The following is a 41,132-nucleotide window of genomic DNA, read 5'->3' on the forward strand; positions in this document are numbered from 1 at the left end:
ATGAAATGATTGAAACAACAGAAAGTCTGGTTACAAACAAATTATCCCTATCCGACTTGGATTTAATTATACTGAACACCATAAAACATGAAAAACCAAGAAGCATAAGGGATCTGGCCAAAAAAATTAATAAGGACGTCAGCAATATCCAGCCAAAAGTCAAAAAATTGGAAGAAGACGGATTTATAAAATTTGAAGACGGCATTAAAAACAGTAAAATACCCTATCTGACATTTGATGAAATTAAACTTGAGATTTAAAACTTTTAAATTCCATTTAATATAGTTCAAATCCATTTACAAAGTCAACTCGATAGGCTTAGAAATTACTATTTATCGCCCAAACAGTAATCCGATTAATCAACTTATGGTGGATTTGACAATGTAACTATCAAAATGCAACTATATCTCAGTAAAACTCTAACCAATATCGTGCTGAAAATGCCATTGTTGTTTTGTTTGTACTTATTATGGATGAAGTTCAGATTGATTGCAAATTAGTTAGTATTTGTAATTAACTCTTTGGATGTTACTACTTTTTTGTTATCTGTTTTTTTATTAAATGCATTTGCATTATATATGATATTTTAACTAGTTTTGTAGTCATTTATGAAAATAAGCAAGTTAAAAGATAACAATACGGAGTATTCACAGTAAAAAGAGCTTTATAAAATGTGCTGTGCGATGTAGGTTTCAATCATCAGATGTAATGTTTTGAACAAATATTGTAATTTTTTTATTTTTTAAATAATTTTATTTAATTTTTTCTTATTTATATATAAATTATTTAGTATTTGTAGTTATTTAGCAATTAATATATACTTATATTCAACATAACTATTTAATATAATTATAACTTTTTTAATAAGGAGAAAAAAATATGAGATACAAAAAGATTTTTATACTGACAATCATCATCGCATGTTTGTTTGTCGTTTCGGCTGTAAACGCAACTGAAAATGTAACCGAGGATATTGTTAGTGTAGATGCAACTGATGAAGTTGTAAGTGTTGAAATTCTGACTGATGATTCTGTAGGTGACGAAAATAAGGATGATGAATTAAGTTACGATGCAGGTAATGTGCTGAGTGCAAATCCAAAAACATTCATAAATCTGAATATGGATATTAATGGTAATACTGATAATGAAGTATATTTGGGTGGAAATTATACATTTGAACTTGGAACCGATGACAGCTTTAAGGAGGGTATTTGCATTAATCGTGATGTGACTATTTATGGTAATGGTTATACGATTGATGGTGCAAAGGCTGCCAGTGTTTTCAGTGTTGAGAGTAACGTCATATTTAGGGACATTATTTTTATTAATGGGTTGTCTTCTAGGAGTGGTGTTATTATTGGAGGCACTCTTATTAATTGTTCTTTTGTGAATTGTTCCGCTCCGGAACAAAATTGTGCAGGTGGAGCATTATTTAAGAGTTCTGCTATAAACTGTTCTTTTGTGAATTGTTCTTCTAAATTGTATGGCGGTGCTATTTATAAGGGTAATGCCATTAATTGTTCTTTTTGGCATTGTTCTTCACGATATGGTGGTGCATTATATGAATGCTCTGCTAATAATTGTTATTTTATGAATTGTTCTTCTTACGATTCTGGAGGGGCTATGTGTAGAGCTGATGCTATTGGTTGTACTTTTGAAAATAATCATGCTAACTTATTTGGTGGTGCAATTTATGATGCTAAAGCTACTAATTGTACCTTTTTGAATAATTATGCTGGTTATGGTGGAGCAATCGGTACTGGAGATGCTTTTAATTGTACTTTCATTAATAACTATGCTGAATTATTCGGTGCTGTCAGTGGTGATGCAATTGGTTGTAGGTTTGAAAATTGTTCTTCTAAGGATTATTGTGGCGCTGTTTTCGGAAAGGCTGTTAATTGTAGTTTTAAGGACTGTTTTTCTTCAATGTATGCCGGTGCTGTATATGGAAGCGCAATTGATTGTAGTTTTTTGAACTGTCATGCTGATCAGGGTGGTGCTGTTTATGGCAAGTTTTTTGATAATGGGTTTGTTTATCGTGATGTAATTAATTGTAGTTTTGTGAATTGTTATGCTAATGAGGGTGGTGCTGTTTATGGTGCTTTAGTTAATAATTGTAGTTTTGTGAATGTAAATGCTCTTAGGGGTGCTGCTGTTTATGGTGATGCCATTAATTGTAATTTTGAGAATTTTCATTCAGATTATGGTGGTGCTGTTTATGGTAATGCTAATTACTGTAGTTTTGTGAATTGTTATGCTAATGAGAATGGTGGTGCTGTTTATGGTAATGCTAATTATTGTAGTTTTGTGAATTGTTATGCTAATGAGAATGGTGGTGCTGTTTACGGGGGAATTGGTAAAAAATGTAGTTTTATAAACTGTTATGCAGTTAATGGTGGTGCAGTTTATTTATTATCTTCCAATAATATTTCTGAATGTAGTTTCAATAACTGTCGTGCCAGTTATGATGGTGGTGCAATTCATTGTTTTAATAGTAATATTGTAAATTGTGATTTCTTAAATTGTGCTGCAGGATATAGGGGTGGTGCAATCTATTCTTTAAATTCAACTAATATTTTAAATAGTAAATTTACTGGCTGTTTGGCTAGTGATGGTGGGGCTATTTTACTTTGGTATTTTGGAGGCAATATTACTGGATGCAGTTTCGATAATTGTCGTGCAAATCATGATGGGGGAGCAATTTACTCTTTAGAGTACACAAATGTGGATAATTCTATTTTTAATGTTTGTTTAGCCAAGGATGGTGGAGCTATTTACTTTAATGGCCATGGTTCTAAATTAACCAATTCTAATTTTAAAGGCAATGGTGCAAATGAAAATCCTACATGGTATACTGCATATCCTTTACAGGAATATAATAATATTATTGACAATAAAATTCCAACAACTCCAGTAACTCCAACAAAACCAGTAGTTAAAACAATATTAACTTTAAAAACAGTTAAAGTTAAGAAATCCGCCAAGAAACTAGTCTTGCAGGCAACTTTAAAACAAGACAATACTCCACTTAAAGGCATGAAGATTACTTTCAAATTCAATGGTAAGGCTTACATTGCAAAAACCAACGCCAAAGGTATTGCTAAAGTAACTATTAAATCTAAAGTCTTGAATAAGCTCAAAGTTGGTAAAAAAGTAACATATACTGCAGCATATGGTAAAATAACTAAAAAAGTAACTGTTAAAGTCAAGTAACTTGGTTTTGGGGTTACTTACTTTTTTTTTATTTTTTCAATCAAAATAAACTATCCAAATACTCAAAGTGAGGTTTCATATTTTTACTAATTCTTCGATTTAAAATTTATCGGCTTTTGGCGACGAAACCACTTATTCAAGTTCATATTTGGAATCTATTTTTTCAAATACCTTTTTAACATTTACTTTTGTTTCAAAACAACCTGTTTTTTCAAGAAGCACACCCTGCGGACAAAAATCGGAAAGCAACATCATCATCTGATTTAAATCTTCATGGCATGCCACACCAAGAACCGCCTCAAATTTGTTTTCCATGACTATCTTTTTAACGAAACTTGATCCGGGAACAATGTATAATTTATATCCTAACGGTTCGGCTTTATGTTTGATTACTCCAATGGAACACAAACCACATTCAGTACAATTCAAACCTTCTTTTTGGAGGGTTGCAGGACAATCTTTATGCCTTAAACAATGTGGAAGAAAAATCAATGTTTTTTCTGCCGGAATCTCTTTGAATCTTTCTTTGTTGATGTCGTCTCTGACTTTGATTGCAATATTGTCAATCAGATGATCATCCAATTTTAAAAAGTGTGCAATTGTTTTGAAAGGGGAATACAATAAATCCACGACATATAAGAGGAATCTTGGAAATTTGATTTTATTTTTACGGGCTATTAGATAGCCTAAAATCAATACCACTATAAATAATATCAGAATTAGCGCTGCCAGAGAAACTACCAATTGACCTAAAAACATATAGAATGAATCAATGAACAACATGTTTTAACCTAAAACTCTTCAATTGTGTAATTTTCAAATTTCTTGTTTAATTTAACGCCATCAGGTGTTTTTGCTATTTCAAGGCCGGATAAGCTATCACAGGAACATAAAACATTCTGTTCAGGATGAGTTCCAGGAGTAATATTGCAATTGAGATTCACACTATCGCCAATTGATATGACAGTTTCCAGACGTTTGGTTGATGGGTGGTCTTTATTTAAAATCACTAATGGGGAAGACTCCTCACGGCTCAGATAAGCCTGTGAACGTATTGCACGTTTGTCTTTTTTAAAGTTTGAAACAGCTATAATATCATCGGATTCTAAAAATTGCACTATCTCTTCATTATCCTGTGTTGCTATAAATAACATTTTGTTTTCATAGGCCACCTTAACAACACCCACCATTCCTGTTTCGCCTTCAAGAAATAGTATTTCATCATTTTTAAAATCAATATTCATATTATCTCTAAAAATAAAAAAGAGAGTAAAATAAATTTACTCTGCAAGTTCAACGTTGTCGCTTTGACAAGACGGACAAACTACTTTTTTTCCAAGTCCTTTAAAGGAATTTCCACAGTCTTTGCAGTGGTATTTTTTTGTTTTTAACTTTTTCAAATCAATATCGGCCATTGGGCCTCCGCTTGAACACATATTAAATCACCTTTGTTATATAATATATTATTATATTATTTAATAATTATTACGAATTTCATTAATTTCCGAAAGTATTTTCTCATCATTTGTCAAATCAAATTTCAACTCTAAAAAATATAAAAGCTGATTATATAATTTGTTTTTTCTATATTCTTTAATCAGTTCATCCAAAGTTTGTAAAATAAAAGGATTGGGTCCTAATTGAATGTTTTTGCTTTCAATGATGTCCATGCATTCAGTCAGTGACAGTTCAAGATTGTCGTTTTTTGACTGAAGGGATTTGATTTCGGCATATGCAAGAGGGCTTGCCTCATATTCCATGCTGTAGATTAGCAATGCCAGAGCGGTTTTTGTCTGATTCTCCTCAATATAATAATTTCCAAGGTTTCTGTAACATCTTGCAATGTCCTGCGGATAATATGCATATTTTAGGGCATCGCATGTCCGGATAAAGTATTCATTGAAGGTGTAGGTGTGCACTTTATAGATTTCACTCAGTTCCAGGATTATTCTTGCTGAAACGGGATTTATTCTGATTGCCTTTTTTAGGTATTCTTCTGCTTTATCGAATTGTTGTGTTTCAAGAAGCAAAAATCCATATACATAATACAAATCAAGCAGGGGCTGATTGTCGGGTATATATCTCATTTCCTTTTTTGGACCGATATATTTTCTAAATGTGATTTCCTCTAACGGGTTTGTGAAAAAATGATATTCGCTGACTTTGTCGTCTTCAAACATTTCGGGAAAGGTTTCCATAAACCTGTCCAGTTTGGCTAAAGGAGTTTCATAATTTCCATTTTCAATGTCATAGTAAATGTCATTCAGAATATCAAGTATTGGATTTTCGTTATTGGAAATGTCGGCAAATTCCTGCTTTTCATCATCGCTCAAGCAATCCCACATCAGGCGGGAAATCTCTTTGATAATCTCTTTATTATATGGATGGTCCTTATACACTTCAATCTGACTGGATAAGTATTGCTTGTTTAAATCCTTGTTGGATCCCAGGTTTGATTTGATTTCTTTAATTATGTCCTCGTACATTAACACACCTTAAGTTACTTTAATGGGTAATCTTTTTATATTACCTCTAACCTATTTAATTATGTATAAAAACTTAGTTTTATATTTTATTTAAAAAATTTTTAGGTGATTATTAAATGGCAAATCAACCAATATTTATCCTTCCTGAAGGAACAGAAAGATATTCAAAAAGAGATGCTTTAAGAATGAATATCACAGCTGCCAAAGTATTGGCAGGTATTGTAAGAACTACTCTTGGTCCTAAAGGTATGGACAAAATGTTAACAAGTTCATTAGGTGACGTTACTGTCACCAACGATGGTGCAACCATCATGAGAGAAATGGAAATTAACCAACCTGCAGCCAGAATGCTCGTAGAAACCGCTAAAAAACAAGAAGAAATCGTTGGAGATGGAACTACTTCTGTTGTTGTTATTGCAGGTGAATTATTATCTAAAGCTGAAGAATTGTTGGATGACGGAATCGCAACATCTGTTGTTGTAAAAGGATTTAGAAATGCGACTTCAAAAGCAGTTGAACTTTTAAATAATATTGCAATCGATGCGGATGATGAAGAGACTCTTAAAAAAGTTGCCGTTACTGCAATGAGCGGTAAAGGTTCAGATTATGCAAAAGATCATTTAGCCGATCTTGTTGTTAAGGCAGCATTAAGAATTGAAGAGGATGGAAAATCTGACATTGATAATATTAATATTCAAAGGGTTTCAGGAGATTCTGTAGAAGATTCATTCTTGGCAGAAGGCATTATCATTGATAAATCTCCTGTTTCTAAAAATATGCCTAAAGATATAAAAGATGCAAAAATTGCTATCATGAAATATCCTATTGAATTAAAAGACACTACTGCTGATGCAAAAATTGACATTACAAGCCCTGATCAATTTGAAGCTTTCATCAAACAGGAAGAAGAAATGATTAAAGGTTTGGTTGATAAAATCGTTGATTCCGGTGCCAATGTTTTGTTCTGTCAAAAAGGTATCGATGATTTAGCGGAACACTATCTTAAAAAAGCAGGCATCATGGCATTCAAGAGAGTCAAAAAATCAGATATGGAAAGAATTGAAAAGGCTACTGGTGCAAAACTTGTAACTGACATTGAAGATCTATCAGAAGACAAATTAGGTTCTGCAGGTCACGTATATCTTGATAAGATATTCGATCATGAATTGACCTTAATCGAAGAATGTGAAAATCCAAAGGCTTCCTCAATTATTCTAAGAGGCAGTACACGTTATGTTACCGAACAAATTGCAAGGGCACTTGATGATGCACTTGGTGTTGTTGCAGCTACTATTGAGGAAGGTAAAGTCCTTATAGGTGGAGGAGCCTGTGAAATCGATTTGGTAAAACAGTTAAGGGAGTATGGTGAATCAGTAAGTGGAAGAGAACAATTGGCTATTTTAAAATATGCTGAAGCTTTAGAAGTTATTCCAAGAACCTTGATTGAAAATGCAGGTCTTGACACTATTAATTTAATTGCTGATTTAAAAGCAGCTCATGAGAACTCTCCATTCATTGGAATCAATGTGTTTTCAGGCGAAGTAGTTGATATGAAAGATGCTGGAGTCATTGAACCTTTAAGAGTAAAAATCCAAGCTCTTCAATCAGCTGGCGAAGCTGCTGAAATGATTTTACGTATTGATGATATGATTGCAGCTAGAAATGCACTTAATTCTACCGGACCTGATGAGTCTGGAAATGATGCTAGCGGTATGCCTCCAATGCCTCCAGCCGGAGGTATGGGCGGAATGCCTCCAATGATGTAAAATTTAAAAATTTTACATTTTTTTCTTTTTTTTTAATTTTCATGCTTATTTTACTAAATACTTTATTAAATTCATTGTTTTTTATTCTAGATTGACTTAAATCAATGATTTTGATTTAAATAAACTTAAATCATGCCCTATTTTCTTTAAAAAGCTTTAACATTATGATTCATATTTTTGTATTATAAAGTTAGTTTAAAAATAGTTTCATATCATTTTATCCTTTTATAAACAAATTCAAATATAATTTTACTTTATACTTTATTTTCAAAAAGTTTTAAGTTTATTTTTAAAAAATAAACTCATTTAATTAGATTTAGCAAATAAAAAGGTTTATATAAGATATTTGTAATAAATTATGGTGAAGTGAGATTAAGCTCACGGATGTTTAAAAAATTGTTATGGAGGTAAATTATTTTGAACAAACAAATATTACTCACATTGTCTATATTGTTATTGGCTGTTTTTGCAGTCAGTGCAGTTTCAGCAAGTGATGTAAATGTTACAGATTCATATGCTACCAGCTTAGTAGATGACACATCAGATGTTTCAGTCCCACTGGAGAATACTGCTGATTCATCAGAACTTTCTGTATCAAGTGATTCAAATGTTGATAATGATTCATCTAAAGTTTCTCTATCAAGTGAAGAAGTTTTAGGATCTGAAGATTCAAATACTTTATCAACTAACTCGGACAGTAATGATTCTCTAAGCAGTGAGGATGGGATCGCTTACCTTTCAGCATCCAATAATGATGCTGTAAGTGACGGTGATGTTTCTTCAACAATAGATGTATCTAAGACAATCACTGCAAAGGATATTACTAAATATTATAAAGGAAGCACCCAGTATAGCGCAACTTTCTTAGATGCTCAAGGTAATCCATTGGCTAATACCGATGTTAAAATTACCGTCAATGGTGTTGGATACACTAAAAAAACAAACGCAAATGGGGTTGCTTCAATGGCAATTAATCTTAAACCTGGAACCTACAAGGTTGTTGCGGTTAATCCTGCAACCGGTTTCAGCTTAACTAATAACTTTAAAATATTGTCTACTATCTCAGCAAGCAACATCAAAAAGGTTTATACTGACGGTAGAAAATTCACAGCGACATTTTACAAAAATACTGGAAAAGTACTGGCAAATAAAAAAATCAAGTTTAAGATTAATGGAAAAACATACAAGGTAAAAACAAACGGTAATGGAGTAGCCAGCTTATCACTTACTTCCCTTAAGAAAGGGACTTATAATATTATATCTTATAATAAGGACGGTTTAACATTAACTAACAAAGTTAAGGTTGTCAAATCCACAACCACATCTTTGACTTCATCCGATTACACTTTCCTTAAAAGTGATAAGAAAAAGATTAAAGTAAAATTATTAAATAAATTCGGTTATGCTCCATCAAAAGGAAAAATTATTACATTTAAAATTAATGGAAAATCATATACTGCAAAAACCAATGATAATGGAGTTGCAAAACTTAAATTGCCGTCTCTTAGCGACGGTTCATATACTGTGAAGTATTCATTTGCAGGAAATTCATTTTATAAGGCATCAAGTACTTCAAGTAAAGTACTTATAATAAGCAGTAAGGATCCAACTTTCAAAGTCAAAAGCGGAACTACATTTACTCATGGTGCAAATACACCATTTAAAGTTGCTTTATTGTCTGGAAGTGTTCCTTTAGCTAAAAAAACTGTTACTCTTACAGTTGATGGAAAATCATACACCAAAACCACTGACGATAATGGTATTGTGTCACTCCCTATTAGTTTGCCTATTGGAAAATATACCATTTCATATACCAACAAGGCGGAATCCAAAATAAATTCAAAAACAGGCAGTACCACTATCGAAGTCGTTGAAAAAGTCACTACCCTAAATGGATATGGATATTGGGTGTTCGGTTCAGACATGAAAAATGTAGACTTAAGTTCCCTTGCTTCTAAAGGAACTACTGATTTATTCCTGAATTACTACGCATTGGAAAAACATGGTCAAAGTGCTGTGGAATCATGGATTGCAAGTGCCAATACTTTAGGAATGAGAGTTCACATTTGGATGCAGGCATTTTATAACGATGGAGAGTGGGTAAATCCGGCAACAAACTCTAAAATTTGCACATCTAAGATAGCTGAAGCTAAAAAGTATGCTGCAATTAAGGGAGTTGCAGGTGTTCACTTGGATTACTTGAGATATCCTGGAAATGCATATAAAACATCTGGAGGTACTAAAGCTATCAGCAATTTCGCAAAAGATGTTGCAGAAGCGGTCCATGGCGTTAATTCTAAACTTATAGTTTCAGCTGCTTTAATGCCTGAAACCACAGATAATATTTATTATTATGGTCAGGACATGTCTGCGCTCAGTAAATATCTGGATGTTGTCATTCCAATGATTTATAAGGGAAATTATAACTCCGATACAAATTGGATCAAAACTACTACAAAATGGTTTGTCGACAATTCCAATGGTGCCAAAGTTTGGGCAGGATTGCAAGGCTATGAATCTGATGATAATGTCGTGAAATTGTCCACATCTGAAATAACGAATGATGCACAGGCTGCACTTAACGGTAATGGTGCTGGAGTAATCGTATTCAGGTGGGGTCAAACCAATTTCGTAAATTTCAATTCATTGACTGCTAAATCTACAGCCTCATCCTCAACTGCGGCAACAGGTACTACAGCAGTTCCATCAGGCACTACAATATCCATTAAGAACATCATTGCAGGTGCAAATACCGTAAAATCATATTATGCATCAATGGGTAAAGTTCCGGATACTGTAACTGCGGGAGGAATTACTTTTACAGCTTCTGAATTTTTATATGTTATGGCCAAGGCGGTTTATCAGTTGGGCAATTCCAACACTGCGGATATAGCTGTTCTTAAAGGAGTTTCAGCCCCTTCATCTCCATCCGGAGATAATATTTATTCAGAACAACTGTTGCAGGCGGATTATTTGACTGTAGCTAAAAATCTTGTTTCATTCATTGAAACAAACAATAGGGCTCCAAACTATTCCTCCTCTGCGGTAGGAAATATTATATTTGATGAAGTGGTTGATGCATTTGCACGTACATTGTCATTTTACGGTACTGAGTCTAGATTATCCAATTACTGTACTATAACTTACATTGATTCAAGCAGCAGCAGTAGCAGTAGCAGCAGTAGCAGTTCCTCATTTTCAATAACCGGTGCGGGTTTAAATGAGAAGAACACTATAAAAGATTTAACTAATTACTATAAATCTTCTTCTAACTGTCAGGTTGGCGATTCATCTATTAAATCAATTGTTAACTCTTTAACTAGTGGTTTAACCAGTGATTCAGCAAAAGCTAAAGCAATATTCAATTATGTGAGGGATAAAATTTCATACAGTTTCTACTATGATACAAAATATGGTGCAAAAAATACCTTATCTTATAAATCAGGTAATTGTGTGGATCAATCACATTTATTGGTTGCAATGTTTAGAACTGCAGGCCTTGCGGCAAGATATGTTCATGGAGTATGTAAGTTCAATAGTGGAAGCACTTACGGACATGTTTGGACTCAAGTATTAATCGATGGGGTATGGGTTTGTGCAGACCCGACCAGCAGCAGTAATTCTTTGGGAAAAATTAATAATTGGAAAACCAGTTCATTCACATTGAATGCAAGATATTGTAGTTTGCCGTTCTAGTTATTATTTTTTTCTTTCTTTTCTTTTTTTTTACAAAATTTTAAATATTTAGGTTAATCAAAACTTTTTTATACTCTAAAATATATAATATCTAATAAGATAAAATTAGGTGACTTTCATGGCTGAAGGTAAAATTAGTGAAAATATTGAAGAATACCTTGAAGTTCTCTATCGTAATGGAAGTAACGGAGAACAGGTATCTACAACACAATTATCAAAGGATTTGGGGATTGCACCAGGTAGTGTAACTCAAATGCTTAAAAAACTGGAAGATCTTGGTTATATTTCATATACTCCATATAAGGGAGCTACCTTAACAGAGGAAGGAATGAAGATAGCTCGAAAAATCACAAGAAAACACAGAATTTTAGAGAAATTCCTGCTGGATATCTTAAAGGTTAAAGAGGAAAATATTCATGAACAGGCTTGTGAGATGGAGCATACCTTGTCCGATGAAGCTGAAAGGGCAATATGTACTATGTTGCATCATCCTGATTTATGTCCTGATGATAATGTGATTCCTGCCTGTGACTTTGAATTTAATAGTTGTCAAGATTGTTTTTCACAAAAAGACTTTGACCAGGTAATGAATAGAAAATTTAACTTGTTGTCAATTTCTGAATTAACCGGAAATACTGAAGGTACAATTTCATTCATCCGTGGAAATTCTGAACTTTTAGATGAAATTACAGATGCGGGCATTAAAGTCGGCCAACATCTTAAATACGAATTCAATGAAAACCGTGTAGGCAATCATTACCTGGTAGTGATTGATGATGAAGAGTTAAACATTCCAACAGATATGGCTAATAATATTTTTATTAGAGTTTAACTTTAACCTTCTTTTTTTTACAAAAATTTTAAATAATATTTCCTTCAAACTTATTAGCATTAAATATAATTTATTTCTTTTTACGGTGTTTTAATGCGTGGAAATTTATCAAATGATATAGTTTCAATTAAGATTGAAGAAGGTAGCAAAAGACCAATTGCCTTACATGAAAAAAGTAAATTTGGCAAAATAGAAGCTGATTACCTGCAGCTGTCTTTAATTGAAGCTTGTTATCTGCTTGAAAAGGCTCGTTTGAATATCTATGAAGATGATATGGAATGCAGCATCGGCTATCTGATTGACCTTATAAAGGAACAGGAGCTTTATGGCAAGTATATTGTTTATCGTGATCTGAAAGACCGTGGTTTTGTTATTAAAACCGGTTTTAAATATGGTTCTGAATTTAGATTATATAATCGTGGAGGAGGGCCTGGTCAGGGGCATTCCGATTATTTGGTTAAAATCATCTTTGAAAACTATGACATTAATGCACTTGATTTTGCAAGTTATGTTAGGGTTTCGCATGGAGTCAATAAGAAACTTCTTCTGGCAATTGTCGATGAGGATTTTGACATTACATACTATAATGTGGAATGGACAAGACCATAAGTTTAATCAAAGAAATCATTTATATTTTAACATGTTCTTATAGTGACTATAATAATTTTTAATCAGGAATTTAATTTAACATTAATAGTGGTGAAAAAATGGCAGATTTAATTGATCCATGGGCATCATTTAGCCTAGATTATGACAAGTTGGTAAATCAATTCGGTATTGGAAAAATTTCAGATATTATTGGTGATGTTAAAAGCCCTCAAAGATTGATGAAAAGGGGTGTTATCTTTGGACATAGGGAATTCAATGAGATAGTTAAGTTAATCAATCAAAAAAAGGAATTTGCAGTTGTTACAGGTATGATGCCGAGTGGACAGATGCACATTGGCCATAAGATGGTGGTTGATCAAATCAAATGGTATCAGGATATGGGGGCAATGCTCTCCCTGCCGATTGCTGATTTGGAAGCTTATGCCGCAAGGGATATGAGTTTTGAAAAAGGCCGAGAAATTGCCGTAAATGAATATTTGACAAACTGGATTGCATTGGGTCTTGACCTTGAAAAGGACAATGTCAATGTCTATCTGCAATCCCAAAACAATCTGTTGAAAAACTTGGCATTCAAAGCTTCAATTAAAACCAATTTCAGCCAGCTTAAGGCCATTTACGGTTTTGAAAATTCAACCAATATTGCACACGTTCAGGCACCTCTATTTCAGGTTGCAGATATTCTGCTTCCGCAAATTGAGGAATTTGGAGGTCCAAAAAAGGTTGTTGTCCCTGTTGGAATCGACCAGGATCCCCACATCAGACTGACAAGAGATATTGCACACAAACTCAATGAGGAAGAGGGATTCATGTCTCCTGCTTCCACCTATCACAGGTTCCTTACTGGCTTGACCGGCGATAAAATGAGCAGTTCAAAGCCTGCCACTGCGATATATCTCAATGATGATACTAAAACTGCGGTCAAAAAGGTCAAATCAGCCAAGACCGGAGGAAGGGAAACTCTGAAAGAACAGGAAGAGTTGGGTGGAGAAGTGGATAAGTGTGTAATATACGAAATGCTGCTGTACCACTTCATCGATGACGATAAGGAGCTTGAAAAAATCAGGCAGGACTGTTTGAATGGAACTTTGCGCTGCGGTGAGTGCAAAGTCAAAACTGCCGAGCTTATGGAAAAGTTCATGGATGACTTGCACGAAAAACAGGTGGAAGCATCAGAAATTGCCAAAACATTGATATAATGTTAGAAGAAGTCAAGCTAGCTTTCAGCGAAAATAAAATGGCCATTTATACTTCAATTGCTATTATGGCCATATCTCTAGTTTTAGGTTATTTTCTAGAACCTTATATGCACAGCTATCTGAATCCTGTTGTGGAGGATTTAACCCAAAAGGTTCAGACCGGCGTTATAACATTAACATTTCAAAGTATCTTTTTAAACAATATCAGAATAGTCTTTGCAATGTTTATTTATGGAGGGATATTCTGTTTTTCAGCGGTGATTCTTGGATTCAACGGATTTTTTGTTGGATATTATGTTGCGACAACCGATGATTTCGTTAAGGCATTGCTCCTGATAATGCCTCACGGAATTTTTGAGTTTTCTTCATGCATAATCGCATGCGCTTCAGGTTTTGTTTTATTCAATTCCCTGGTTAAATTTCTTAAGACGTTGTTAAAACAGGAAAATAATTCAATTAGGGATAGGCTATCCATATCATTCGATACAGGTTTTGGCAAATTAAAACAGGCCTTTGTTCTGTTTGTTGTTGCTTCAATTTTAATGGCAATTGCAGGTTTCATTGAAGCTTATCTGACACTGCCGATTGCAGAATTCATATATCCATTTTTGAGTTAAATTTTATATAGATATACTTGACAAAATATATATAGTGATTTTTTATGATTAGATGTGTTTCATGTGGAGAAGAATATGATGACGATGAAGTAATCTACACTTGTAAAAAGTGCGGATCAGTTCTTGAACTCGTCAATGAAATAGACGTTTCAAAAGACATTTTTGACGGTAGAAGAGATAATTTATGGAAATTTAAAGAATGCATTCCAGTGGATGAATCTAAAATCGTTTCACTTGATGAAGGTGGAACTCCATTCTGCAAATGTGATAAGCTGGGAAAAGAGCTTGGAGTAAACTTATACGTTAAGGTTGAAGGTTCCAACCCAACCGGAAGTTTCAAAGACAGAGGAATGACTGTCGGTATGACAAAAGCAATGGAATTGGGAGTGGACACTGTAGGATGTGCTTCAACTGGAAACACTTCCGCATCACTTTCAGCTTATGCTGCACGTGCAGGCCTTCGATGCATCGTATTTTTACCTTCAGGAAAGGTTGCACTTGGAAAATTGGCCCAGGCAATGTTCCATGGTGCTGAAGTAATGTCTATAAATGGAAACTTTGATGAGGCTCTTGAAGCCATGACTGCTCTTGCATTGGAAAAACATCTTTACTTACTAAATTCAATCAATCCTTACAGGTTGGAAGGACAAAAGACAATAGGATATGAAATCGTTCGTGATTTGGGTTGGCAGGCTCCTGACAGGATTGTCTTGCCTGTCGGAAATGCAGGTAATATTTCAGCCATCTGGAAAGGTGTTAAAGAATTTTATGATGCGGGATTCATTAAGGATTTGCCAATGATGACTGGTATTCAGGCGGAAGGTGCATGTCCTGTTACAAATGCATTTAAGAAAGGAGATAAAAGGGTTGTGCCTGTTGAGAATCCAGAAACAATTGCAACCGCTATACGTATTGGTGCTCCGGTTAGTGATATAAAAGCTTTAAATGCTATTTATGATTCGAACGGTTATTCTGAAACAGTAACTGATGAGGAAATCCTTGATGCACAAAAATTGCTCGCAAGAACTGAGGGCATTGGTGTTGAACCAGCTTCAGCAGCTTCTATTGCAGGTCTTAAAAAACTTGTTGACGAAGGCGTGATTGATAAAGGTGAAACAATTACCTGTGTTGTAACTGGACATTTGCTTAAAGATCCTAACACTGCTATTGATGCATGTACTCAACCTACTGAGGTTGATGCAGATATAGACACTTTAAGAGAGATTTTAATGAACAAATAAATTTTGCTTTAAATCTCTTTTACTTTTTATTTTTTCTTTTAATTCTTTAATATTCAAACAAAAGTTATACTTTTTTTGTTTAAAGTAAGGTATGAAAAACATTTTTAAAGATATTAATGTCACTATTTATGTTAAAATATCATGGTTTGATATGTTGAAATTTTTGAAAATTAACCGTGCAAAACCAATATATTTATATATAAGCAAATTATAACTATTATTAACAAAGTTAAATGTGAGGTGTAATATATGAGTGAATTACCAATAGCTCCTGTAGGCAGAGTCCTCAAAAATGCTGGTGCACAAAGAGTAAGTGATGACGCAAAAATCGCTTTAACCGAAGCTATCGAAGACTACGGTAATGAAATCGCACAAAAAGCAGTAGGATTTGCTCGCCACGCAGGTAGAAAAACCGTAAAAGCTGAAGATGTAAAATTAGCAATCAAATAGATTCGTTCAATGATCATTTTCATGGATAGTAATTATTCATTACTATCGCTTTTACAATTTTTTTATTTTTTGATTTTATTTTTTTTGTTCAAAGTTAACTAATTTTAAGCTATTTTTGCAAACATTTATATACTATACTAACTAATTTAATATTGTCTAGTTCTCTAGAATTATTTCATTGATTACTAAATTTTTATTTTTAGTTTTGCTAAAAATTATATGAAATTCAGAAGTATTTGTATTGAAAGTCTAATCCCCCTATTTTTTCTTATGGGATTATATTTAGTGATATATGAATTGTTCAAGAATTAGTATTATTAAAAACCATGTTAGATTGCTCTATAAAAAAATTTGAGTAGTTTAATTGGTTATAATTAAATAATATTATGATTCAAAATGGATTATAATATCTGCCGATGGATGGCAATGCCAGATGAAAAAGGAGGTATATATTATGGCAAACATTTATGTAAAATTTGATACACCAGAAGAATTAGCTAAACAAGCTGAAGAAGCATTAGAAACCGCACAAGCTACCGGTAAAGTAGCAAAAGGTACTAACGAAGTAACCAAATTCATCGAAAGAGGAGATGCAGCATTAGTTGTAATCGCAGAAGATGTTGATCCTGCTGAAATCGTTGCACACATTCCTGTTCTCGCTGATGAAAAAGAAATTCCTTACGTATACTTACCAACCAAAGAACAAGTTGGCGTAGCTGCTGGTTTAACTGTTGGTACTGCTTCCGCATGTATTGTTGATGCTGGTGACGCTGAAGCTGCTGTAACTGAAATCGTAGAAAAAGTTGCTGAATTAAAAGAATAAATAAATTCTTTTAAGGATTTTTACGGTGATTTAAATGGAAGAAGGAACTCCTGCTGAAGTCATTGAAGTTTTAAAAAGAACTGGTATGACTGGTGAGGTAATGCAAATTAAATGCAGAATCCTCGATGGTAGAGATAAAGGAAGAATTTTAACAAGAAACATTATGGGTCCTGTAAGAGAAGGCGACATTTTAATGTTACTTGATACTATTAGAGAAGCTAAAGAAATTAGAACTCCTTAAGAAGGTGTAAAAGCATGAGAACTTGTTCATTCTGTAATAAAGAAATAGAAGAAGGTACAGGAAAAATGTACGTTAAAAGAGACGGTTCAATTTATTTCTTTTGTAGCAGCAAATGCGAAAAAAATATGATTAAACTCGGAAGAGTTCCAAGAAAAGTTAAATGGGTTAAACAATGATTCAAAAAAGTTTTGTTATGATGAAACCAGACGCTGTTCAAAGACGTCTCATGGGTAAAATATTATCTCGTTTTGAAGAAAAAGGTCTTCAAATCGTTGCATGTAAATTAATTCACATTGATGAAGATTTAGCAAAAACTCATTATGGAGAACACGCTGAAAAACCATTTTTCCCAAGTTTAGTTGAGTATATTACTTCTTCACCATCCCTTGCAATGGTAATTCAAGGAGAAGAAGCTATTACTACTATCAGGAAAATTGTTGGTGCAACCAATCCTTTAGAAGCAGATCTTGGAACTATTAGAGGAGACTTTGGTATGGATACCGGTAGAAACATTATTCATGCTTCAGATGCTCCTGAATCTGCAGAAAGAGAAATTGGCCTTTTCTTTAATGAAGATGAAATTTGCGATTATCAGATAGTCGATAACGATTTAATTTATGAATAAATTTAGAGTTTAAAAATTTTATTATTAAAGAAGATATTATGAAAATCAGATCCCCAATTGTATCAGTTTTAGGGCATGTAGACCATGGAAAAACTACATTGTTAGATTACATTAGAGGAAGTACCATTGCTGATAGAGAAGCAGGAGGTATTACACAACATATTGGTGCTACAGAAATCCCAAACGATACCATTGAAGAAATCTGTGGGAATTTTATATCCAAATTAACTATCAAAGATTTAATTCCAGGATTATTCTTTATTGATACTCCAGGGCATGCCGCATTTACCAGTTTAAGAAAACGTGGTGGATCTTTAGCTGATTTAGCTATTTTAATTGTTGATATTAATGATGGTTTTAAACCACAAACATATGAGGCATTGAATATTCTTAAAATGTATAAAACTCCATTTATTGTTGTTGCAAACAAGATAGATATGTTATTCGGTTGGGAAACACATGAAGGAGTTTCCTTTAAAGAATCTTTCAATCAGCAAGCTGCAAGTGTACAGCAAAATCTCGACACTAAAATTTATGAGATTGTAGGTACACTTCACAAGGAGGGCTTCCAGTCTGAAAGATTTGACAGGGTAACAAATTTTGCTTCACAGATAAGTATCATTCCAATTAGTGCTAAATCCGGTGAAGGCATCATTGAGGTTTTAGCAATGCTTTTAGGACTTGCCCAACAGTACTTGACAGAGCAGCTTGAGATTAATGAAGATGCTCCGGCCAAGGGTACAGTATTGGAAATCAAGGAAGAAGTTGGCCTGGGTCTTACTATTGATAGTATTATTTATGATGGTGTTTTGCGAACTAATGATGAAATCGCTTTAATGACCTCTTCAAATGAGGTTTTAACAACTAAAATCCGATCTATTCTAAGACCGCTTCCACTTGAGGAAATGAGAGATTCTAAAAAGAAATTCCAAAAATTTGATGAAGTGGTTGCAGCTGCAGGTATTAAGATAGCTGCCCCTAATTTAGATGATGTCGTTTCAGGCTCTCCGCTTAGGGTATTAAGTGAAAACGAAAATGTGGAAGAGGAGCTCTTGAAAGAAATTGAGGACATCACTATCAGTACTGAAGATGAAGGTGTTTTAGTTAAAGCGGATACATTAGGTTCTCTTGAAGCTATTGTAAAATTGCTTAGAGAATTGGATATCCCTATTCGTGAAGCAGATATCGGTGATGTAAATCGTAGAGATATTATTAATTCATCAATTGCATTAAATGAAGATGATGCACATGGAGCAATTATTGCATTTAATGTTAATGTTAATCCTAATTCAGTTGAGGATTTGGAAAATTCTGATATAAAACTCTTTCAGGGCGATGTAATCTATCAGATTATTGAAGATTACGAAGCATGGATTGATGAAATGGAACAAGCTAAAAAGAAAGCGTTTTACGATGCCATTATCAAGCCTGCAAAATTCATGTCATTGCCTAAACTCGTTTTCCGTCAAAGCAAACCGGCTATTATTGGAATCGAATCCATTAGCGGTACAATCAAACAAGGTCAAACATTAATTAATAAAAATGGCGAATATGTTGGTGTAATAGCAAGTATGGAAGATAAAGGTGAAACATTGCCTTCCATCCCTAGAGGTCAAAGGGTTGCTATGGCTATTAAAGATGCTATTGTTGGAAAGCATTTCGATGAAGGGGACGAATTATATGTTGATGTTCCTGAAAAACATTATAAGTTCATTGAAAGAGAGTTCAAAGAAAAATTAACAGAAGATGAATTTGAAACTTTATATGAGTTTTTAGAAATCAAACGTAAACAAGATCCAGATTGGGGTAAATTTGGTCTTTTTGAATAATAAATTATTGTTATAAAAATTATGGAGGAATACCATGGCATTCAAAATTGTTGTGTCTCAAAAAGCTGAAACTCATCAAATGGAAGTCGAAGATACTAAAGCTTTAAACGGTTTAGTTATCGGGGATGAATTTGATGGTGCTATCGTTGGTTTAGATGGTTACACATTAAAAATTACTGGTGGTAGTGATAAAAATGGTTTTACCATGAAAAAAGATGTTTCTGGTACTAGAAGAATAAAAAGTTTATTAACTGGTGGTACCGGTTATCATCCTAAAGCAGATGGTGTAAAAAGAAGAAAAACCGTAAGAGGAAACACTATTGCTGATGATATTGTACAAATCAACACTGTAGTTACTGAAGCTGGAAGCAAATCAATAGCTGAAATTCTTGGTGCTGGTGAAGAAGAGGAAGAATAGTTCTACTATTTTCCTTATTAACTTTATGTTGAATTAAAATTATAAAAAAGGTGGTTATCTGTGAACGTACAGTCAGATGTTAACATAGGTTTGGTTGGTCATGTAGACCATGGTAAGACTACTCTTACTAAAGCATTATCAGGTGTTTGGACTGATACTCACAGTGAAGAAACAAAAAGAGGTATTTCAATTCGTTTAGGTTATGCAGACATTGAATTTAGAAAATGTCCTGAGTGCGATGAACCTGAATGTTACACTACTTCTGAAAAATGTGAAAACTGTGGTAGCGAAACCGAATTGATAAGAAAAGTATCATTTGTTGATGCTCCAGGTCACGAAACTCTTATGGCAACTATGTTATCTGGTGCTGCAATTATGGATGGTGCAGTGTTAGTTATTGCTGCAAATGAGTCTTGTCCACAACCACAAACTAAAGAGCATCTTATGGCACTTGATGTAATCGGTGTTAAAGATGTTATCGTAGTTCAAAATAAAATTGACATTGTTTCAAAAGAAAGAGCTATTGAAAGTTATAATGAAATAAAGGAATTTGTTAAAGGTACTTGTGCTGAAGATGCTTTAATAATACCAGTATCTGCTCAACAAGGCGCTAACATGGATATATTAATTGAAGCTATGCTTAAGCAAATTCAACCTCCTGAAAGGAATGTTGATGATTCTGCTTTAATGCATGTTGCAAGATCATTTGATATTAACAAGCCAGGTTCAGGCGCTGACAAGATTAAAGGCGGTGTTATTGGTGGTACATTAGTCCAAGGAACTTTCAAACTTGGCGATACCATTGAAATTAGACCTGGCCCTACCAATAATGGTAAAAGGGTTACATTAAAATCAGAAATTATAGGTCTTGAAGCTAATGGTAAGCAAGTTGATGAAATAGGTCCAGGAGGTCTTGTTGGTATTGCAACCAAATTGGATCCATCTCTAACCAAATCAGATTCATTGTCTGGAACCGTTGCAGGTGAAGAGGATTCTTTACCTGAAGTGTTGGACAGTTTCACAATGGAAGCCAATTTACTTGATCGTGTTGTAGGTACTAAAGAAGAAAGAGATGTGGCTCCAATAAAGATTAAAGAGCCATTAATGATTAATTGCGGTACTACAACTACCATTGGTGTTGTAACTTCTGCAAAGAAAAATGACGTTGATGTCACTCTTAAATTACCTGTCTGTGCAAGTCCGGGTGATAGAGTCGCTTTAAGTCGTAGAGTCGGTGCTCGTTGGAGATTAATCGGTTACGGTATTATTAAGTAGAGGTAAATAATGAACTCTAAAGAAGTTGTGATTGATACCAATTTTTTTATGGTTCCTTTTCAGTTCAATGTTGATATAATCGATGAACTTGAAAATTCATTACCTTCTTATAAATTAACTACTCCAAGCTTTGTTATCAATGAATTGAAGGGTTTAAAAAATAATAATAAAGGAAAGATAAGGCAAAATGCAAATTTGGCCTTAAAGTTAGCTAATTCTTCAAAAGTTGAAATAAAGGATATTTCATTACTTGAAAATGAAACTGTGGATGATGCGTTACTTAGAGTTTCAGAAGTTTTAGCTACAAACGATATTGAATTAAAAAATCGTGCAAAAAATAAAGGAATAACGGTCGTATATCTGAGGCAAAAAAGATATATTGCTGTTGATGGTAATATATAATATTAATTAAACTTATTAAAAAAATGAGGGATTATTTTGTATTATAAAACAAAAATTAAGGATACTGTAAGAATACCACCTTACAGATTTGAAAGTCCTCTCGAAGAGGTTGCTATTCAGACTTTAAACGAAACCTATGAAGGTCGTTTAGATAAAAAACTTGGTTTACTTATTTGTGTTAATGCAATAGATGAAATTAAGGAAGGAAGACTCATTATGGGTGACGGTGCTTCATATCATAATGTAACTTTCGAAGCAATTTTCTTTAAACCAGAGCAACATGAAATCTTTAATGGTGAAGTGATTGATATTGTTGATTACGGTGCTTTTGTAAGAATCGGAGCTATGGATGGTTTAATCCACGTTTCTCAAGTTACTGATGATTATATCAATTATGATGCTAAAAGAGGAGCTTTAATAGCAAAAGAATCTAATAAAACTTTAGATGTTGGCGATTTAGTTAGAGCTCGTGCAGTTAGTGTTTCTATTAAGGACGAGTCTACCAATAATATTGACAATAGTAGGAATTCTAAGATTCCTCTTACTATGAGGCAAAACAATTTAGGTAGATTCGAATGGATTGAAGAAGCAAAACAAAAAAGTAAGAAGGCTTAATCATGAAAGCGTGTACAGTTTGTAAAATGATTTCAAGTAAAGATCATTGTCCTAGTTGTGGGAATCCTACCTCCGATAACTGGAGCGGTCTTTTAATAATAACTGATCCTGAAGAGTCTAAAATTGCTCGTGAATTGAATATTGAAATTCCAGGCGAATATTGTTTAAGAGTAAGATAGAGGGGTTTTTGGTGTTACGTTTAGATGCAGAATTAAATAAAGATATAATAGCCGAGCTTAAAAAGCCTTTAGGTAAATTATATCCTGACTTTGAAGATGCTATTGATGAAATTAAATCTTCTGAGTTTTTAATTTCTGTTGGTGATGCAACTTTTGCCAATCTTACCAAATACAAATTATATCCTAATATAGGTATAATAGATAATCTAATTCAAAGAAAAAATCATACTCATGAAATTATACGTGCAAATCATATTCTGAAAGTTGATAATCCTGCCGGAACTATTACTGATGATCTATGGGAAACCATAGGCGAAGCTCTTCGATTATCTGACAGTGGCGAATGTTATGTAATTGAGGTGGCAGGGGAAGAAGATCTTGCAGTTCTTCCTTGCATCTTAATGGCAAATCCGGAAACTACCATTTTATATGGTCAGCCTAATGAAGGATTAGTGCTTTTGAAAGCTTGTGATTTGACAAATAAAGCTCAAATGCTTATTGACGGATTTATTGAAATAAACGAATGAGGTTTTATCATGGAAATTGAATTTATTGAAGAAAAAGAAAATAAATTATTTAACAGAAAAGAAATTAAATTTTATGTTGATTATGATGGAGAAGCAACTCCTAAAGTGTTAGACATTAAATCAAAATTAGTTGCTTTATTAGACACTAAAAAAGATTTAATCGTTGTTGACAATGTACAACCACACTACGGCGAACCTAAAGCATTAGGTTATGCTAAAGTTTATGGAACTGTTGATGATTTAGCTTACATCGAAACCGAACATGTAATCGCTAAAAATGCTGAACCTGAAGAAGAACCTGCGGATGAAGAAGAAGCAGAAGCAGAAGAATAGGTGATTTTAATGGTAAAAAAATCTGATTTATACGAAGTAGATGGAGACAAAATTGTAAGAAAAAACCAAATTTGTCCTCGTTGTGGTGAAGGTGTATTCATGGCTGACCATGGTGACAGAGTTGCTTGTGGTAAATGCGGATACACTGAAATGAAAAAATAGATTTATTATAAATCTTCATTTCTTTTTTTATTATTTTTTATTTTTAATTATTTTTAAGAAGGGATTTTCTTGGATAATATTAGAAATGGTCGTTTTAAGACTGGAATGACTGATGAAGCAGCTGAATACACTTCATCTTTTGATGCTGACAAATATCTTTTTGAAGCAGATATTAAAACTAATTTTGCACACACTTCAATGTTGAAACATGAGGGCATCATTGACGGCGAAATTGCCGATAAAATTTTATGCGCTCTTGATAATCTTAAAGAGGAAGGTTTTGATGCATTGGTATTTGACCCCTCTGTTGAAGATGTTCATATGGCTATTGAGAATTATGTGACCTCTAAAATAGGTCCTGAAGCCGGTTTTATGCATACTGCAAAATCACGTAATGATCAGGTTGCCTGTGATGTCAGGCTGGTTTTACGTGAAATGATTGAGGAAATTCAGATTGGCATTTTGGAATTTATTGAGGGTCTTGTTGAAATGGCTGGAGAACACCTTGAAGATGTGTTCATCGGTTTTACCCACCTGCAGCATGCTCAGCCAATTACGATTGCTCATCATTTGATGGCTCATGTTCAGGCATTAAAAAGGGATTATGAACGTTTGGCAGATACATATAAACGTGTCAATTTGAATCCTTTGGGTTCTGCTGCAATGGCCACAACCAGTTTTCCAATCAACAGGCAGTTAACCACCGATTTGCTCGGTTTTGATGCATACTTGGAAAACTCTATGGATGGCGTATCAGCAAGGGATTTTATTTCTGAAACAGTCTTTGACCTGGTGGCGCTTTCATCAACACTTGCCAAAATCTGTGAAGAGCTGGTATTGTGGAGCACTTATGAATTTGGCGTTATTGAAATGGCCGATGAGTATTCATCAACTTCTTCTATTATGCCTCAAAAGAAAAACCCTGATGTGGCTGAACTTGCAAGAGGAAAAACCAGCATCGCTACCGGTGAGCTGATGACCATATTGACTATCCTTAAGGCCATTCCTTATACTTACAATAGGGATTTGCAGGAAATCACTCCTCACTTGTGGAATGCGGTAAATGTTACTCGTGACACATTGTCCATCGTAACCAAAATGATGCTGTCCGTTGAGTTTAAGGTTGACAGGTGCGCTGAACTTGCAGGCAAGAACTTTGCCACTGCAACTGATCTTGCAGACATTATGGTTCGTGAAAAGTCCATTCCTTTCAGAACTGCTCACAAGATTGTCGGAAGGATTGTCAACGAAGCAACTGCCAATGATATGGCAGAGGAAGACATTACATCCCAATTCATTGATGACATTGCAGTGGAGTTAGGATTTGATGAATTGAATCTCAATGATGATTTGATTCAAAGGGCTTTAAATCCTCGTGAAAATGTCAGGATTAGGGCTGTTCCGGGCGGTCCTGCACCGGAAATGGTTGAAGTTGCTCGAGATAACATTAAAAATTTCTTGAATGAAGAGTTTGAGAAAAAGGGAATTTAACTATCCCTATATTTTTTCTTTTGAAATTATTTAGGCATACCTAAACTTTAAATACTTTGTCAGACAATATACTATTGCTGATATACTTTTTGATAATTCAGTATGATTGATGGTTTGACATTAGTGGAAACTTATTGTTTGTTACTCAACGATTAAATAAGTATAGCTCAGCTTCCATTATTGTCATTTTCTATTAATCATATCTTATTTTGTCTTATAAAAACTCCAAATTAGGTCAAGAGCCTCGCCGGGTTCAAGTGCACCTGAACGGGTTTCTCTAAGTATTCGTTGGATGGAAAATTTCTTCATATGGGGGAACTTTCTGTGAACCTCATAAAGAAGCGGACAGCCGAATCCCTTAAATGTCATTAAATCATAGTTTTTGATTAAGGATTTTATCTCTTGTTTGCCAACACTTAAACTTGCCGGAAGGTTCAGTCGATATAATGAATCCTCCTGTAAATTTATGCATTGGCTGCCAGTTGCAAGCATATCACCAAAGATAATTATTGGAATTTTGTTATCTTTTGCATATTTTTTGACTAGCTCTCCGGTGCTTTTGGAACATCTTCCGCAAGGGTGGACGCTGCCGGCAAATGATTCGGAAATAACCTCTGAATAGTCTGCCGCTATATATTCATGATTAATCTCAAGGGTTTCAGTAACCAATTTGATATTTTTCTTAAATTGGTTAGGCAGAATGATAGTTCCCGGATCAACCGTAACGGCAACAGGATTGAAACCTAACTTTTTAGCCAAAATAAGCGAAAAGCTACTGTCAACGCCGCCGGATAGTGCAACAACAGCTTCAGTCTTTTCAGATTCTTCAAATGAATTTTCACTAAAATATGCATCAAAATTAAAGCTGTAAATGTTGTCAAGTTTATTGGCAATAGTAAATTCCAGGTTTCTAAGTCCAACCAAATCCAAATCGAGATTATGGATAGTTTTTTTGGATAATTTCAACTTATAGTTCTTGTTTAAAAAGTCCCCATAGCTTTCAACATGTATGCTATTGAGGCCTAATTTTTCACGTAGTTTCCCGACTACCCATCCACCCTTTCCAATAATGGCTGATTTGTCGGGTCGGTCTTCGGTAATAATCCACAGTTCATTATTTTCAAAGTAAATTTCCTCAATGGAAATATTTACTTTGTCATGGCCGATTTCCTCCCTTATGAGGTTTACTTCACTTAAAATAAATTCTTTGGTGTACATTATACATCTAATATTAATTTTTGTTTTTTTTAGTATAAATGATTAATCAAAGAAAATTTTAAGAATTATTTTGACAAATATAATGGTGAGGGAATTTAGATGAAATATAGAAAATTGGGCAGTACAGGAATTGAAGTATCTGAAATAGCATTCGGAGCTGAATTTTTGGTTGAGAGGCCTTATGAAGATACTGAAGAATTAATAAGGGCATGTGAAGAAAATGGAATTAACTTTGTTGACTGCTGGATGAGTGAACCGGATGTGCGCTCACATTTGGGCCGTGCAATCAGGGACAATCGTGAAAATTGGGTTATTCAGGGCCACATAGGATCAACATGGCAGAACAATCAGTATGTAAGAACACGTGAAATGGATAAGGTAATTCCGGCATTTGAAGATTTTATGGAACGTTTTCAAATAGATACGCTTGATTTCGGCATGATACATTATGTCGACCAGATTGAGGATTATAATGAAATAATGGAAGGGCCATTCATCGAATATGTTCGCAAGCTAAAGGAGGAAGGGACAATCGCCCACATCGGACTGAGTACACACAATCCGGACATTGGAATCCTTGCGGCTGAAAACCCTGAAATTGAACTTCTGATGTTTTCAATTAATCCTGCATTTGACTTATTCGGACCCATGGATGATATTGAGGAATATCGAAAAGACAATGCATATGATAACGATTTGTCAGGCTTAAATCCCCTCAGGGCTGAAATTTATGAAACATGCCAGGCAAATGGTACAGCACTGACAGTAATGAAGGGATTTGCCGGAGGCAATCTATTGTCAGATGAAACTTCGCCCTTTGGAGTTGGCCTAACGCCGATTCAATGCATTCATTATGCACTGGAGCAGAAAGGAGTATCAAGCATATTTGTCGGTGTAAAAACTGTTGCTGAGCTGATGGAATCCTTGAAATATTGTGATGCAACCGATGCAGAAAAGGATTATGCGGAAGTACTGAAAAATGCTCCAAAACATTCATTTGAAGGGCAATGCACCTACTGCGGGCACTGTGCTCCATGCACTTCAGAAATTGATATTGCAATGGTCAATAAACTGTTTGATTTGGCAAAAAATCATGATGAGGTTCCTGCAAGTATTCAGGAGCATTATAATAATCTAAAATTCAATGCAACTGATTGTATTGCATGTGGAGACTGTGAACCAAGATGTCCGTTTAATGTCCATATTGTGGATGTAATGCTTGATGCACAGGATTTATTCGGGTTTTAGGAAAAAAAATATCTGATAATTTAATATAAATCATATAACAAATACTTTAAGTGATTATTATGGCGTATGAAATTAAAAACAAAAAAAATATATCAACAATTGGTGTACATGCGGGTCAGGAAGAGGTAGATGAAACCGGTTCAAGGGTAACACCGATTTACCAGACAACTTCTTATGTATTCAACAATCCGGAACAGGCTGCAAACAGATTTGCACTTAAAGAGGGAGGAAACATTTACACAAGATTAACAAACCCAACAACAGATGCATTTGAAAAGAGAATGGCTGCAATCGAAGGAGGTTCTGCGGCTTATGCTACCGCTTCAGGAATGTCAGCAATATTTTATGCAATAATCAACCTGACTCAGGTCGGAGACAATATCGTATCTGCGGATAATCTGTATGGTGGAACCTATGAGCTTTTTGAAAATACTCTCGAAGAGTTGGGTCGAAGCGTTAGATTTGTAGACTCACAGTCTCCCGAAGAGTTTGAAGCGGCAATTGATGATAGGACAAAAGCGATTTATGTTGAATCAATCGGAAATCCAAAATTGGATATTCCTGACTTTGATAAGATATCTGAAATTGCACATTCTCATGGCATCCCGTTGATTGCTGACAATACTGTAGGTATAGGTTCAGTTCGTCCGTTTGACCATGGTGCGGATATCATTTCATCATCTGCAACCAAATACATTGGAGGTCATGGAACCACTTTAGGTGGAATAATCATTGAAAAAGGTGACTTTGACTGGATGAACGGAAAATTCCCGACATTGTCAGAGCCTGATGAGACATATAATGGTCTGGTATTCGGTGAAACCTTTAGGGGTGTTGCATTTACAACAAGAATAAGGGCAGTTGTCGGAAGGGATACCGGTGCAGTGCCGTCTCCATTCGGATCATTTTTGCTGTTGCAGGGCCTTGAAACATTAGGCTTAAGAATTGAAAGGCATGCAGAAAATGCTATGGCAGTTGCAAAACACCTTGAAGCTCATCCAAAAGTGGCTTGGGTAACCTATTCCGGTTTGGAGTCTTCACCAAATCATGAAGTGGCAAAAAAATATGCTGAAAAGGGTTATGGTGGAATCGTTTCATTTGGACTTAAGGCAGGTTATGACGGCGCCTTGAAATTCATTGAAAATGTAGAATTGTTGTCTCTGCTTGCAAACATTGGAGATGCAAAATCTCTTGTAATACATCCGGCATCAACCACTCATTCTCAATTGTCTAAAGAGCAGCAGTTGTCTACTGGTGTGACTCCTGATTTGATTAGATTTTCAGTTGGTATTGAAGATATTGAAGATATTTTGGCTGATGTGGACCAGGCTTTAGATAAAATTTAATTATTTTGTCTAATCCCTTTTCAATAAGAAAAGATATTTTAACCTTCAAAACAAATATAACAATATTGGTGATAGAATGGATTTTGATGAAAGGCGTATAGATTTGGTTAAAACTTCTATTCAAAATGTAAATTCCGGTCAAAAAATCATTTCAAAGGTATTGGATAACAAGGTACATGTTCACTGGCCAAAGGAAGATGAATATTTGGGAAATGAATCCATTTTGGATCATTTGACCTGTGATGATGCTAATTGGGCTTATGATGAAGGCGGACAAATTGTTGTAGAGCGTGAAATACCTGGAGATGGGCAAATTTCTAACAAATCCAGTGATGATGTGAAAAAAGAGGAAGTTACTGTTGTCAAGCTCAAGGTGCATACCAGAAAGGATGAGGCATCATTGGTTGATTTGGCTTTAAATCATCCGGAACCTCATGTGAGAATTGCAGCTATTAAAAAAATTGAAAACAGCAATGTTCTAACCAATATAATTGTCAATGATGAAGATAAAACTGTTAAACAGGCCGGTTTGGATAGATTAAGTGAACTGTTCGTTGAATAGGTCTTAACTCATTGATTTTTCGTGAAGCTTATCAAGTTTCAAACTTTTTTTAAAAATAGAGGAATAAGAGTTTCAACTCTTATTCGTTTTCAGATTCAGAAAATGTTTCCTGTTTAAGGGCATGCCTTTTTGTGGAAAGTATTTCCATGCAGGCAAATGCGAATCCGGTCACTACAAAGGTTAAATGAAGAATCACTCTCCAAAATTCAGTGGTAGGATCAATTGACGGAGCATTTAAAAAGTCCTGCAACAATTCAATTAGGGAAATTGCCACAACAGAACCGATGATTTTAAGTTTGAGTCCTGAAAAGTCTAAATGACCCATCCATGATGGTCTGTCAACATGTTCTTCGGCAACGCCAATTTTTGATATGAAATTTTCATAACCTGAAAAAGCAACGATTAAAACCAAATTGGCAACCAGTGTCAAGTCCAATAGTTCCAAAACACGCATTATCCATTCATTATAGGTCAATGTTTGCATAACAGAAACAAAATCTGCCACTTCGAATACAAATCTGATTAAAATCAGTATCAGAACAAAAATTAGTAGGAAGTACATTGGGGATAATAACCAACGGCTTACAAAAAGGATTTTCTCATTATAATTTTCGATTTTATCCAATATGTCATTAAGTGAAATTTTTCTCACCTCATTAATTTAATTTTATAGATTTGATTGTTAAAATAATTTTTTAATTTTTTATGTGATAATGCATTGATTTTAAGTTTGAGTAAAGTTTTTTCTTTAGACAAGTTAAATATTATCAAAGTATAAACATATCATTAAAGTCAGTTTGCGAATTGAACGAAAGATTAGTTAAATTAGCTGAAATAAATTATTTATATTTGTTAATTCATATAGTTAATTAACGGGGTTTATCATGAATGATTTAAAAACAGTGATTTTAGATGCCTATGATTCAGATATGTTATCTATTAAATTGGCTGCGATAAACAATAAAGTCAGATTTTCGATATTGGAAATTTTAAGAGATTTTGAAAAGATAAATAAGGCCGAGGATGGTTCATTTAAAAAGGAACCATTATATTCTCGTGAAATCAATTTAATACTTTTAAATAACTACAATATAAATATCACTACTCAAATGTTGGGTCAACACTTCAAACAGCTTGTTGAAGCGGATCTGGTTGAAGAGGTTGTTGTAAAAAAAGAGGTGCCCAATAAAATCGGTCGCAGAAGTGTTAAGGCATATGTATTAAAGGAATGTGCCTTTGAAAGTCTGTTTTTGGATGTCAGTTTCCTGTCTGATGAGCTCCTTACGTTTTTTGATTTATACAAATCAAATCAAAGATTTTCTGATGGTGAGCATTGTGTTTTAACTATTTTCAACGGCGTTGACAAAGGTAAAACATTTAAGGTTCACAAACAGGAAAAGGTTTTAATTGGAAGAAAAGCTAATTTCAATGCTAATGACTTGTCTTCATCTACTATACTTTTAGACAATAGCTATTCAACGGTTTCAAATGTTTCCAAACCCCATTTGAAATTATTCTTTAAGGATGATGGATGGTATATTTTGGATAGCGGAAGCACTAATGGAACATACATTGGAGATATAAAGGTTCCAACTGGAGTCGAAACAAAACTTAAGGCAAATTCATTCTTAAAATTATCTAAAGGTAATGGTGGAGCGGTTATTTATTGTTCATTTTAATTAGATTTTTTCAAATCTAATTGGTGGTTTCGTGGACTTTGATGATGCAAAATACTTAATTGAAGAATTTTTCAATGGTAAGTTCGAAGTTAAAAAATTTCTTGGAGAAGGGTCATTTGCAAAGGTGTATTTGGTAAACCATAACTACTTAGATATCTTAATGGCCATGAAAATCATCAAAGAGCCCTTAAGTGCCGCCACCAACAAAAAAGATATTTTTCGAGAAGTTACTCTAGCTTGTCAATTGAGGCATGAGAACATAATCAGCATTTATGATGCTGCAGAGATATCCGATTTTGAAGATGGGAAAAGTCATGCTTATTTTGTAATGGAATATGTTTCTGGAGGGGATTTGGAGAGATATTTAAATTCATTCAGCGAGAACAACATATTCATGCCAATAGAACGGTGTTTGGATATAATCAGACAAATTTTAAGTGGTCTGAATACTTTGCATTCTGCAAATCCTCCTATTGTTCATCGGGATTTGAAACCGCATAATGTTTTGGTTAGTTTTAATGATTTTGGGAATATAATTATTAAGATTTCAGATTTTGGATTTGCAAAGGAGATTACAACCAAAGTTTCCGACATTGATATTGCAGGTACAAGACCTTATATGGCTCCGGAACTATTTGAAAAGTCGGTGTCAACGAGAAGTGACATATATGCTGTTGGAGTCATTTTCTATCAGTTGTTGACAAATCATTTCCCCTATGATGTTGAAGGATATTCCAATTCCGAGTTAATGGATTTAAAACCATGGAGCAAAGAGCTAAAGGCTCCAAGCCACTATAATGGCCAGGTATTTGACGAGTTGGATAAAATTGTGTTGAAGTGCCTTGATGCCAATCCATCTAACAGATACGGGGATGCAGATGACCTTTTGAGGGATGTTCAAAAAGCGATGGATAAATATAAATCTAAACGGATCGTATCTGAAATCAGCCTCGACAATGACTATCATGATGATTATCATGAATATATTGTCAATGATTCAATAAAAAAAGCTTTTCAACTCGCTAAATGTGAGAATAGGCTTGGTGAAGCTATTGAAATATTGGAAAATGAGGTATTGGCTGATTATGACATTCGAAAGTGCTATTCCGAAACTCTTAGAATATGGAAATCCAAAAGGCCCGATTTGAAATTAATTTCTAAGGCATTCACTATCAATCTTAAGGGAAATAATTATGACCTGTCATGCAGCTTACTAAAAGAGGCAATTGCTTACAATCCTTCCATTGGAAATAAATATCGTCATTATTTAGATTTGTGGGAAATTTTCATTGATTTGCAAAAGCATGGAAGTTTATTTAAGGCAGTCGTTTTGCTTGAAAACTTAATGGATTCAAGCAGTGAAATAAAACAGATTTATAAAGATATAATTCCAGTACTTAAAACATATTCGGTTGAAGACATTGTCCCGGAGGCAATTCGTCTGGTCAATTCAAACAATTTGTCTGCCGGAGCAAATCTGATGGAATTTGCGGTTGTTCTTAATTCCCAAATCAGGGACAGATATGCATACGGAATGTCATTGTGGAAGCAGAATATGAAGATGCATTTCAGGGCTTCAAATGAAATCAAGGAAAATACTATTGATTATGCAATCGATTTAGGAACAACGGATTCATTAATATCTTATTTTAATAAGGGAAAACCCATAATTATTAAAAATCATGTTACTGGAGATCTGTTTACTCCTTCTGCTGTTTTAATAGAGGGAGATGATGTGGAAGTGGGTGCAAATGCAAAAGAGGCCATCTTGGAAAACAATCCCAATGCGGTATGTGAATTTAAACATGAAATGGGATTTTCCATTCCATTCAATTTTGAAAAATCATCAAGGGTAATGTTTCCCGAAGACCTTTCGGCAGAGGTTTTAAAAGATTTGAGAGTTTCGGTTCATGATGAGATGGGAATAAATATTGAACATGCTGTAATCTGTGTTCCTGCAAATTCAAATCCTATTAAAACAAGGGCGGTTAATGAGGCAGCTAAACTTGCAGGATTCAAATCACATGGGCTTATTTTAGAGCCTATTGCAGTTTCTCTTGCATATGATCTTAAAAAGAAAAATGGAATATGGATGATTTATGATTTGGGTGGGGGAACATTCAATGTTACTTTAATCCGGGAAAATGATGGCGAAATCGAAAAGGTTGCAACCGATGGGCTGGAAAATCTGGGAGGAAATGCGTTTGACTGGAGGATTGTAAACGACTTATTTTCGCCCAAAATTGCTCATGATTTAAGTTTGGATGATTTAAGAAGGGACAATACAAAATACCTGAAAATATTCGCTCGACTAAAGAATGCTGCCGAAATTGCCAAAAAAGATTTGACAAATCATGATGAAGCGAAGATAGAAATTGGGGATATTTTTGAAGGATATGATTTCAGATACACTTTAACCAGAGAGGAATTTGCACACATCATTGAACCGCTGATTAAATGCACTTTCAAGTTATCAAGAAATCTTCTCGATAAAAACATGCTGTCTGAAGGTGATATTGACAGGATCATTCTTGTTGGAGGCTCATCACTAAGTCCAGTTGTCCAGGACATGATTTTGAAAGAATTTGATATTGAAATTGAATCCAGCATAAATCCATTAACAGTCGTATCAAAAGGTGCGGCCATTTATGCGGGAAGCCTTGAAAAACCTCCAGTGGAAGTCCGAAGAAAACCTCTGTCCGTACTTATAAATAATGAAAATGGTGAAATTAAAGGCAGGGTATTTTCACAAGATTTATCATATTCCTTTTTGGGTTATTCCATAGAATTTATAAACCGTGAATCCTCATTAAAATTTCCTTTAAAAATTGATGGTTCATTCAAATTTAAATCTGGTAAAAATGATTATGAAATAAATGTTTACAATGAAGATGAAATGGTCAAACTTGATGAAAAATCACCTCATGTATTAAAGGGGCAGAATATTTTCATACCTTACTTCAATGAGTATTTTTCCCTGAAAGATGAATTAATTTTCAATGATTTGATTAGCCGCTACAATAATGCTCTTAAGGATATTGAATATCTGTGCGAATTCTTGAAATTTAATGAAACTGAACTTCAGCGGTATATTGAAAGTTTACTTGAAATAGCTAGAAGAGACAGTATCGCTTTAAATCATGCTGATATTTATATTGGCCATTTAGAAAGTACTGTAAACGATGCAAAAAGGAATTTGAGATTTTCGATTCTCATGGAAAATGTTTTAAATAAAATAGAACTCATTGAAGATGAGGCACTGTTTGAAATCGGAAGCGTTGCAGAAATTGAAGAAAGCAAAAATTTGGAGGAATTGGAAGGATTTTACCGGGATATTGTTGAAAAATATGTCTTGTTAAATAAAAATGAGGTTATAATTGAATGCTTTTACAACTTAAAGTATGGGGGCATATTTACTAATAATAAAAAACATTTTGAGGAGTTGGTGGATAAAGCGCATGATGCCATAAGCAATCATGATTACAGGAGTCTATTTAATATTGTAAATTTATTATATGAGCTGGACGAACGCACGGATAAATAAAAATCTTTGTTCTGTTTAAATCGGACATTATTATAAACTAACTAATGGTGGTTATCTCATGAAAAAGCAAAATTCAGTAAATGGGACAGTAATACTGAAAAAAGATTCTTCAGATGGTTTTTTGGATTTTAACTATCCTGGAGAGCTTTCTGAAGTGTTGAGAATACTAAATAAAATAATGAATGAATAGGTGTAATTCTATGGAGGATTTAATTGTTGGTGTAAAACTTCCTGTGAAGTAAGCAAACTAATTGGAAATAATTTTATATTTTAAATAGTATACAATTTATTAAAGGTGTTCTTATGGGTGACAGTAATTTAAAGAAATATATTGATGATTTTTTTGATAATTTGGAGTTATATGATGATAAACACAATGGTCATTATTATAAAGGGCTTTTAAAAGCAGGAATTGATGTATTTTTAGAAACTGAAAATACATATAATGCATATGAAATCTATCAGACATTTTTCATGATTTATCAAATCACTGCGGAAAATAAATCCGATAAGGTAACCGAAAACAGTGCAGTTAACGAGCCGAACACATTATTGGACCTGGTTAAGATAATGAAAAAATATGAGGAAAATACTGGGGACTTAATTGAAAAGCAAAGGGATCACTTCATTCATTCAGTTAATGTATTTCTGTTAGGTTTGGCGATTTACTCTCAAAATAAAAGTTACCGTGATGCATTTGAGACATATATACTCAATACTCCTTATAAAAAATATTACAGAATCAATAAAAAATTGTCTCACGAAGAGTTCTTGTACCGCTGGGGTGTGGCGTCACTCTTCCATGATATAGGATATCCCGTTGAAATTATCGGAAAGCAACTTAACAAATTCATAAATGATGGGGTAAAGTCCATTTCAAGTTCATACAGTGCAGATACTGCAATAGACTTTAAGGATTTCAATGAATTCAATACCATTATGAAGATAGAGCCCGATTTTGCAGATAATTATACTGCACAATATCCTAAGGCAAAATTCCTGAATTTATTTAAACCTACAGACATTATGGCCCATAAGATAGCTACGGATTTTTCAGGCGTTGACGTCAACATGGTGGTAAAGCATTTGGATGATTTTGTAAACATCATGGGAGACAACGGATTTATCGACCATGGATTTTTCTCAGCGATACTCGTTTTGAATTCCTATGGTTATTTAATTCAAAAATATGCCAAAAACCATGATTTCTTCTTTTATCCTATTGTCGACAGTGCCACAGCAATCTTATTGCATAACTACTACAGAAATGTATTGCAAAAAGCACCTTTCAACTTAAAAGCGCTTCATCCATTACAAAGTCCCCTTGCATACTTGCTCATATTATGTGACGAACTTCAGGAATGGAACAGACAGCCTTTCGGCATTAAGGACAAAAAAAGAAGCCACGTAAATGACTTGAAGCTTGTGGTCGATGATTCCAAACTTGAAGTTGACTACATTGTCAAAAGCGGTTCGATGGGTCTTGGATTTTCCGAAGATAAACAGGAACTGCTTAAAAATGTTTTGTCAATTCCAAGTATTTTCGAAAGGAATTTCCTGATTTATACTGATGTAAAGCAGGACAGCAACATCATGAGAGAAATCGTTAAATCAGAAATCCAGTCCCCTAACACCTTGCTTAGAAATGTTGAAAAGTTGGCGCTTCAGATTCACGAGCAGTATATTGAAACCACTAAAGTTCAATTTGAGGCAAAAAAAGCCAAAGGCGAGGTTGATGAGGATGCCATAAGGGATTTCGAAGAGAAGACCAAACCGTTTAATGAGTTGTCTTCACATCTCAAGCTAGCAAATATCCGTCAGGCAAGGTCAATTCCTAAAAAGCTAAACATGATTGGCTGTGAGCTTGCAAGCAAATCAGATAAACGTGAGGCAATAACCGAATTTTCCCAAGAGGAAGTAATTGACTTGGCTATTTTCGAACATGATGAATGGTGTGAGGAAAAAATAGGTCAGGGTTGGACCTATGGGGAAGTGAGAGATGATTCCCAATTGATACATGACTGTCTGGTGCCTTGGGATGATTTGACACCTGAAATCCAGCAGTATGATATCGATCCTGTTAAAAACATCCCGGGTCTTGTTGAGTCTATAGGACTGAAAATCGTCAGAAGTAAAATCAGAATGCTTACCGTTGAGATGCATAAGTTCTACCAATCAAAAGAGGAAGGAACCAAGGACTTTGATGATTTGCCTGAGTATATTAAATATTCAAACTACAAGCAGGCGGATTTCTTGGTTAAAATATTGGCCGAACTTGGATATGATGTGGTTGACGTTCAGTCACCCGGTGAGGCAATTGAATATTTCGATGAGGATTCCCTTGAATATCTGGCCAAAAGAGAACATAATGCATGGTATAAGCTTAAAGTCAATTTAGGTTGGAAATTTGGTTCTGTTCGTGATGATGCCAAAAAATTAAATCCTAATGTCGTTGAATGGGAAGAACTGGACATAACAAAAAGGGATTCTAACAAAAGAACATTTAGAAATCTTCCGCAAATGTGCAACAATGTCGATTTAAAAATTGTCAAGAGCTAATCGACATTTTTATATTTTTTTCACCAGTTATGTAAAATATTTATTACATAATATGTTAACCTTATTTAATGGTGTTGATATATCTATAATTAATATGGATTATAGGTGTTATTAATATGGCTCAGGAAAGCACACAGGTTGAAAATCGAAATCGGGATTCTAATTTAAGTCATTATATTACTAATTTTTTTGACATGGTTGAATTGTATGATGATAAAATCGAATTTAAGGATAATCATGGAAAAACCCATTTTCATGATTATAAAGGTCTTTTAAAAGCATCAATTGATGTTTTTTTAGAATATGAATCATCATATACAGCTTATGAAGTTTATGAAACATTTTTAATGATTTATCAAATCACTCCAGAGGACAAAAGTGAAGTTGATGAAAACAGTCCTAAAATTCTCATAAGTGAACCAAATAATCTTCTTGATTTGGTCAATATCATGAGAAAATATGAAAAAAACACAGGCGATTTAATAGACAGGCAAAGGGATCATTTCATTCACTCCGTCAATGTATTCATTTTGGGTTTGGCGATTTATGCTCAAAATGAAAATTATCGCAGATTCTTTAAAAACTATATTGTGGGCAATAAAAACTATACAAAATATTTCAGGGATAAAAAGAACAACAACGAATTTTCCCATGAGGAATTTTTATATCGTTGGGGAATTGCAGCTCTGTTCCATGATATAGGTTATCCATTTGAGATTATTGGAAAACAATTAAATAAGGTTATTGATGAGACCGTTGAATCTATTTCCGTCAGTTATGATGTTAAGGCCAATATTGACTTTAGGGATTTCAATGAATTCAACTCCATTGTTAAATACTATCCATATGATTATGCAGATAACTTTAGAAACACCTATGGACGTACAAAGATTCTGGATCTGTTCAAACCTACAGACATTATGGCTCATAAGATTGCTTTGGACTTTAATCTTAATGATAATGAATTCAAACAGTTGGTTAAACATCTGAATGGATTTGTAAAAGACATGACTGCCAATGGCTTTATAGACCACGGATACTTCTCAGCCATTTTGTTATTGAATTCATATGGTAAACTGATTCAAAAGTATGCTAATAAAAATAATGATTTCTTCTTCTATCCTATCGTAGACAGTGCAACGGCTATTTTGCTACATAACTATTACAATAAAACTTTGCAGGATGAAGACAAACCATTCAATCTTGGAAAATTGGATCCGGAAGATTCCCCTATTTCATACCTTCTGATATTATGTGATGAACTTCAGGAGTGGAACAGGCGTCCTTACGGTATTTTGGATAAACAGAAAAATCATGTAAATGATTTTGAAGTTGAAATATCCGACAAATATTTCAATGTAACCTACATTTTAAAAAATGGGTCTATGGGTCTTGGCTTTGAAGAGGATAAGGAAAAGTTCATTAAAGATGTTTTAAATATTAGGAAAGTATTTTCCAGAAGTTTAACAATTAATCCCGAAGTTGTTTTAGATGATGTTCAAAGAGAAATCCTGATGGATAATATTCAATCTCCAGATGTGCTTTTGAGAAATATAGAGCGATTGGCTATAGAAGTTAATGAACAATACAATCAATCTCTCAAACAACAGCTAGAACAGGCCAAAAAGGATAATGATGATGAAAATATCAAAAAATATGAGGAAAAGATAGCTCGGGCATGTGATTTTGAAGATTTGCCTGCAAGCTTAAAAATGTCAAATATCCGTCAGGCAAAGTCCATTCCAAAAAAATTGAGCATGATTGGTTGTGAAATAGCTCATAAAACTGAAGAGGAAATGGCGGATACAAAAGATTGGGAAGTTAAAGTAAAGGAATTTGAAGACAAAATTGAAGACAATAGGCCTCCTATTGAAAAAGAAGAGGAATCCTTTGAGGATTTCAAAAAAAGGCAGGAACTGCTTGAACGGGATGGCAAGATTGTAAGGGTCATAAGATTTAGTTCAGACGATATTGATGATTTGGCCATTTATGAACATAGGGACTGGTGCAGGGAAAGAAGGGGTACCGGTTGGATTCATGATGAAGACAATGATGACAGAATCAATAAAGTCAATCCAAATCTGGTTAAATGGGAAGAGCTTGATGAACCGACTAAACAGTTTGATAGGGATGCCATCAGTAACATTCCAAAACTTTTGGATAAAATTGGCCTAAAAGTTATCAGAAGCCGCCTCAGGTCATTGACTTATAAGATGAATCAGTTTTATGAGACAGGTAAATTGGACAGCAATTCCAGTGGTGAAGAAGATTTTAAGAGTTTGGATAAACATATTCAGTTCTCTAATTTAAAACAGGCAGACCACTTAGTTAAAATATTAAAACATAAGGGATATGAATTGGTTTCTATAAATGATTCCGGCGATCCTATTGATGGTTTTTCAAAGGATGAAATAAATCACTTTGCTAAAATGATGCATGAAAGTTGGTATAAACTTAAACTCAATTTGGACCAGACTACAAGTAAAAATTTTGTTGAATGGGATAAGCTTAGGGAAGAGGTTAAGGAGGATAATAGGAATACCTTCAGATATCTTCCTGAAATGTGTAAGGATGAGTATGTTGGTTTGAAAATCGTTAAGAACGAATAGTTTACTTATTTGTTCTTCCTATTTTTTTAACCGAATAGCTCAACATCAATTAGTTGGGATTTAATGTGACTCGGCATCAATTATTTTAACACTTACCATCTCCACTTCTATTTTAATAATTCATATTTTCATTTTAGACACGTTGCTTATTTCAATCACAATGTTGTGCATGATGCATGTAGTCAAATCTTAAAAATTTAAAAAGAATGCATGATAAATAGATACATAAGTGATTATTATGTCTAAAGAATGGGAAGATATTAAGGTCAACAGACGAAAAGGGGATAAGGCAGTTTTTGAATCTCCATTGGTTCAATCAATATATGATAGAATTGGATATTTGCGAGAAGAGACTACCGATATACTAAGAGAAATGGATTCAACTGAATTCAAACAGCGCATTGACGAATTTGATATTGAGGAGTTTGGTGAAAATGCAATTGAGCAGTTTTCAGATATTGCATATGATTTGTCAAGCTTCAAGGATGAGGTCATTTCTAGAGAAGATGTCCCGGACATTTTGAAAAAAACTTCAAAAGATGCAAAAGTTGCTTTAAATCGTGATGAAATGTATTTAAGACAAGCAAAAAGAAAATTGGATAGATTTGATGAGGGGTTGGCAACTAACGGGTATGATTTAAATACTCGTGTTATTGGTCTTTGCGACAAGTCAATTTATTTAAATTCTGAAAATCACGAGGCATATTATCTAAAAGGGTTGGCGCTTATCAACTTAAAAAATTATGACGAAGCAATTGAAGAATTAATCAACTGTTTGGCTTTAAATGAAGAATATATTGATGCAAGATTGGCAATTGCAAAGGCAAATAGATTAAACAAGGATTATGAGGATGCAATAAGTGTATATGATTCTGTTTTAAGAATGGATGACGATTCATTTGAGGCCTTCAAAGGTAAAGCCTATACCTATTATGATTGGGAGAAATATGGAGAAGCCAGTAATTTCTTCAAAAAAGCAAATTCAATAGAATTTTTGGATGAGGAATCCCAAAAAATGTGGGATGAGTGTTTAGGATTTGATTAAATATTATTTCTACACATCATCTGATTGGGAATTCAGGGTATTGAAATAATATCCTTTTAGGGCCAATAGCTCTTCATGTGTTCCCTGTTCGATTATTTTGCCATTGTCAATGACAATTATCTTGTCGGCATTTTTAATTGTTGATAATCTATGGGCTATGATAAAGCTTGTACGATTTTCCATCACTTTGTCCATAGCCTTTTGAATCAATTTTTCAGTCATTGTATCAACGCTGGATGTTGCTTCATCTAAAATCATCACCTGCTTTTTGGATAAGATTGTTCTTGCAATTGTAA

Annotated in this window: 39 protein-coding genes and 1 pseudogene; 33 read left to right on the top strand and 7 right to left on the bottom strand. The window is 34.1% G+C overall.

All coding sequences use genetic code 11. From position 1 onward, the window contains the following. A partial coding sequence (locus tag ACJMLO_RS06135; protein WP_405294957.1) for a winged helix-turn-helix transcriptional regulator occupies positions 1-260 on the top strand: 260 nt, incomplete at its 5' end. A 619-nt stretch (positions 261-879) separates the two neighbouring features. Continuing rightward, positions 880-3,213, top strand: a complete 2,334-nt coding sequence (locus tag ACJMLO_RS06140; RefSeq protein WP_405294959.1) for a hypothetical protein — start codon at positions 880-882, stop codon at positions 3,211-3,213. 132 nt (positions 3,214-3,345) lie between these two features. On the opposite strand, the gene ACJMLO_RS06145 is transcribed toward ACJMLO_RS06140, so the two are convergent. The 4 genes from ACJMLO_RS06145 to ACJMLO_RS06160 are packed head-to-tail and all read right to left on the bottom strand — an operon-like array spanning position 3,346 to position 5,699. Beyond that, positions 3,346-3,996, bottom strand: a complete 651-nt coding sequence (locus ACJMLO_RS06145; RefSeq protein WP_405294961.1) for a DUF116 domain-containing protein — start codon at positions 3,994-3,996, stop codon at positions 3,346-3,348. Positions 3,997-4,004: 8 nt separating this feature from the next. Further along, the gene (locus tag ACJMLO_RS06150) at positions 4,005-4,457 is read right to left on the bottom strand and encodes a hypothetical protein (RefSeq protein ID WP_405294963.1); all 453 of its coding nucleotides are present in this window, start codon (positions 4,455-4,457) and stop codon (positions 4,005-4,007) included. A gap of 36 nt (positions 4,458-4,493) precedes the next feature. Then, positions 4,494-4,649 (bottom strand): hypothetical protein, encoded by a 156-nt coding sequence (locus ACJMLO_RS06155; protein ID WP_165814026.1) that lies wholly within the window; start codon positions 4,647-4,649, stop codon positions 4,494-4,496. A gap of 39 nt (positions 4,650-4,688) precedes the next feature. Then, the gene (locus ACJMLO_RS06160) at positions 4,689-5,699 is read right to left on the bottom strand and encodes a tetratricopeptide repeat protein (RefSeq protein ID WP_405294965.1); all 1,011 of its coding nucleotides are present in this window, start codon (positions 5,697-5,699) and stop codon (positions 4,689-4,691) included. Between the two features lie 116 nt (positions 5,700-5,815). Here ACJMLO_RS06160 and thsA point away from each other — a divergent pair, with 116 nt between their 5' ends. The 22 genes from thsA (at position 5,816) to argH (ending at position 25,026) form a co-directional block, all read left to right on the top strand. Then, on the top strand, positions 5,816-7,465 hold the full coding sequence (gene thsA / locus ACJMLO_RS06165) for a thermosome subunit alpha (protein WP_405294967.1): 1,650 nt from the start codon (positions 5,816-5,818) through the stop codon (positions 7,463-7,465). Between the two features lie 417 nt (positions 7,466-7,882). Next, the gene (locus ACJMLO_RS06170) at positions 7,883-11,161 is read left to right on the top strand and encodes a transglutaminase domain-containing protein (protein WP_405294969.1); all 3,279 of its coding nucleotides are present in this window, start codon (positions 7,883-7,885) and stop codon (positions 11,159-11,161) included. Positions 11,162-11,279: 118 nt separating this feature from the next. After that, complete coding sequence (locus ACJMLO_RS06175) at positions 11,280-11,993, top strand: iron dependent repressor, metal binding and dimerization domain protein (RefSeq protein ID WP_405294971.1); 714 nt, start codon at positions 11,280-11,282, stop codon at positions 11,991-11,993. Between the two features lie 93 nt (positions 11,994-12,086). Continuing rightward, positions 12,087-12,602: a tRNA-intron lyase gene (gene endA / locus ACJMLO_RS06180; protein WP_405294973.1), complete on the top strand. Its 516-nt coding sequence runs from the start codon at positions 12,087-12,089 to the stop codon at positions 12,600-12,602. 98 nt (positions 12,603-12,700) lie between these two features. Continuing rightward, positions 12,701-13,798 carry a tryptophan--tRNA ligase gene (locus ACJMLO_RS06185; protein WP_405294975.1) on the top strand — a complete coding sequence of 366 codons (1,098 nt, stop codon included), beginning with the start codon at positions 12,701-12,703 and terminating at the stop codon, positions 13,796-13,798. Then, positions 13,798-14,415, top strand: a complete 618-nt coding sequence (locus tag ACJMLO_RS06190) for a stage II sporulation protein M (RefSeq protein WP_405294977.1) — start codon at positions 13,798-13,800, stop codon at positions 14,413-14,415. The genes ACJMLO_RS06185 and ACJMLO_RS06190 overlap by 1 nt, the downstream gene beginning before the upstream one ends. A 44-nt stretch (positions 14,416-14,459) precedes the next feature. Beyond that, a complete protein-coding gene (thrC, locus tag ACJMLO_RS06195) occupies positions 14,460-15,656 on the top strand; it encodes a threonine synthase (protein WP_405294979.1) in 1,197 nt (398 codons plus the stop codon). Between the two features lie 249 nt (positions 15,657-15,905). After that, positions 15,906-16,106 (top strand): histone family protein, encoded by a 201-nt coding sequence (locus ACJMLO_RS06200; RefSeq protein WP_292886231.1) that lies wholly within the window; start codon positions 15,906-15,908, stop codon positions 16,104-16,106. A 454-nt stretch (positions 16,107-16,560) separates the two neighbouring features. After that, positions 16,561-16,929: a 50S ribosomal protein L7Ae gene (gene rpl7ae, locus ACJMLO_RS06205; protein ID WP_295601328.1), complete on the top strand. Its 369-nt coding sequence runs from the start codon at positions 16,561-16,563 to the stop codon at positions 16,927-16,929. 34 nt (positions 16,930-16,963) lie between these two features. Next, positions 16,964-17,170: a 30S ribosomal protein S28e gene (locus tag ACJMLO_RS06210; RefSeq protein ID WP_042692817.1), complete on the top strand. Its 207-nt coding sequence runs from the start codon at positions 16,964-16,966 to the stop codon at positions 17,168-17,170. A 14-nt stretch (positions 17,171-17,184) separates the two neighbouring features. Then, the gene (locus ACJMLO_RS06215; protein WP_292886237.1) at positions 17,185-17,346 is read left to right on the top strand and encodes a 50S ribosomal protein L24e; all 162 of its coding nucleotides are present in this window, start codon (positions 17,185-17,187) and stop codon (positions 17,344-17,346) included. Beyond that, positions 17,343-17,795 carry a nucleoside-diphosphate kinase gene (ndk, locus tag ACJMLO_RS06220; protein WP_405294982.1) on the top strand — a complete coding sequence of 151 codons (453 nt, stop codon included), beginning with the start codon at positions 17,343-17,345 and terminating at the stop codon, positions 17,793-17,795. Before ACJMLO_RS06215 ends, ndk begins: the two co-directional genes overlap by 4 nt. A gap of 38 nt (positions 17,796-17,833) precedes the next feature. Beyond that, positions 17,834-19,624: a translation initiation factor IF-2 gene (infB, locus tag ACJMLO_RS06225; RefSeq protein WP_405294984.1), complete on the top strand. Its 1,791-nt coding sequence runs from the start codon at positions 17,834-17,836 to the stop codon at positions 19,622-19,624. Positions 19,625-19,658: 34 nt separating this feature from the next. Further along, positions 19,659-20,042 carry a 30S ribosomal protein S6e gene (locus tag ACJMLO_RS06230; protein WP_405294986.1) on the top strand — a complete coding sequence of 128 codons (384 nt, stop codon included), beginning with the start codon at positions 19,659-19,661 and terminating at the stop codon, positions 20,040-20,042. A 60-nt stretch (positions 20,043-20,102) separates the two neighbouring features. After that, positions 20,103-21,317, top strand: a complete 1,215-nt coding sequence (locus tag ACJMLO_RS06235; RefSeq protein ID WP_405294988.1) for a translation initiation factor IF-2 subunit gamma — start codon at positions 20,103-20,105, stop codon at positions 21,315-21,317. Between the two features lie 9 nt (positions 21,318-21,326). Then, positions 21,327-21,719 (top strand): PIN domain-containing protein, encoded by a 393-nt coding sequence (locus ACJMLO_RS06240; protein WP_405294990.1) that lies wholly within the window; start codon positions 21,327-21,329, stop codon positions 21,717-21,719. Between the two features lie 36 nt (positions 21,720-21,755). After that, positions 21,756-22,334, top strand: coding sequence for a DNA-directed RNA polymerase (locus ACJMLO_RS06245; protein ID WP_405294991.1), 579 nt, complete (start codon positions 21,756-21,758; stop codon positions 22,332-22,334). A 2-nt stretch (positions 22,335-22,336) separates the two neighbouring features. Further along, the gene (gene spt4, locus ACJMLO_RS06250; protein ID WP_292804505.1) at positions 22,337-22,513 is read left to right on the top strand and encodes a transcription elongation factor subunit Spt4; all 177 of its coding nucleotides are present in this window, start codon (positions 22,337-22,339) and stop codon (positions 22,511-22,513) included. An 11-nt stretch (positions 22,514-22,524) separates the two neighbouring features. Further along, positions 22,525-23,040 carry a GTP-dependent dephospho-CoA kinase family protein gene (locus ACJMLO_RS06255; RefSeq protein ID WP_405294994.1) on the top strand — a complete coding sequence of 172 codons (516 nt, stop codon included), beginning with the start codon at positions 22,525-22,527 and terminating at the stop codon, positions 23,038-23,040. Between the two features lie 9 nt (positions 23,041-23,049). After that, on the top strand, positions 23,050-23,373 hold the full coding sequence (locus ACJMLO_RS06260; RefSeq protein WP_405294996.1) for a 30S ribosomal protein S24e: 324 nt from the start codon (positions 23,050-23,052) through the stop codon (positions 23,371-23,373). 9 nt (positions 23,374-23,382) lie between these two features. Continuing rightward, positions 23,383-23,535: a 30S ribosomal protein S27ae gene (locus tag ACJMLO_RS06265; RefSeq protein ID WP_292747322.1), complete on the top strand. Its 153-nt coding sequence runs from the start codon at positions 23,383-23,385 to the stop codon at positions 23,533-23,535. A 69-nt stretch (positions 23,536-23,604) separates the two neighbouring features. Next, entirely contained in the window at positions 23,605-25,026 is a 1,422-nt protein-coding gene (gene argH, locus ACJMLO_RS06270; RefSeq protein ID WP_405294998.1) for an argininosuccinate lyase, read from the top strand. 204 nt (positions 25,027-25,230) lie between these two features. On the opposite strand, the gene ACJMLO_RS06275 is transcribed toward argH, so the two are convergent. After that, positions 25,231-26,244, bottom strand: a complete 1,014-nt coding sequence (locus ACJMLO_RS06275; protein ID WP_405295000.1) for an ATPase — start codon at positions 26,242-26,244, stop codon at positions 25,231-25,233. 99 nt (positions 26,245-26,343) lie between these two features. Between ACJMLO_RS06275 and ACJMLO_RS06280 the strand changes: the two genes are divergently transcribed. The 3 genes from ACJMLO_RS06280 (at position 26,344) to ACJMLO_RS06290 (ending at position 29,400) form a co-directional block, all read left to right on the top strand. Continuing rightward, positions 26,344-27,492 carry an aldo/keto reductase gene (locus tag ACJMLO_RS06280; RefSeq protein WP_405295002.1) on the top strand — a complete coding sequence of 383 codons (1,149 nt, stop codon included), beginning with the start codon at positions 26,344-26,346 and terminating at the stop codon, positions 27,490-27,492. Between the two features lie 59 nt (positions 27,493-27,551). Beyond that, positions 27,552-28,838 carry an O-acetylhomoserine aminocarboxypropyltransferase/cysteine synthase family protein gene (locus tag ACJMLO_RS06285; RefSeq protein ID WP_405295004.1) on the top strand — a complete coding sequence of 429 codons (1,287 nt, stop codon included), beginning with the start codon at positions 27,552-27,554 and terminating at the stop codon, positions 28,836-28,838. 76 nt (positions 28,839-28,914) lie between these two features. Then, entirely contained in the window at positions 28,915-29,400 is a 486-nt protein-coding gene (locus ACJMLO_RS06290) for a hypothetical protein (RefSeq protein ID WP_405295006.1), read from the top strand. 79 nt (positions 29,401-29,479) lie between these two features. Here the strand turns inward: ACJMLO_RS06290 and ACJMLO_RS06295 are convergent, their stop codons facing one another. Next, the gene (locus tag ACJMLO_RS06295) at positions 29,480-30,052 is read right to left on the bottom strand and encodes a YqhA family protein (RefSeq protein WP_405295008.1); all 573 of its coding nucleotides are present in this window, start codon (positions 30,050-30,052) and stop codon (positions 29,480-29,482) included. A gap of 232 nt (positions 30,053-30,284) precedes the next feature. On the opposite strand from ACJMLO_RS06295, the gene ACJMLO_RS06300 reads away from it, so the two are divergent. From ACJMLO_RS06300 to ACJMLO_RS06325, 6 genes are all read left to right on the top strand, one after another. Further along, positions 30,285-31,079: an FHA domain-containing protein gene (locus tag ACJMLO_RS06300; protein ID WP_405295011.1), complete on the top strand. Its 795-nt coding sequence runs from the start codon at positions 30,285-30,287 to the stop codon at positions 31,077-31,079. 31 nt (positions 31,080-31,110) lie between these two features. Continuing rightward, positions 31,111-34,623 carry an Hsp70 family protein gene (locus ACJMLO_RS06305; RefSeq protein ID WP_405295013.1) on the top strand — a complete coding sequence of 1,171 codons (3,513 nt, stop codon included), beginning with the start codon at positions 31,111-31,113 and terminating at the stop codon, positions 34,621-34,623. A 58-nt stretch (positions 34,624-34,681) separates the two neighbouring features. Next, entirely contained in the window at positions 34,682-34,813 is a 132-nt protein-coding gene (locus ACJMLO_RS06310; protein WP_405295015.1) for a hypothetical protein, read from the top strand. A gap of 113 nt (positions 34,814-34,926) precedes the next feature. After that, positions 34,927-37,182: a RyR domain-containing protein gene (locus ACJMLO_RS06315; RefSeq protein WP_405295017.1), complete on the top strand. Its 2,256-nt coding sequence runs from the start codon at positions 34,927-34,929 to the stop codon at positions 37,180-37,182. A 116-nt stretch (positions 37,183-37,298) separates the two neighbouring features. Next, positions 37,299-39,791 carry a RyR domain-containing protein gene (locus tag ACJMLO_RS06320; RefSeq protein WP_405295019.1) on the top strand — a complete coding sequence of 831 codons (2,493 nt, stop codon included), beginning with the start codon at positions 37,299-37,301 and terminating at the stop codon, positions 39,789-39,791. A 238-nt stretch (positions 39,792-40,029) separates the two neighbouring features. Then, positions 40,030-40,836, top strand: a complete 807-nt coding sequence (locus ACJMLO_RS06325; protein WP_405295021.1) for a tetratricopeptide repeat protein — start codon at positions 40,030-40,032, stop codon at positions 40,834-40,836. 9 nt (positions 40,837-40,845) lie between these two features. Here the strand turns inward: ACJMLO_RS06325 and ACJMLO_RS06330 are convergent. Continuing rightward, positions 40,846-41,132: pseudogene (locus ACJMLO_RS06330) on the bottom strand (ABC transporter ATP-binding protein); the annotation flags it as partial.

Origin of the sequence: Methanobrevibacter sp., assembly GCF_045120835.1 — an archaeon.
Taxonomy (GTDB): Archaea; Methanobacteriota; Methanobacteria; order Methanobacteriales; family Methanobacteriaceae; genus Methanocatella.

Excerpts from the sequence above, each read along its gene's own strand:
- ACJMLO_RS06325 (WP_405295021.1), top strand. The coding sequence starts at position 40,030 with ATGTCTAAAGAATGGGAAGATATTAAGGTCAACAGACGAAAAGGGGAT.
- ACJMLO_RS06285 (WP_405295004.1), top strand. The coding sequence starts at position 27,552 with ATGGCGTATGAAATTAAAAACAAAAAAAATATATCAACAATTGGTGTA.
- ACJMLO_RS06315 (WP_405295017.1), top strand. The coding sequence starts at position 34,927 with ATGGGTGACAGTAATTTAAAGAAATATATTGATGATTTTTTTGATAAT.
- ACJMLO_RS06230 (WP_405294986.1), top strand. The coding sequence starts at position 19,659 with ATGGCATTCAAAATTGTTGTGTCTCAAAAAGCTGAAACTCATCAAATG.
- ACJMLO_RS06190 (WP_405294977.1), top strand. The coding sequence starts at position 13,798 with ATGTTAGAAGAAGTCAAGCTAGCTTTCAGCGAAAATAAAATGGCCATT.
- ndk (WP_405294982.1), top strand. The coding sequence starts at position 17,343 with ATGATTCAAAAAAGTTTTGTTATGATGAAACCAGACGCTGTTCAAAGA.
- ACJMLO_RS06155 (WP_165814026.1), bottom strand. The coding sequence starts at position 4,649 with ATGTGTTCAAGCGGAGGCCCAATGGCCGATATTGATTTGAAAAAGTTA.
- ACJMLO_RS06140 (WP_405294959.1), top strand. The coding sequence starts at position 880 with ATGAGATACAAAAAGATTTTTATACTGACAATCATCATCGCATGTTTG.
- ACJMLO_RS06290 (WP_405295006.1), top strand. The coding sequence starts at position 28,915 with ATGGATTTTGATGAAAGGCGTATAGATTTGGTTAAAACTTCTATTCAA.
- ACJMLO_RS06175 (WP_405294971.1), top strand. The coding sequence starts at position 11,280 with ATGGCTGAAGGTAAAATTAGTGAAAATATTGAAGAATACCTTGAAGTT.
- infB (WP_405294984.1), top strand. The coding sequence starts at position 17,834 with ATGAAAATCAGATCCCCAATTGTATCAGTTTTAGGGCATGTAGACCAT.
- ACJMLO_RS06275 (WP_405295000.1), bottom strand. The coding sequence starts at position 26,244 with ATGTACACCAAAGAATTTATTTTAAGTGAAGTAAACCTCATAAGGGAG.
- ACJMLO_RS06240 (WP_405294990.1), top strand. The coding sequence starts at position 21,327 with ATGAACTCTAAAGAAGTTGTGATTGATACCAATTTTTTTATGGTTCCT.
- thrC (WP_405294979.1), top strand. The coding sequence starts at position 14,460 with ATGATTAGATGTGTTTCATGTGGAGAAGAATATGATGACGATGAAGTA.
- ACJMLO_RS06185 (WP_405294975.1), top strand. The coding sequence starts at position 12,701 with ATGGCAGATTTAATTGATCCATGGGCATCATTTAGCCTAGATTATGAC.
- spt4 (WP_292804505.1), top strand. The coding sequence starts at position 22,337 with ATGAAAGCGTGTACAGTTTGTAAAATGATTTCAAGTAAAGATCATTGT.
- ACJMLO_RS06145 (WP_405294961.1), bottom strand. The coding sequence starts at position 3,996 with ATGTTGTTCATTGATTCATTCTATATGTTTTTAGGTCAATTGGTAGTT.
- ACJMLO_RS06215 (WP_292886237.1), top strand. The coding sequence starts at position 17,185 with ATGAGAACTTGTTCATTCTGTAATAAAGAAATAGAAGAAGGTACAGGA.
- ACJMLO_RS06260 (WP_405294996.1), top strand. The coding sequence starts at position 23,050 with ATGGAAATTGAATTTATTGAAGAAAAAGAAAATAAATTATTTAACAGA.
- ACJMLO_RS06200 (WP_292886231.1), top strand. The coding sequence starts at position 15,906 with ATGAGTGAATTACCAATAGCTCCTGTAGGCAGAGTCCTCAAAAATGCT.
- ACJMLO_RS06310 (WP_405295015.1), top strand. The coding sequence starts at position 34,682 with ATGAAAAAGCAAAATTCAGTAAATGGGACAGTAATACTGAAAAAAGAT.
- ACJMLO_RS06150 (WP_405294963.1), bottom strand. The coding sequence starts at position 4,457 with ATGAATATTGATTTTAAAAATGATGAAATACTATTTCTTGAAGGCGAA.
- ACJMLO_RS06160 (WP_405294965.1), bottom strand. The coding sequence starts at position 5,699 with ATGTACGAGGACATAATTAAAGAAATCAAATCAAACCTGGGATCCAAC.
- ACJMLO_RS06320 (WP_405295019.1), top strand. The coding sequence starts at position 37,299 with ATGGCTCAGGAAAGCACACAGGTTGAAAATCGAAATCGGGATTCTAAT.
- ACJMLO_RS06300 (WP_405295011.1), top strand. The coding sequence starts at position 30,285 with ATGAATGATTTAAAAACAGTGATTTTAGATGCCTATGATTCAGATATG.
- ACJMLO_RS06210 (WP_042692817.1), top strand. The coding sequence starts at position 16,964 with ATGGAAGAAGGAACTCCTGCTGAAGTCATTGAAGTTTTAAAAAGAACT.
- ACJMLO_RS06265 (WP_292747322.1), top strand. The coding sequence starts at position 23,383 with ATGGTAAAAAAATCTGATTTATACGAAGTAGATGGAGACAAAATTGTA.
- endA (WP_405294973.1), top strand. The coding sequence starts at position 12,087 with ATGCGTGGAAATTTATCAAATGATATAGTTTCAATTAAGATTGAAGAA.
- thsA (WP_405294967.1), top strand. The coding sequence starts at position 5,816 with ATGGCAAATCAACCAATATTTATCCTTCCTGAAGGAACAGAAAGATAT.
- ACJMLO_RS06280 (WP_405295002.1), top strand. The coding sequence starts at position 26,344 with ATGAAATATAGAAAATTGGGCAGTACAGGAATTGAAGTATCTGAAATA.
- rpl7ae (WP_295601328.1), top strand. The coding sequence starts at position 16,561 with ATGGCAAACATTTATGTAAAATTTGATACACCAGAAGAATTAGCTAAA.